This window comes from Acinetobacter sp. 1124_18A (assembly GCF_052824995.1).
The window spans coordinates 115,343-173,013 of record NZ_VTDF01000002.1 but is presented as its reverse complement, the minus strand read 5'-3'; the positions used below and the strand labels follow the sequence as shown (position 1 = coordinate 173,013).

General features: G+C 37.1%; 51 protein-coding genes and 2 pseudogenes (2 of these 53 running past the window's edge). 13 read left to right on the top strand and 40 right to left on the bottom strand.

The window, feature by feature from the left end:
- Nucleotides 1-160, top strand: the 3' end of a protein-coding gene (locus FY048_RS05285) for a non-contractile tail sheath protein (protein ID WP_446090413.1). It extends 1,712 nt beyond the left edge of the window; the window shows 160 of its 1,872 coding nt (coding positions 1,713-1,872); its start codon lies off the left edge, out of view; the stop codon is at nucleotides 158-160.
- A gap of 229 nt (nucleotides 161-389) precedes the next feature.
- Entirely contained in the window at nucleotides 390-1,499 is a 1,110-nt protein-coding gene (locus FY048_RS05280) for an S-(hydroxymethyl)glutathione dehydrogenase/class III alcohol dehydrogenase (protein ID WP_446090412.1), read from the top strand.
- Nucleotides 1,500-1,555: 56 nt separating this feature from the next.
- Here the strand turns inward: FY048_RS05280 and FY048_RS05275 are convergent, their stop codons facing one another.
- The 6 genes from FY048_RS05275 to FY048_RS05250 form a co-directional block, all read right to left on the bottom strand.
- The gene (locus FY048_RS05275) at nucleotides 1,556-2,497 is read right to left on the bottom strand and encodes a DUF4882 family protein (RefSeq protein ID WP_446090411.1); all 942 of its coding nucleotides are present in this window, start codon (nucleotides 2,495-2,497) and stop codon (nucleotides 1,556-1,558) included.
- Nucleotides 2,498-2,617: 120 nt separating this feature from the next.
- Nucleotides 2,618-3,646: a fimbrial protein gene (locus tag FY048_RS05270; protein WP_446090410.1), complete on the bottom strand. Its 1,029-nt coding sequence runs from the start codon at nucleotides 3,644-3,646 to the stop codon at nucleotides 2,618-2,620.
- The gene (locus FY048_RS05265; RefSeq protein WP_446090409.1) at nucleotides 3,643-6,201 is read right to left on the bottom strand and encodes a fimbria/pilus outer membrane usher protein; all 2,559 of its coding nucleotides are present in this window, start codon (nucleotides 6,199-6,201) and stop codon (nucleotides 3,643-3,645) included. Before FY048_RS05265 ends, FY048_RS05270 begins: the two co-directional genes overlap by 4 nt.
- Before the next feature lie 58 nt (nucleotides 6,202-6,259).
- The gene (locus FY048_RS05260; RefSeq protein WP_446090723.1) at nucleotides 6,260-6,994 is read right to left on the bottom strand and encodes a fimbrial biogenesis chaperone; all 735 of its coding nucleotides are present in this window, start codon (nucleotides 6,992-6,994) and stop codon (nucleotides 6,260-6,262) included.
- An 86-nt stretch (nucleotides 6,995-7,080) separates the two neighbouring features.
- Complete coding sequence (locus tag FY048_RS05255; protein ID WP_000731817.1) at nucleotides 7,081-7,614, bottom strand: fimbrial protein; 534 nt, start codon at nucleotides 7,612-7,614, stop codon at nucleotides 7,081-7,083.
- Nucleotides 7,615-8,110: 496 nt separating this feature from the next.
- Nucleotides 8,111-8,401: a hypothetical protein gene (locus FY048_RS05250; RefSeq protein WP_446090408.1), complete on the bottom strand. Its 291-nt coding sequence runs from the start codon at nucleotides 8,399-8,401 to the stop codon at nucleotides 8,111-8,113.
- A 651-nt stretch (nucleotides 8,402-9,052) separates the two neighbouring features.
- Between FY048_RS05250 and FY048_RS05245 the strand changes: the two genes are divergently transcribed.
- Both FY048_RS05245 and FY048_RS05240 read left to right on the top strand, forming a co-directional pair.
- A complete protein-coding gene (locus tag FY048_RS05245; RefSeq protein ID WP_446090407.1) occupies nucleotides 9,053-9,232 on the top strand; it encodes a hypothetical protein in 180 nt (59 codons plus the stop codon).
- Nucleotides 9,233-9,819: 587 nt separating this feature from the next.
- Complete coding sequence (locus tag FY048_RS05240; protein WP_016138115.1) at nucleotides 9,820-10,056, top strand: VF530 family protein; 237 nt, start codon at nucleotides 9,820-9,822, stop codon at nucleotides 10,054-10,056.
- Nucleotides 10,057-10,422: 366 nt separating this feature from the next.
- Here the strand turns inward: FY048_RS05240 and FY048_RS05235 are convergent, their stop codons facing one another.
- The 5 genes from FY048_RS05235 to FY048_RS05215 all read right to left on the bottom strand — a co-directional run bounded on the left by FY048_RS05235 (nucleotide 10,423) and on the right by FY048_RS05215 (nucleotide 18,942).
- A complete protein-coding gene (locus tag FY048_RS05235; RefSeq protein WP_446090722.1) occupies nucleotides 10,423-11,727 on the bottom strand; it encodes an MFS transporter in 1,305 nt (434 codons plus the stop codon).
- A 188-nt stretch (nucleotides 11,728-11,915) separates the two neighbouring features.
- Entirely contained in the window at nucleotides 11,916-12,470 is a 555-nt protein-coding gene (locus tag FY048_RS05230; RefSeq protein ID WP_446090406.1) for a TetR/AcrR family transcriptional regulator, read from the bottom strand.
- A gap of 698 nt (nucleotides 12,471-13,168) precedes the next feature.
- Nucleotides 13,169-14,569 carry a multidrug efflux RND transporter AdeABC outer membrane channel subunit AdeC gene (adeC, locus tag FY048_RS05225; protein WP_446090405.1) on the bottom strand — a complete coding sequence of 467 codons (1,401 nt, stop codon included), beginning with the start codon at nucleotides 14,567-14,569 and terminating at the stop codon, nucleotides 13,169-13,171.
- Between the two features lie 78 nt (nucleotides 14,570-14,647).
- Nucleotides 14,648-17,755 carry a multidrug efflux RND transporter permease subunit AdeB gene (gene adeB, locus FY048_RS05220; protein ID WP_446090404.1) on the bottom strand — a complete coding sequence of 1,036 codons (3,108 nt, stop codon included), beginning with the start codon at nucleotides 17,753-17,755 and terminating at the stop codon, nucleotides 14,648-14,650.
- The gene (locus FY048_RS05215; RefSeq protein ID WP_446090403.1) at nucleotides 17,755-18,942 is read right to left on the bottom strand and encodes an efflux RND transporter periplasmic adaptor subunit; all 1,188 of its coding nucleotides are present in this window, start codon (nucleotides 18,940-18,942) and stop codon (nucleotides 17,755-17,757) included. The genes adeB and FY048_RS05215 overlap by 1 nt, the downstream gene beginning before the upstream one ends.
- Nucleotides 18,943-19,086: 144 nt before the next feature.
- Here FY048_RS05215 and adeR point away from each other — a divergent pair, with 144 nt between their 5' ends.
- The gene (adeR, locus tag FY048_RS05210; RefSeq protein ID WP_446090402.1) at nucleotides 19,087-19,830 is read left to right on the top strand and encodes an efflux system response regulator transcription factor AdeR; all 744 of its coding nucleotides are present in this window, start codon (nucleotides 19,087-19,089) and stop codon (nucleotides 19,828-19,830) included.
- Between the two features lie 32 nt (nucleotides 19,831-19,862).
- The gene (adeS, locus tag FY048_RS05205; RefSeq protein WP_446090401.1) at nucleotides 19,863-20,933 is read left to right on the top strand and encodes a two-component sensor histidine kinase AdeS; all 1,071 of its coding nucleotides are present in this window, start codon (nucleotides 19,863-19,865) and stop codon (nucleotides 20,931-20,933) included.
- Nucleotide 20,934: 1 nt separating this feature from the next.
- Here adeS and FY048_RS05200 read toward each other — a convergent pair whose 3' ends face one another.
- The 3 genes from FY048_RS05200 to FY048_RS05190 form a co-directional block, all read right to left on the bottom strand.
- On the bottom strand, nucleotides 20,935-21,243 hold the full coding sequence (locus FY048_RS05200; protein WP_446090400.1) for a helix-turn-helix domain-containing protein: 309 nt from the start codon (nucleotides 21,241-21,243) through the stop codon (nucleotides 20,935-20,937).
- The gene (locus tag FY048_RS05195) at nucleotides 21,240-22,571 is read right to left on the bottom strand and encodes a type II toxin-antitoxin system HipA family toxin (protein WP_446090399.1); all 1,332 of its coding nucleotides are present in this window, start codon (nucleotides 22,569-22,571) and stop codon (nucleotides 21,240-21,242) included. The genes FY048_RS05200 and FY048_RS05195 overlap by 4 nt, the downstream gene beginning before the upstream one ends.
- Before the next feature lie 213 nt (nucleotides 22,572-22,784).
- Nucleotides 22,785-24,557 (bottom strand): amidohydrolase, encoded by a 1,773-nt coding sequence (locus FY048_RS05190; RefSeq protein WP_446090398.1) that lies wholly within the window; start codon nucleotides 24,555-24,557, stop codon nucleotides 22,785-22,787.
- 521 nt (nucleotides 24,558-25,078) lie between these two features.
- Between FY048_RS05190 and adeT1 the strand changes: the two genes are divergently transcribed.
- Nucleotides 25,079-26,074, top strand: a complete 996-nt coding sequence (gene adeT1, locus FY048_RS05185) for a putative multidrug efflux protein AdeT1 (RefSeq protein WP_446090397.1) — start codon at nucleotides 25,079-25,081, stop codon at nucleotides 26,072-26,074.
- A 195-nt stretch (nucleotides 26,075-26,269) separates the two neighbouring features.
- Here adeT1 and FY048_RS05180 read toward each other — a convergent pair whose 3' ends face one another.
- From FY048_RS05180 to FY048_RS05170, 3 genes are all read right to left on the bottom strand, one after another.
- Complete coding sequence (locus tag FY048_RS05180; protein ID WP_446090396.1) at nucleotides 26,270-27,163, bottom strand: lysine exporter LysO family protein; 894 nt, start codon at nucleotides 27,161-27,163, stop codon at nucleotides 26,270-26,272.
- On the bottom strand, nucleotides 27,160-27,999 hold the full coding sequence (locus FY048_RS05175; protein WP_446090395.1) for a 2OG-Fe dioxygenase family protein: 840 nt from the start codon (nucleotides 27,997-27,999) through the stop codon (nucleotides 27,160-27,162). Before FY048_RS05175 ends, FY048_RS05180 begins: the two co-directional genes overlap by 4 nt.
- Nucleotides 28,000-28,146: 147 nt before the next feature.
- Nucleotides 28,147-28,695, bottom strand: coding sequence for a TetR/AcrR family transcriptional regulator (locus FY048_RS05170; protein WP_446090394.1), 549 nt, complete (start codon nucleotides 28,693-28,695; stop codon nucleotides 28,147-28,149).
- 807 nt (nucleotides 28,696-29,502) lie between these two features.
- Here FY048_RS05170 and FY048_RS05165 point away from each other — a divergent pair.
- Entirely contained in the window at nucleotides 29,503-29,937 is a 435-nt protein-coding gene (locus FY048_RS05165; protein WP_446090393.1) for an HD domain-containing protein, read from the top strand.
- Between the two features lie 133 nt (nucleotides 29,938-30,070).
- Here FY048_RS05165 and FY048_RS05160 read toward each other — a convergent pair whose 3' ends face one another.
- From FY048_RS05160 to FY048_RS05105, 12 genes and pseudogenes are all read right to left on the bottom strand, one after another.
- Nucleotides 30,071-31,234 carry a hypothetical protein gene (locus FY048_RS05160; RefSeq protein ID WP_446090392.1) on the bottom strand — a complete coding sequence of 388 codons (1,164 nt, stop codon included), beginning with the start codon at nucleotides 31,232-31,234 and terminating at the stop codon, nucleotides 30,071-30,073.
- Nucleotides 31,231-32,559, bottom strand: coding sequence for a TolC family protein (locus FY048_RS05155; protein WP_446090391.1), 1,329 nt, complete (start codon nucleotides 32,557-32,559; stop codon nucleotides 31,231-31,233). The genes FY048_RS05160 and FY048_RS05155 overlap by 4 nt, the downstream gene beginning before the upstream one ends.
- Nucleotides 32,556-34,142, bottom strand: coding sequence for a GH3 family domain-containing protein (locus FY048_RS05150; protein WP_446090390.1), 1,587 nt, complete (start codon nucleotides 34,140-34,142; stop codon nucleotides 32,556-32,558). Before FY048_RS05150 ends, FY048_RS05155 begins: the two co-directional genes overlap by 4 nt.
- A complete protein-coding gene (locus FY048_RS05145) occupies nucleotides 34,139-34,927 on the bottom strand; it encodes a hypothetical protein (protein ID WP_446090721.1) in 789 nt (262 codons plus the stop codon). The genes FY048_RS05150 and FY048_RS05145 overlap by 4 nt, the downstream gene beginning before the upstream one ends.
- Nucleotides 34,928-35,115: 188 nt before the next feature.
- Entirely contained in the window at nucleotides 35,116-36,663 is a 1,548-nt protein-coding gene (locus tag FY048_RS05140; RefSeq protein ID WP_446090389.1) for a DHA2 family efflux MFS transporter permease subunit, read from the bottom strand.
- A 25-nt stretch (nucleotides 36,664-36,688) separates the two neighbouring features.
- Nucleotides 36,689-37,750 carry an HlyD family secretion protein gene (locus FY048_RS05135; protein ID WP_003651829.1) on the bottom strand — a complete coding sequence of 354 codons (1,062 nt, stop codon included), beginning with the start codon at nucleotides 37,748-37,750 and terminating at the stop codon, nucleotides 36,689-36,691.
- A 695-nt stretch (nucleotides 37,751-38,445) separates the two neighbouring features.
- Nucleotides 38,446-39,906: an indoleacetamide hydrolase gene (gene iaaH / locus FY048_RS05130; protein ID WP_446090388.1), complete on the bottom strand. Its 1,461-nt coding sequence runs from the start codon at nucleotides 39,904-39,906 to the stop codon at nucleotides 38,446-38,448.
- Nucleotides 39,907-39,997: 91 nt separating this feature from the next.
- Complete coding sequence (locus FY048_RS05125; protein WP_446090387.1) at nucleotides 39,998-40,717, bottom strand: response regulator transcription factor; 720 nt, start codon at nucleotides 40,715-40,717, stop codon at nucleotides 39,998-40,000.
- Nucleotides 40,718-40,971: 254 nt separating this feature from the next.
- Nucleotides 40,972-41,310, bottom strand: a complete 339-nt coding sequence (locus tag FY048_RS05120; RefSeq protein ID WP_446090386.1) for a hypothetical protein — start codon at nucleotides 41,308-41,310, stop codon at nucleotides 40,972-40,974.
- A 410-nt stretch (nucleotides 41,311-41,720) separates the two neighbouring features.
- Complete coding sequence (locus tag FY048_RS05115) at nucleotides 41,721-42,179, bottom strand: hypothetical protein (protein WP_446090385.1); 459 nt, start codon at nucleotides 42,177-42,179, stop codon at nucleotides 41,721-41,723.
- A 143-nt stretch (nucleotides 42,180-42,322) separates the two neighbouring features.
- A pseudogene (locus FY048_RS05110) lies at nucleotides 42,323-42,448 on the bottom strand (putative peptidoglycan-binding domain-containing protein); the annotation flags it as partial.
- Between the two features lie 76 nt (nucleotides 42,449-42,524).
- Entirely contained in the window at nucleotides 42,525-43,226 is a 702-nt protein-coding gene (locus FY048_RS05105) for a hypothetical protein (RefSeq protein WP_446090384.1), read from the bottom strand.
- 72 nt (nucleotides 43,227-43,298) lie between these two features.
- Here FY048_RS05105 and FY048_RS05100 point away from each other — a divergent pair, with 72 nt between their 5' ends.
- From FY048_RS05100 to FY048_RS05090, 3 genes are read left to right on the top strand one after another with little or no spacing between them, the layout of a single operon-like run.
- On the top strand, nucleotides 43,299-43,652 hold the full coding sequence (locus tag FY048_RS05100) for a hypothetical protein (protein ID WP_446090383.1): 354 nt from the start codon (nucleotides 43,299-43,301) through the stop codon (nucleotides 43,650-43,652).
- 2 nt (nucleotides 43,653-43,654) lie between these two features.
- Nucleotides 43,655-44,662: a hypothetical protein gene (locus tag FY048_RS05095; protein WP_446090382.1), complete on the top strand. Its 1,008-nt coding sequence runs from the start codon at nucleotides 43,655-43,657 to the stop codon at nucleotides 44,660-44,662.
- Nucleotides 44,663-44,665: 3 nt separating this feature from the next.
- Nucleotides 44,666-45,085 (top strand): hypothetical protein, encoded by a 420-nt coding sequence (locus tag FY048_RS05090; RefSeq protein ID WP_347020095.1) that lies wholly within the window; start codon nucleotides 44,666-44,668, stop codon nucleotides 45,083-45,085.
- Nucleotides 45,086-45,278: 193 nt separating this feature from the next.
- Here FY048_RS05090 and FY048_RS05085 read toward each other — a convergent pair.
- The 7 genes and pseudogenes from FY048_RS05085 to FY048_RS05055 all read right to left on the bottom strand — a co-directional run.
- Nucleotides 45,279-45,700: pseudogene (locus tag FY048_RS05085) on the bottom strand (putative peptidoglycan-binding domain-containing protein); the annotation flags it as partial.
- Nucleotides 45,701-46,309: 609 nt separating this feature from the next.
- The gene (locus tag FY048_RS05080) at nucleotides 46,310-46,432 is read right to left on the bottom strand and encodes a hypothetical protein (protein ID WP_446090381.1); all 123 of its coding nucleotides are present in this window, start codon (nucleotides 46,430-46,432) and stop codon (nucleotides 46,310-46,312) included.
- Nucleotides 46,433-46,599: 167 nt separating this feature from the next.
- Nucleotides 46,600-47,994: a methylenetetrahydrofolate reductase C-terminal domain-containing protein gene (locus tag FY048_RS05075; protein WP_446090380.1), complete on the bottom strand. Its 1,395-nt coding sequence runs from the start codon at nucleotides 47,992-47,994 to the stop codon at nucleotides 46,600-46,602.
- 72 nt (nucleotides 47,995-48,066) lie between these two features.
- Nucleotides 48,067-48,834, bottom strand: coding sequence for an ADPR responsive transcriptional repressor NtrR (ntrR, locus tag FY048_RS05070; protein ID WP_446090379.1), 768 nt, complete (start codon nucleotides 48,832-48,834; stop codon nucleotides 48,067-48,069).
- A 60-nt stretch (nucleotides 48,835-48,894) separates the two neighbouring features.
- Nucleotides 48,895-50,388 (bottom strand): nicotinate phosphoribosyltransferase, encoded by a 1,494-nt coding sequence (locus FY048_RS05065; protein WP_446090378.1) that lies wholly within the window; start codon nucleotides 50,386-50,388, stop codon nucleotides 48,895-48,897.
- A gap of 11 nt (nucleotides 50,389-50,399) precedes the next feature.
- The gene (locus FY048_RS05060) at nucleotides 50,400-51,284 is read right to left on the bottom strand and encodes a phosphoribosyltransferase family protein (RefSeq protein WP_446090377.1); all 885 of its coding nucleotides are present in this window, start codon (nucleotides 51,282-51,284) and stop codon (nucleotides 50,400-50,402) included.
- A 181-nt stretch (nucleotides 51,285-51,465) separates the two neighbouring features.
- Nucleotides 51,466-52,275, bottom strand: coding sequence for a sulfite exporter TauE/SafE family protein (locus tag FY048_RS05055; RefSeq protein ID WP_446090376.1), 810 nt, complete (start codon nucleotides 52,273-52,275; stop codon nucleotides 51,466-51,468).
- Nucleotides 52,276-52,372: 97 nt separating this feature from the next.
- Here FY048_RS05055 and FY048_RS05050 point away from each other — a divergent pair, with 97 nt between their 5' ends.
- The gene (locus FY048_RS05050; protein WP_446090375.1) at nucleotides 52,373-53,161 is read left to right on the top strand and encodes an AraC family transcriptional regulator; all 789 of its coding nucleotides are present in this window, start codon (nucleotides 52,373-52,375) and stop codon (nucleotides 53,159-53,161) included.
- Here the strand turns inward: FY048_RS05050 and FY048_RS05045 are convergent.
- From FY048_RS05045 to FY048_RS05030, 4 genes are read right to left on the bottom strand one after another with little or no spacing between them, the layout of a single operon-like run.
- Nucleotides 53,156-53,647 (bottom strand): GNAT family N-acetyltransferase, encoded by a 492-nt coding sequence (locus FY048_RS05045; protein WP_446090374.1) that lies wholly within the window; start codon nucleotides 53,645-53,647, stop codon nucleotides 53,156-53,158. The two genes, FY048_RS05050 and FY048_RS05045, sit on opposite strands and share 6 nt — an antisense overlap.
- On the bottom strand, nucleotides 53,644-54,408 hold the full coding sequence (locus FY048_RS05040) for an ABC transporter ATP-binding protein (RefSeq protein WP_446090373.1): 765 nt from the start codon (nucleotides 54,406-54,408) through the stop codon (nucleotides 53,644-53,646). Before FY048_RS05040 ends, FY048_RS05045 begins: the two co-directional genes overlap by 4 nt.
- Nucleotides 54,405-55,415, bottom strand: a complete 1,011-nt coding sequence (locus FY048_RS05035) for a FecCD family ABC transporter permease (RefSeq protein WP_446090372.1) — start codon at nucleotides 55,413-55,415, stop codon at nucleotides 54,405-54,407. The genes FY048_RS05040 and FY048_RS05035 overlap by 4 nt, the downstream gene beginning before the upstream one ends.
- Before the next feature lie 2 nt (nucleotides 55,416-55,417).
- Nucleotides 55,418-56,437 (bottom strand): ABC transporter substrate-binding protein, encoded by a 1,020-nt coding sequence (locus FY048_RS05030; RefSeq protein WP_446090371.1) that lies wholly within the window; start codon nucleotides 56,435-56,437, stop codon nucleotides 55,418-55,420.
- 651 nt (nucleotides 56,438-57,088) lie between these two features.
- Here FY048_RS05030 and FY048_RS05025 point away from each other — a divergent pair.
- Nucleotides 57,089-57,671: the beginning of a tyrosinase family protein gene (locus tag FY048_RS05025; RefSeq protein ID WP_446090370.1), read on the top strand. It continues 965 nt past the right edge of the window; 583 of the gene's 1,548 nt are visible here — the first part of the coding sequence; it begins with the start codon at nucleotides 57,089-57,091; its stop codon lies off the right edge, out of view.

Sequence of the window (57,671 nt, the reverse complement as noted above, 5' to 3'; positions counted from 1 at the left end):
TTTAGGATTAATGAAGCAATTTATCTGGGCATATCCACAGATTATGTTTGATTCAATTACGATCGATACAACTCAAGCTCCAAATGGCTTTTTTGTTGAAAATACGCTTTATTCACCAATTAGTGATAACACACCATATCCACCAGATATTTACCTATAAGTAAATATAACCCCTTTATAAGATAAGTGATTTGATAAGAAACCTCTTCAAGTAAGAGGTTTTCTTCTTTTTTAAATGTAGGCTTGCTTAGAGGTACATGACTGGCTATGCTGTGATGGATTGTCATGAAAGCCAATTTTAATTTAAGCAAAATTAATCTCTTGTATTACTGTTACATAATCTATTTTGCTCGACTATAAATACCGAATGATTTAAAGGAAACCCAAAGATGAAATCTCGTGCAGCTGTCGCCTTTGCCCCAGGAAAACCTTTAGAGATTGTTGAAGTTGATGTTGCACCACCTCAAGCGGGTGAAGTTTTAATAAAAATTACCCATACAGGGGTATGTCATACCGATGCTTTTACATTATCTGGTGATGATCCAGAAGGTGTTTTTCCTGCCATTTTAGGTCATGAAGGCGCAGGTGTTGTGATTGAAGTAGGTGAGGGCGTAACAAGCGTTCAACCAGGGGATCATGTGATTCCACTTTATACAGCTGAATGTAAAGAGTGCTTATTCTGTAAATCTGGAAAAACCAACTTGTGTGTTGCAGTACGTGCGACTCAAGGTAAAGGTGTAATGCCAGATGGAACCACACGTTTTTCTTACAATGGTGAACCGATTTACCACTACATGGGTTGTTCAACCTTTAGTGAATATACGGTAGTTGCAGAAGTATCTTTAGCAAAAATCAATCCTGAAGCGAATCACGAACAAGTTTGTTTACTTGGATGTGGTGTGACTACAGGTATTGGCGCCGTGCATAACACAGCTAAAGTACAAGAAGGTGATTCTGTTGCTGTATTTGGCTTAGGCGGTATTGGTTTGGCTGTTGTACAAGGTGCACGTCAAGCAAAAGCTGGGCAAATTATTGTGGTAGATACAAACCCAGATAAATTTGAACTTGCTAAGCAATTTGGTGCTACAGATTTCTTAAATCCTAAAGATTACGATAAACCTATTCAACAAGTCATTGTAGAAATGACAGGCTGGGGTGTAGATCATTCATTTGAATGTATTGGCAACGTCAATGTTATGCGCTCGGCTCTAGAGTGTGCACATCGTGGTTGGGGACAATCCGTTATTATTGGTGTTGCTGGTACAGGTCAAGAAATTTCCACTCGTCCATTCCAGTTGGTTACCGGCCGTAAATGGTTAGGTACTGCTTTTGGTGGGGTAAAAGGCCGCTCACAACTTCCAAAAATGGTCGAAGATGCCATGAAAGGTGAGATTCAACTTGAGCCTTTTGTGACTCATACTATGCCTTTACAAGACATTAATACTGCTTTTGATTTAATGCACGAAGGCAAATCAATCCGTACAGTCATTCATTTCTAAATGAAATAAAAAAGGGCTGTGATTCAGCCCTTTTTTACAACTTATAATTTTATATCTTAAATGGCATTACCGCACATGTCTGTTGTACCCTGAGGGTAGTTAAACTGTAGCGCATTACGGTCAGTAATGAGTTCAGTAGACAGCTCTTGTCCAAATAAATGTTCCGAAAATACACCTGCGCTACTAGAAAGCATTAAACTTAAATTTGCCAATGGAGCTGGCAAATTGGACTTATATCCCAGATCAACACCATTTAAGATAAAGCCTACCTGTTTAGCATCTTGATTGATATATATTCCCAAACGTTGATAACCATTGGTATTGAATATCACTTTCTTAGAGTCATAATAACTAAAAACTGGACCATTAAGATTACTAAGGCGATAAGTCAGTGAGTAGTTTACATTGGGTGAAATTTTTCCAAAGTCAGTGCTATATGCCCCTGAATTAAAACCATAATGTAAACGCACTGTATATCTATTATTAGTGGTTCCCGTTAAAAAAACAGTAGATATATAATTAGACTGACCTAACTCTATTGTTGGAATTTTAAATTCAATTTCTAATGCAATAATACCCTTATACGGTAATACAAAATCTCCAATATCATTGATTGAATTGAGCTTGATTTTAGTTTGTTCTGTGTATTCTATGTAAGAGTATTCATTTGCAGTCATAGGATCTATTCTAAAACTGAATTTTTGGCCACTTATTTCTGGAAATTTTTTGATCGGAGTATCTTCTTCAATATTTTGAATATTCCATAAATCATAATCTTCTTGTGTTGCATCAAAATTATATTGGCAAATCTCAGGTTGATTAGAGGGTTGCCTTGCCAAGAATATTTTAGATTCTTCTTCATCATCAGCTAAAATTATTCTACTAGATGTTACTACTTTATTTGAGGAGAGAGTAGAAGTAGTATTTGGGGAAGAGAGGTGGTACATCGTCCAACCTAAAATAACAATGCCGAGTGCAAGTACACTAATTTTTTTCATGATCGTTCCTAATCAATATTAAAAAATTTTAGAGAAATTTTTTTAGTAAAAATCTATTTTCAAGTTATTTGTATTTTTTATTTATTTGAAATTATTAGCTTTATAAACTATTGAATATGATTAATCATATTCAATAGTTACAGTAGCCATTGCGCGTACTTTACCAGCAGTCACATTTGCTGCTGTTTGATAGTAGCGGGCAGTCATCGGTACGTTATATTGAAGTATCTGGTTAGAAGACACTGTACCTAAGGCTAATTTGTCACCTTTTTTGATGACTTGATTTTTATTTTGGTAATTCCAAAGTAATTGTACACCCACACCATTGGCTTTTTCAGATGTGGCAGCCGTATTTGCCAGTACCTGACTATTTGTACCATCTTGTGTAAAGTCGTAAGTTAAACTAATAACATTTTTCTCTTCATAACCCGTTGGACTTGTACCGCCATTACATAAAATGTTCATATCAAAGGTTTGTTCGCCTTGAGTTGAGCCAACACCTTTGAACCCAGCCTTTGTAACAGTCGGAAGCTGTACAACTTTATTAATATTACCTTGAATTTCACATGAAGAGGAGGCAATGGTAATTGCATTACCGTTAACTGTACTGGTTAAAAAAGGGCGGTTTACATAACCACTTACATAGTATCGACTATATAAACCAGGCACTAATGTACCCGAACCAGTCTGTGCCGCAGTTTTCACAATTTCGACAACAAAATATCCTGTAGCAAGATTATAAGTTGTTCCTGGTGTTAAACTACGGGTATACGGATAATACCCTGAAAAGTTAGTTGCATTTTCTGCTTCACGGTACAAACGAATACCAATTCCAGGAATATTCGTTGAATAGATATTATTCCCTAGTGAGCTTAATGGATAGCCTTGAGTAAGTGCAGCAGTAATAGTATCGCTATAAGACGTACATTTTGCTGTTGAACCATTGTCGGTAATTGGAAATGTTGCTTTTCTTAAAATCATTCCAACAGGATCACTTGGTCGGACCACAACGCGACCTACGGCCATGGAAATGTCAACCGTGCTAAATGAGCCTCCTTTGTTATTGGCTAAAGTACAGGAAGCATTAGCCTCGCTATATATACCAAGACCAACAGTAAGTAGAGCACCTGTTAATAATATTCTTTTCATTTGCAGACAGCCTCAGTCATTACCATGCTTTGTTGCTTATTTTGCAACTGATTACTAATGTTGTACTCAACTGAACAACGCTCATTACTTTCATCACCCCATTTCACATAGAGACGATCTTGAGCAAGTGGAGTACGTAAGTAAATCATACTACCTTGTGCAACAATACCAACAGCTTCATCTTTCTGATTAAAGACTTGAGCTGCAAACGGTAAGCTGTTGCCATCTACAGTTTTACTATTAATATAAACCGCATAACCAGTTTTAGTCGCAAAATCTACTTTAGCAATTGCGCCAGCAAAAGGTGCAATACGTTGACTTGTTTCTTCAAGTTCTACTTCGCTCGACATTTCTTGTGGGTCAAGAGTAATGTCATTAAGACGGTACGGGGTAACATAAGGAACTACGGCATAACCCGCTTTATTCACGCTTAAACCAACGGCATTATTAACTTTTGCACCGGCAGCTTCTGGCGCATGCACAAGTACCATCGTTTGGCCTTGTTCAGGTCCAAATAAAATACCTTCTGAGTGTGCAACCACACTACCAGTTAAGCTAACCATTGCTTGTTGGTAAGAATCAGCCACACTATAAGAACCACCAACAGTTGTATAGTTAGTACGATAACGACCATTTACGTTAAATGATGGATTCGCATAATCCTGATGCGACATTGAAGCGCCGTAACTAAAGCGATCTCCAACCATTCCACTTGCACCAACAGTACGGCTGTCTTCAGAAGCAGTAACGTTGACGTTAACTGAATTCTTTTTGAAATCAATTGGGAACGATAATGTCATTAAATATTCAGTATCGTGTGTTTGATTCGTTGAGCCATACTCAACTTTACGGTTAATTGCAGATAAACCATAAGTTAAGCCATGGAAATTATTACTATAACCAAGCTGATATTGTTTAGTACTTTCGCTACGGTTCCAGTAATCAACCCACGAACCCACTACATAGAAGTTACCCCAACCTTCAGGTAAGCCTTGGTTCAAGGTAATTTGGAATTCACTACGTTGACGACCAGCAGAGTAAGTATTAATACCTTTTTCTTCAAAATCACGAATCTGTAGAGCATCACGTAATTTATAGAAGTTTTCTGTTGAGTAACGATAAGCTGCTAGTGTTAAGTTGGTGTTAGTTGGAGTAATCAACTTACTATAACTTAAACGGAAACTTTGACCTGATTGTGATGACTGTTTTTCAAACTCAGCTTCAGAGTGGGTAATATCCAACGCAACTGCACCAATTGGTGTAGCAAAAGCAGCACCCAACAATATAGCGGCATAATTTTCCGTTGCTTGTATGCCTGTATAGCCTGTTAGGTAGTTATTAATACCTTGTTGGTATTTACCTTGAACAACCCAAGGGTCAATATCAATGTCTGAATCACGGAACTGGCCTACAGTTAAAGAATAACGATTCATACCAGGGCGTAGCATCTGTACAACAGATGCATAAGGCACAGAAAATTTCTGTATTTCACCATTAGCTTCGATAACAGAAACTTCAATTTCACCACCAAAACCAGTAGGGTAAAGGTCATTAATTTCGAAGTTACCTGGTGCTACAGTTGTTTGATAGATCAGTTGGCCTTGTTGACGAACTTCGATTTTTGCATTGGTTTTAGCATTACCACGAATACGCGGAGCATAACCAAGCATACTATTCGGCAGCATTCGATCATCGCTTGAGAAATCGATACCACGATAGCCATAAGAGTCAAATACTTCGCCGTTTGTAAAGCTATCCCCAAGTGTTAAAACACCACGATATTTCGGAAATGCACGTTGTAAGTAAGTACTTGTTTCTTCGTAACTTGATTTAGATTGATTTTCAGCAGGGGTATCTTGCCATTGCCATTGACCATTATGACGTAATTGCCAACCACCTAAATTTAGTCCAGCAGTCACGCCCATAAATGCGTTTGTTGTTTCGCTTTGATCATTTGACTGAGTAAATGTTTTGTATGCACTACCGTTATACGATAGAAAAGCAGCATTAATCCCGCGATCCCATAGACTTGGGTCAACATAGCCTTGCGCATTTTTTTGCAAAGCAACTTGTGGAATCGAGATATCTACACGTAAACGAGAGTTATCGAACTCATAAAATGCATTTTCAACCCACTCTTCAATTTTATAACAACTACTATTTTCTTTTTGAAGAGGAGCATGCTGCGCTAAAATCTCTTGTTTTACACCATATTCAGCAAGTGTATTTCCCGTAAAGCAGGTTACAGCATTTTTATTTGATTCTAATGCTTTAAAAAACATACGACGTTTGCCAAACCATTGGCCGTTTACATAAACGTCAACATTATATTCACCTGGTAAAACAGGGTTACCGTATTTAAAACGAGAAATATCAACTTTTTGAGCATCACCAATTAAAAAAGCAGAATCAAATTCAGCTTCTACAGGAGCACTCGCGGCGGCTTCTTCAGCGTGCACGAATACAGGCATTGTCATTGTGACAACACCAGAAGCCAAGTAGTAACAAATATGGCGTTTTAATAATTTATAAGATTCTTGCCTTTTTTTTGGCATAGCTAAGTCCGCCTACTCACATAATAGGTGCTTAAATTTATTAAAAAGATAAATCTGATTACTGAAGTTTTATTTGGTGTTCGACTCGACCACCATAGTCATTGACATTCATAAAACTCATATCTTGAAGATTGCCGTTCTTAAGCTGAACAGACTCTTCAGAAAAAGGTTTAATCATTAACCCTTGAGGTAATAAATCAACTTTTTTATCACCTGCCTTTTGGTAAACAGAGGTCATCGTGATATGAAAAGGAGTTGGATTTTTTACCGTTAAATTTTGACCAGATTTAACCCATTGAAGCTTATCAGCTGCTAAATTCACGTCCTCTTTAATCGAAGCTGGACGATAGAAGAATTTAATACGTGAGCGAATTGCTAATTGCAGAAAGTTATCAGGCGTCGTATTTTCAGTTTTTGAAGTTGGTCGTGGAGGAATATCCAAAACATTTAACCACAAAACTGTTTCTTGCTTTTGATTTAGCTGAGAAGCAGTTGGTAAAGCAGTAATACGAAGGGTCTGACTTTTTGTAGCTTCAACACGAGAAATAGGAGGAGCAATCATAAAAGGTACTTTAGACTGATCCGGAGTACTTTTTGTGTCGCCTTCATCAAGCCATGCTTGGACGAGTGCTGGTTTTGAACCGTTATTACTAACCTGTAGTGTAACTTCGCGAGCATCCGAAGGATAAATCACACGAGTGCCATGAATTACAATTTCTGCTTGAGTAGCAGGTGCAACAACTGCTGAAGCAAATGCCACACCTAACAAAAAATTATAACTGTTCAATTTCATTTCAGAATTCTCAACCAAGAAAGATTCGGGAAAGCGCCACAAAAAGAGGGCTCCTATGTTTACATAGAAACCCTCTCATCCATCAATTATTGATAGATAATTGTGTATTGAACAGAAGTGTTTACTTTACCAGCAGTAGAAGCGCCAGTTGCATAGTATTCAGCATAGTAGTTAAGGTCTGCGCTACCAGCTGCAGCTACGTCAACCCATTGAGAGTTAGCTTGAGCACCGTTTGCACCAGCAGCAAGAACTGGGATGAAGTTGTTGTTGCTACCTAAAAGTTGAACGTTAACGTTTTTAGCACCAGTAGCGTCTTTGTTAAGTAAACGACCAGTATTAAAGTCAACGTTAGCACCTGGTTCGAAGTAAGTAGCTACTTTACCTTCAGAACAGTTAGCTAATTTAATTTGGAAAGGAGTACGACCAGCAACATCCCCAGCAACAGCTAAAGTTTGCTTAGAAACAGTTGGAAGAGTAACTGTGAAGTCTTTACCAGCTGGAGTAACGATGTCACAAGTTTTGTCAGTAACTAAACCATTAATTGTAATTGTACCATCAGCAGCTTGAGCATTCGCAATTCCTACAACCGAAAGAGCAGCAATCAAAGCAAGTTTTTTCATAGTGTTTTCTCAAAAGTCTGGATAAAAGTTTATTTTCTTACTTTTCCAGTGTTTGACGTCTTGAAAAGTAATGTAACAATACTAACACTTTCTAAACAAAATGCAAACTACATCACATTATTTTTTTATAACAATAACTGAATCACATTAAAAATAAAGGCTTAAAGACTAACGATCATAGGCGATATAGCTGTTTATAAAAGATTTTTTTATTTTTTCAAAATGCGGAACCGCAGAGATAAGCAAGTTACATAAGAACACTATGTAAATAGAAAAGAATTAAACAATTTATGTGAAAAATAAGCTTAAATTCTTAGAATACAATTATATAGAATAAATTATGTACATGTATATAGAGAAAACATACAAATAGTCATTTTTTATAAAAAAAAGAGTGACTCATCCTTTAACTCATAAAAAATGCGATGAGTTCGACAAATCACTCTTTAATCATGCTTATTGTAGGAACAGCCTCATATGCTGTGCCTAAATTAAGTTAATGATAGTTAATAACCACAACTTTACGGTTAGAACCTATACTCTCAATACTAGTATCCATTTTCTCAGTATGTTGAGCTAAGTTAGAAAGACTATTTTTGTTTAAATATTCACTATCAAGTTTAATATTTAAATTATTTACCTCAACACATTCAATCTCGCTATGTTCTGTTGAACATGTATCTTCAACAATATTTCCTCTTAGCATTATTGTGTTATTTGCATAACAAAATAGTGGGTAAGTGGAAATTACCATCAGAATAAGAAGTTTAAAAATATTATTTTTCATTTTATATACCTATTTATAAAATAGTTTATATATATTTGATACATTACTTTTAATTTAAAAACAATCATTAATTTTAAACCAATAAAAATTATTAATTTTCATGTGATATGAATCACATAAATCACTTTAAACAATCTAATAGTTACAACTATTAAAATATTATAAATTAATATCATAATTACAATACCTATATAGCCACCACAATTAAATTAAGTTATTGATATTTATTTAAATTTTAAGGTTGGATTGAAGTGGAAAATATAATAAAATTTAAAATATTAAATAATATACAGTTAAATATTTAATAAATATGTAATTTATTTTTTATAATTTTAGTGCCTATACTTCAAAATGATTACAGAGAACAAAGATAATAATTTTATTTAAAACGTGATTCATTTTACATTTTATTTGTATAATAAAAATGAATCACGTTTATTTATCAAATATAATTAATGCACAATAAATAAATCAAAACCAGTCACTGTATTTTAAAATATTGAGACATATTTGGCGATTTTAATTTTTGAGACTTTTATATTAAGTTGAAATATAAGCTAGAGAAAAGCTAGTAAGTAATATTCAAAGACGACTTCTTTAATTAAAGGAAAATTACTCACGGTAGATTCATGTGCGGGAGACAAAAGCACAATGGATATTCGTCTAATTCTAGAGTCACAGAAATTTGACCTTGGACTTGAGGAAATTGTTTCCTGTTCACAGGGAATAAAACTTGATGAGCAACATCATCATTTGGTTGAGTTTTATAAGTATTCTTTGAATAAAGAAATCTTTATTCCAGTGACGTTGTCATCATTTTTATCGTACTAGTGGCAATGGTAAGGCATTACAGTTAGAAAAAATTGCCAGAGCTAATAACGTACGGTAACAGAATCAAAGGCTTATACTAAAACAATACAATTGTTCGCATAATGTATATTATGTTAAATCCGATATCTGGAAACCTACCATATATAAGGCTCTGGCTACTCTGCATTGTTACTACGCCGTTTATGCTTCACTACATTGAATTATTAAAAGCTTGCCAACTGTAAGCAACTTACTAAGCCCTGGCACTCTTAACGACTTGAATTAGCTAAACCCTATTTCTAACCTTTATGTTTGCCCTAGCTAGAATGCTTAAGCTACTTATCAATTTTACTGGCTGTATTTGTGGTTACTGGCTGCCATAAAGATTTCTTTTGCTAAATCACCTTTTGGCTACTAAAGCTATTAATTTGCTTAGGCTAAATTGCAATACGCAGAATATTTTATATCTTATTGAAATTCATAAGTAAATTTTCAAAATACCCTTTACAGGCTTGGAAAAACTGATATAGTACGTGTGTACAGCTATTCTTTGGATTCCAACTAGCTCAGGTTATAATAATGGACTCTCAAAATATTGTTGATCTATTATGAACGCCTCCAATGACCCTTTACACGGCAAAAAGCTTGCTGACATTTTGGATGAATTATTGGATTACTACGGTGGATTTGAAGGCTTAAATCGTAAAATTGAAATTAGATGCTTTTCCATAGATCCAAGTGTTAAATCATCATTACGATTCTTACGTACCACACCATGGGCACGTGAAAAAGTAGAAAGCTTATATTTGTATGTCTTACGTCAAAAAGCCAAACAGAAATCGTAGCTATCAAAAACCTAGCCTCAGCATTTTAATTAGTGGTGGACTGCCACCACCTCCTAGACAAATTTAGCCTATTCTTAAGACTTTTTTAGTAAGAAAATACGTATTCATAGTTAGGTTCATAAACCAAATATTTTATAAGTTATTATTTTAGTACTCTAAGTAAATCGTTATTGAACATAATCTAGACATCATTAGCCAAGCAGAATGGATTATTGGCCACTATTTGAAAAAATATCTAGAGATGTAACAATCTGATCGACTAGCTTAGCACAATCAAGTTTAACTGTGAGAGCCCTCTCGACTCTCACATCTCTAATTGCAGTAAAAAATACTCAAGTAACCTCTCCCGCTCATTCTCTTGTAGCGCTATGATCGATACTTAGCCTGAATCATCAGCATGATAATAACGAACAACGAAGGTATTGCAGCAATCACAAATAAATGGGTAATAACCAAAAATTGAGAAAGATAGCCACCAAATAACGGACCAATGACCGAACCCAAACGGGCAATTCCAATACTCCAGCCCACCCCAGTGGTACGAAGTGAAACTGGGTAATAACTCGCAGACAGCGCATTAATGGCAGGTTGCCCACCAACAATTGCAAAGCCAGCAATAAAAATGATGATAAATAATAAAACAATATGGCTAACTACATAGCCAATTAAAGCAACACTAATCACTGCAACTAAAAAAACAGGAATTAATACTTTATAAAATCCAGTCTTATCGATTTTAAGGCCCATCACGATACTACCAATCGTACCGCCTAATTGTAGAGTAGAGCCGATCATCAATGCTTGATTTAATGACAGCCCAGACTCTTTAGACAAAGTCGGTAGCCAGTTCGCCAGAAAATAGAGACTGATCATGTTTAAAATACTGATGATCCAGATAGAATAGGTAAAAAACGCACGCTTATTTTTAAATAACTCCAGTGGTGACTTCTTAACCTGAACTTCAGTCGTATTAATGATTTTCAGCTCTGAATTGAATGTTAATGCAGGATAGAATTTCTTTAACCAAAATAAAATTTTGGGCGTATTTTTGCTATTTTCACTTAAGAAATATAAAGACTCTGGCAGCTTAAAGAACGTGATAAAGAAAATAATTAAAGGAACAATACCTCCAAAATAGAAAATCGCCTGCCATCCTCCCCAAGGAACTAATAAGGCGGATATGCCTCCTCCCAACATTGCCCCGACCGTATAGCCACAAGAAATAACCATCATGGTGAAAATACGAGATTTATATGGAACAATTTCGGAGCTATAAGCCATGACATTTGGCATGATACCTCCTAAAAAAATTCCTGTAACAAAGCGGATTGCAGTCAATTGCTCAATATTGCCGACATGTGGTGTGACCAGCATCAATATGGAGAACATAAAGGTTGAGATCAGTAGGACTGGACGGCGGCCAAAACGATCGGAAAGTGAACTTAATAAAAATGATCCAACAAACAAACCAAATAAGCTGGCACTAAACACAACGCCTAGCATGGTTTTATGAACGCCCCATTCTTCAATAATCATGGGGGCTGCGTAAGCCATGGACTGAATGTCATAACCATCCATAATCATTAGCAATAAACAGGTGAACAAAATAAATTTCTGATAACGTCCAACTTTCTGCTGATTAATCAAATCACTTAATGCAACTTCTTTCATGGTCATCCTTTCTCCATGTTGCGCTTTCAATTATTCTCATTTTAATTACGTTATTCATAATTAATTTACGAATAACGTAAAACAAAATAACAATATTATCCCCACAAAGTCAAAAGATTATTTTTTGATTTATCGTACGGTGCTTACTGTCACTCATCACACCATATTTTTAAATTATTCTTTTATATTCAAATATTTGTTTTAAAAAACAGCTCTAGCATGACATCTCTTTCTTCCAAATTATTGGAACTTAGGAATTTCATCATCAAGCCATCGATTAGGTTTAACACCATGTTGGCATCGGGTTTTATTGCACAGGTTTCTAGACTAAAAACCAGATCAAAAATCTCATGAAGTAGCCATTTTCGATATTCAACCGCCATGCGGTAACCCTGCGAATAAACGAGTTTAATTTCAAATATGGCTTTGAGTAATAAGTGATACAGGCTATTAGAACAGACATGTAAACGCACAATTTCTTTGAGTTTATCGCTTGAAGTGTAGTATCGGTTTGAGTAAATAATTGACAGTACTTCTTCTTTAAGGAGCCTCTTTTGAAAGGCGATACACATTTCAATTAGGCACTCTTTTGAGGCAAAGTAGTTATAAAAAGTGGTTTTGGTTATTTCAGATTCTTTCACAATCAGGTCTATTCCCGCTGTGTGAAAACCATGGGTGGTAAATAAGCGTATCGCCGTACGAATAACCTGTAATTTTTTGGAAGAGATTTCTAAATCTGACATAGTTTTACCGTTATAAATTCTTGTTGTTTCTAAAAGAGATACTTTTCTGGGAGAAAAAAGGCATAGCAAAGCCGTAAGACTGTGCTTGGCACATCTCAAGTTTTATTGTTGATGCAAGTTTTTTGAGCCGTAATGACTTAAAGCCTGAAAACCTTTGGGTGATCAAGCTGCTTTAAATTTTTAAGTTGTGTCGTTATAGCTTTTGGCAAGGACTGCCAAGAAATAATGAATGTGCAAAGCCAACTCCTTCTATAGGGAGTTCTGCCAGACATTTTAAATTATGGTGGCAGAACGGAAGAGGGTTAGCAGACTAGTAATAACTCAAACTAGCACACCCGAAGGTGTCCCTCTCCCGTCCTACCGCTACGGGAGGGAACGAGTAGTTCACCACACAAGGCTGTTCCTCAGAAGGAATGGCTCTGATGCGGGAGTTATTATGCGGTCTGCTAAAACCGACTGGCAATGTGGCCAGCAGGCAAATGGTAATCTTCAAAAATTAAGGTGTCAATGTGAAATTGGCTAGAAATTATTTAATTAATTATTGTTTTTCATTTAATTACACAATTAAGGAAAGTCTTAAGTAAATGTGAATAATCATTTTGTTTTTTTAAGTTTTCTAGTTGAAGACACTCTTTTTTTCATTTGCGCTGATTTAAGAGATTGGAACAAGCTTCAACTAGAAATATGAATTACAATGATTATGATTCTTTAGATAATCCCCCTCCTAAAACTTTATAAATTTCAATCTGGTTATTTAATTTGAACTGTTCAAGTGCCAGTAGTCCTTGCTGTGCTGCATACGCAGAACGTTGCGCATCTAAAACCGTAAAATAACTATCAACTCCAGCTTTATAGCGTGCCATTGAAAGTTTATATGTTGCGGATGTGGCAGAAACTAAACGGCGCTGCGCATCTAAGCGCTCTTCAATATGTGCATGTGTAGCAAGCGCATCATTCACTTCTTTAAAGGCTGTTTGAATAGACTTTTCATATTCTGATAAAGCAACTTTTTGGTCTATTTCAGCAATTTTGATACCCGCCTTTCTTGTTCCCCAATCAAAAATTGGTAGATCAACACTTGGTCCAATTGACCATGCAAAATTACCCGACTTAAATAAATCTTTAAGTTCAGTCGATGCATAACCCGTAGAACCAGTAAGGCTTATGGTTGGGAACATTCGCGCTTTAGCAGCACCAATATTTGCTCCTGCCGCTCGTAAGCCATATTCAGCAGCTTTAAGATCTGGACGATGATTGAACAAATCACTTGGTAAACCCGCTGCAAAATTTTTCTCAAGGGTAATGTTTTTAATTGAATCACTTGGAAGTAAGTTTTCAGGAACAGGAGAACCTGCTAACAAATCTAGTAGATTTTTTGCCTGTAGAATTTGGGTCTTATAAGTTGCGACATCGTTTCTAGCAGTCTCTACCGAAATTTGTGCTTGTTTTAATGGCACTTCACTATCAATTCCGACATCAAAGCGCTTCTTATTAAGATTATAAGCATCGACTTGTGCTTTTAAGGTTTGCTCAGCAAGGTTTAAATTGGCTTGTGCAAAAGCATAATTTAGCCAGACCTGCGTGATGTTACTAATTAAACCAATTTGCACAGCTTCTTTCGCACTTTGAGTTGCAAGATAGTTATTTAATGCAGCATCTTTTAAATTTTGAACACGGCCCCAAAAGTCTAGCTCATAGGCAGTCATTCCTAAGCCAACTTGAAGTGTAGAAACTGGGTTGTTCGGGTTAATAGATGGGCTAACCTGTCGTACAGCATTTCCCGTTACGCCAATGGTCGGAAGCTGGCTATTTTTTGTGATTTGGTATTGTTGCTGTACGCGCTCAATATTAAGCGTAGCAGTCCGTAAATCCCGATTATTGTTTAGACCTATTTCAATGACCTGTAATAATTTAGGGTCAGAAATAAACTCTTTATAACTTTTCTCCGCAATGGTTGTTCCTAAAGAATTCTGAGCAAAATTTTGAGGAATATGAGAAATCGCTGTCGGCTGTGGTGCTTGCATATTTACACATGCAACGAGTGCAACAGAAAGTGCAGAAACAACGAGTCCACGAGATACGATTGCCACTTTCGACATAGTATTCTCCAAATAATAAAATGAGTTGAGCATAGGACGCATCAGAGGAAATTGAGTATTTCCCCTGATGCATTTAACTTAAGATGAGATTTTTTTCTTAGAAGTTAGCTTTTCCACGGCGCCCAAAATGAAGATAAAGAACACGGGAACAAAGAAAATAGCCAGAATCGTTGCCGAGATCATGCCCCCAAATACACCAGTACCTAAAGCATGTTGAGTCTCAGAACTTGCACCTGTTGCAATTACGAGAGGAATTACACCGCATGTGAAAGCAAGAGACGTCATCAAGATTGGTCGTAAACGAAGTTTGGCTGCTGCAACTGTGGCTTCAATCAAACTCATGCCTTCCTCTTTAAGCATTTTTGCAAACTCAACAATCAAGATGGCGTTCTTTGCGGATAGACCAATAATCGTAATGAGTCCAATTTTGAAGAACACGTCATTCATTAGACCTCTCGACATAATGGCAATGATTGCACCGAAAATACCAAGTGGAACAACTAACATCACAGAAAGTGGAATCGCCCAGCTTTCATAGAGTGCAGCCAATACAAGAAACACCACTAACATTGATAAACCAAGTAAAAAGGCCATTTGAGATTCAGACTGCTTTTCTTGTAGAGAAATACCAGTCCATTCGTAGCCAATACCTTTAGGCAACTTAGCAATCAACTGTTCCATTTCACGCATTGCCACGCCTGAAGATGTATCGAAGTTAGGAATGCCGGCAATACTTAAAGATGGTCGTCCGTTGTAACGATTATATTGTTGCGGTGCTTTGTTCCATTGAGGTGTTACTACTTCAGACAAAGAAACCAATTGGCCGCTCGAACCCATCACTTTCAAGTTCAAGATATCTTTGAGTTGCATACGTGATTTAGCTTCAACTTGTACAATCACTTGTTGCATACGACCCTGATTTGGGAAGTCATTGATATACATTGAACCCATTGAGGTTGAAATGATGTCTGAAACGTCTGAGAATTTAACACCAAGGGTATTAAGCTTTTCACGGTCAATTTTTAAAGAAATATTGTCACCTTGTGGTAAACCTTCATTCCACACCATATAGAACTTTTTGTTCTTGGCAGCCATCTGCATAAGTTGGTCTTGGGCAGCCAATAAAGCAGGCATACCTAAGTTTGCACGATCTTGTAAACGTAAACTAAAGCCTGAGAATGTACCCAGTTCATCAATAGCAGGTGGAAGTACCGCCATTGTTTCACCTTCCGCACTGTTCGCCATTGATGCATTGACTGCATTTGTCATTTCAGTTGCCGAAGAAGTTCGCTCTTTGAAATCTTTTAAGGTCGTGAAAGCAACACCTACGTTTTGTCCTGCACCACTAAATCCCCATCCCATAATCGTCGTATTACTTTTGACATCGGGTTTGTCTTTAAGCGAATTTTCAAATTCATTCACTACGTTTCGAGTACGTTCTGCCGTTGCATCCGATGGTAATTGGAAAGATGTCATAAACCAGCCTTGATCTTCCTCTGGCATAAATGCTGTTGGCCAATACTTCATTCCAGCAAAGGTAATGCCTGTAATCACCACAAAGATCATCATGACTGGAACTGTATGTTTGATGATTTTAAGGAGCATCAATTCATACTTTTTCGTCACTTTATCAAAGCTACGATCAAACCATGCAAAGAAGCCTTTCTTCTGATTATGACCATCAATAGGTTTTAAAATGGTTGCACAAAGTGCAGGTGTTAAAATGAGTGCCAATAAAGCCGAGAATAAAATAGACACGGACATGGTCAGCGTAAATTGTTTATAAATGATCCCGACCGAACCACTCGCAAAAGCCATTGGTAAAAATACAGCAGACAATACTAAGGTAATACCAATAATAGGACTGGTAATCTCTTTCATTGCCTTAGATGTCGCTTCTTTAGGATTTAAACCTTCGGTCGCCATAATCCTTTCGACGTTTTCAACAACGACAATCGCATCGTCGACAATAATCCCGATGGCAAGCACCATACCGAACATGGTAAGTACGTTAATTGAGAAGCCAGCAAGCAGCATCACGGTAAAAGTACCAAGTAACGCAATAGGTGCAACAATCGCTGGAATAAGCGTATAGCGTACATTGTGCAAAAATAAATACATCACAATGAAAACCAGAACCATCGCTTCAAGTAATGTGTGAATTACCTTTTCAATTGAAATTGTAACAAACGGCGCGGTGTCGTAAGGAACACTAAACTGCATGCCCTCTGGTAAGTTCAACTTTAATTCTTCAATTTTTGCTCTAACACCTTCTGCTGTTTTTACGGCGTTCGCACCCGGGCTTAACTGGATTGCGGCAGCAGTAGCGGGTTTACCATTTTCTAAAATAGCAAAGTTGTAGGCTTGTGATCCGATTTCAACATTCGCGACATCGGACAGACGAATTACACTTCCGTTGGTTTTGCTTTTTAAGCTGATATTCCTAAATTGTTCAACACTTGATAGCTGACCTTGCGCTGACAATGGAATCGTAATCAGTTGACCTTTATTTGCAGGTAAATCACCTAGGCGCCCCGGTGCAATTTCAACATTATTTTCACGAATTGCATTGTTTACATCACTAATTGATAAACCATAGGAAACCAATTTATTTGGATCGACCCAAATGCGTAAGGCTTTCTCTGCACCAAAAGATTGGACTTTACCAACGCCTTCAACACGTTTTAGCTCTTCTACGACATTTCGAACCAGATAATCACTTAAATCTACTTCTGAATATTGGCCATTCGGAGAGTTAATACCGACCAGCATCAAGAAGCCTGAAGATGAGGCTTCAACTTGTAAACCTTGTTGACGTACAACCTGTGGTAATCGTGATTCAATACTTTTGATTTTATTCTGGACATCAACCTGAGCCATTTCGACATCTGTACCCGGTTTGAAGGTTGCAGAAATTTCTGCTGTGCCCGAAGTATCCGTTGTCGCACTATAATAAAGTAGATTTTTTACACCCGATAACTCTCGCTCAATTAAAGTGACAACACTATCATTAATCGTTTTAGCAGTTGCCCCCGGATAAGTCGCACTAATGTTCACTTGAGGCGGAGCTACACTAGGGAAACGAGCAATCGGCAGTTTAGGAATACTAAGTAATCCAAACAATATAATAAAAATTGCGATGACCCATGCAAAAACAGGACGTCGAATAAAAAATTGTGACATCATTATTGAGCTCCTTGATTTGTAGAGGGTTTTGTTTCTACATTTGAAGCATTATTTTCTGATGCAGGCTTTTTCCACGTTGTCATTGCCAGTTTTTGATTTGGCTTGATACGTTCAATGCCTTCAACAACGATTTTGTCACCGACTTTTAAGCCTTTATTGGCGATATAGTACTGTTCATATTGCTGTCCAATTTCAATAGGACGAACTTCAGCCAATCCTTTTGGATTAATCACATATACCTGAGGTTCACCATTGATATTGCGTTGAATCGCTTGAGCTGGAACTAATAAGGCTTGTGGAATTGAAGCTCGGTCAATATTGACTCGCACATACATACCAGGAAGTAGTTTTCTTTCGGTATTATTTACTTCAATACGGAAAGTCACATCACCTGTTTCAGGATCCACATTAATATCTTCAAACAACATTTTTGCTGTGACGTTATATTGTTGTCCTTGGCTATTAGAAATACGCACAGTTTTTTCACTGTTTGCAGACAACTCACCAGTTTTTAAAGCCGCTTGTAGACGCTCATATTCACTAATTGATTGCTTTACATCGACGTAGACTTTATCAATCTGTTGGATTGTGGCCATGGTGTTCGTATCGCCTTGACCAACCAATGCGCCTTCAGTGACAAAAGATTGCCCAATACGACCCGAGATCGGTGCTCGAACAGTTGCATATTGCAGATTCAAATTTTGTCTGGTGAGCAAAGCTTTCATTTGTGCGACATCAGCAAGCGCCTGACGATATTGAGCTTGAGCATTACTCACTTCTTGCTTACTAATTGCATTACTTGGTAAGAGCTGCTCATAGCGATCTAACTGAACTTTCAGTCTCGTAACCTCTGCCTCAGCTTTATTGAGTGAAGCTCTATTACTATTTACATCTGCTTCAAAAGTTTCTGAATTAATTTTATATAAAGCTTGCCCTGCTCTAACTTCACTCCCTTGTTTAAATAAAACTCTTTCAATAATTCCTCCGACTTGCGGTCGTATTTCAGCAGTACGGAATGCATGCACACGTGCGGGAAGATTTTCACTAAAATTAACTGATTGCGATTGAATGCTTAATACACTGACTTTGGCTGGTGCTGGCTCAGCTTGAGCCGTTTCTTGTGAGCCACACCCCTGTAATACCAGCCCAATAGATAAAAATACAGGAAGTAAAAGATGCTTTTGCATACTGTCCAAACCAAGTGAGTTTTCGATGCTGACATTATTTTTGATGAGTGTGTAGCGATCGTCACTAAAGTGTGGAGTAACTGTGGAGAAATACTGATAATTTAGCGTATGATGATTTGAAATATTTTATCTAGCCAAATTTCTATGTTTGATCGTTCTTTTTCTTTTGATTGTCACGACAAAGTTATCCTCGTTGTCGAGGACGATTACGATATTGGTGACATTATTGAAAATTACTTGAAACGTGAAGGAATGACGGTTATTCGTGCTATGAATGGGAAGCAAGCGATTGAATTGCACTCTAGCCAACCCATTGATTTAATCTTACTGGATATTAAATTACCTGAGCTCAACGGCTGGGAAGTGTTAAATAAAATACGTCAAAAAGCTCAAACTCCCGTGATTATGCTAACGGCGCTAGATCAAGATATTGATAAAGTGATGGCATTAAGAGTTGGTGCAGATGACTTTGTTGTTAAACCATTTAACCCAAATGAAGTAATTGCTAGAGTTCAAGCAGTCTTAAGACGCACTCAATTAACAAATAAGACATCTCATAAAAATAAGGTCTACAAAGATATTGAAATTGATACAGATACTCATAGTGTTTATCTTCACTCTCATAACAAGAAAATATTGCTTAATTTAACGCTGACTGAATATAAAATTATTTCGGTGATGATTGATCAGCCCCACAAAGTCTTTACCCGTGGTGAACTTATGAATCATTGCATGAACGATAGCGATGCTCTAGAACGAACCGTAGATAGCCATGTGAGTAAGCTTAGAAAAAAACTAGAAGAACAAGGGATACTCCAGATGTTAATTAATGTGCGTGGCGTAGGATATAGACTGGATAATCCACTAGCTGTAAAAGATGATGTCTAAATAATATTAAGAATATGGCTAGGGAATATTTTATGAAAAGTAAGTTAGGCATCAGTAAGCAACTTTTTATCGCTTTCAGTATTGTTAATTTAAGCGTTACCCTGTTTTCAGTTTTATTAGGTTATTTCATTTATAACTTTGCCATTGAAAAAGGTTGGCTGACTTTAGATACCCTACAAGAGGATTGGACAGAATTTCATTTTATAGATTGGATTTGGATGTCTGCCGTCATTTTCTGTGGCTGTCTTATTTCACTCGTGATTGGCATGCATTTGGCTAAGCGTTTTATTATCCCGATCAATTTCTTAGCCGAAGCAGCCAACAAAATTAGTCAGGGTGATCTCTCTGCTAGGGCTTACGACAACAGAATTCACTCGGCTGAAATGTCCGAGCTTTTACATAATTTTAATGATATGGCGCAAAAACTGGAAGTTTCTGTGGAAAATGCACAGGTTTGGAATGCTGCCATCGCTCATGAATTAAGAACCCCAATCACAATTTTGCAAGGCCGCTTACAAGGCATCATCGACGGCGTTTTTAAGCCTGATGAAATTCTATTTAAAAGTCTCTTAAATCAAGTTGAAGGTTTATCTCATTTGGTCGAAGACTTACGAACGATAAGTTTAGTAGAGAATCAACAATTAAGATTAAATTATGAGTTATTAGATTTTAAGTCTGTGATTGAAAAAGTGCTCAAGGCCTTTGAAGACCGCTTAGAGCAAGCAAACTTAAAGCCAGAACTTGATTTAACGACAACTCCTGTATTTTGTGACCGCCGCCGTATTGAGCAAGTTTTAATTGCGTTAATTGATAACTCAATTCGTTATTCAAATGCAGGAAAACTTAAAATCTCTTCAGAAGTGGTTGCAGACAACTGGATATTGAAAATTGAAGATGAAGGTCCTGGCATTGCTACTGAGTTCCAAGATGACCTGTTTAAACCCTTTTTTAGATTAGAAGAGTCTAGAAATAAAGAGTTTGGGGGTACAGGCTTAGGATTAGCTGTTGTCCATGCGATTGTGATTGCTCTTAAAGGTTCTATTCACTATAGCAACCATGGCTCAAAAAGCACTTTCACCATAAAAATTTTGATGGATCATTAAATTACTCGGATGGTTTTATAATTTTACCAACAATATGCTCATGTGTAGGTACAAGCCCTGCTTTTAAACCCAGTGGCTTAAATACCTTATCTAACACAGATTGAGTAAGCTTACTTTTATCCTGCTCAATATCAGTTAAAGTCCGACGACTTATTCCAACCAAAGCAGCATATTGTTCTTGGGATAAATTCAATACGTTCTTTCGCAAATACGTCAACAATTGCCCAAGCGTAATTTCATTAAATAAATATTGTTTATATAAATCGATGAGAACTTGCTGACGATCTTGAGTCTGATTTTTCATGTTCATAACAACTCCCATCTTTTCAATTTAGCTTCTATGTAGTCAAATGATAACGCTGGCATTTCAATAATCTGTTTAGGCACACCTTTATCGATTAAGCGTTGTTTTAGTCCAACCAGATTAGCTGCCAATGATTTTAATGCACCTATAGACAAATCAGGATCACACCAAGGTGCAAGTTTTTGGGTAATTTGAGCCCAACGATACTCACCGCCTTCTTCATAAGGACTTCCCCATGTAGTCGATCTAATCACCACTTCTGGATCTGCTTTCATAGGTGCAAAGTCATAAATAGGAGAAAGAGAAATTTTTCCTGATTTTTTTAGAAAAGATGTGTTACGACCATGATTGTCTGAATTACCGAAAATAATATTAAGCAAATCTCTTTGTAACCACTCACAGATGAATTGTGAAGCATCAAAATCTGAATTGATGTGAGTCAGTAAATTACATAGATTCTCTATAACTTCAAAATGATTAAGATGGCTACCTGAAGACTTATTTAGCACCGAATAAACAGATTCCAAACCGTGACGGTGCCACTGTTGATTACGCCATTCTGTATCAAATCTTGGAAGCCACAAAGAAGGATACTTTGTACCTTCAATGAGCTTCATTTGAGTTGTCTCAATCGTATCAAAACCTAATTCATTGAGTATTTGATAGTAATAATATTCAGCTCTGACAATGTCGCAATCAATTTCACTGCGTTTATTTCTTGGAAATTTAACTAAATAATGTTGATCTGGTTGATCGAAACTTTCTTGGTATGTATCAATCCAGACTTTTTGATCTGGTGAAACACGAATAAGTAATTTGGGCGCTTCTCCACCGGCACCAGTTGCACCACCACTAATCGCACCCATTTGCTGAGCGTACTCAAGGAAATCAACATTACGATCAGCCACATCTTCTTTACTGAAATAACGTAAGTGTAAGGTTGAGTCAGGATTTATAGGTGGAAGTGCTTCTTTAATCCGTAAATTACCAACAGGGGCAATGCCCCCTTTTTCTAATAAAATACTATCTTGCTCTGCATGAGTTAAACGTTGTAAGTCTAGATAATTCACCCAATAACGTCGTGCAGCACCAGAAGGAACGATATCATCTAAAAAACCAAACCATGTGCTCGATTCATGTTTTATAAGTATTTGTACAGGAAGTGACAAACTACAGGCGTGCTCATCGCGCTTGTCTAAATGTTGAATTGCATATTCCAATTCATATTCTAATTCACTTGCACTAGCCGAACCCTGTTTAGACTCTAACAGTTTTAGTTCTGCTATATCTAACCAGCTCGCATCAAGTAAAGCTTGTATCGTTAATTTTTTCATTGAGATAAATGAGCAATTATTTTCTCAAAAATACTATAAAACAGACTTTTTGTGAATATATTTGCTCAATATTATTTAATTTATATCAATAGTGAGCAAAATTTTGCTCATTACGATATTTATAAAATGAATCGAATTTTAGCAATCCTGCTGTATAAAACGCGCCAGCGAGTGAGCTGATTCTTCTTCAGCCCACCCGAAGCCTAAACTAGATTACCGCTGATAAACTTTCTTCCCATTAAAAATGGTCCATACCACTTTTGTTTCGGCCAACTGTTCAGGTGAAACGTTAAAAATGTCTCTATCCACTAAAATCATATCGGCTTTTTTGCCCGTTTCGAGCGTGCCGATACTTTTATCTAAATAAAGTGCTTTAGCCGAATTAATCGTATAGGCCTTAAAGACCGTATCTCGATCAATGGCTTCTGCTGGGTTTAAAACCTCTCCTTCAATTCCTTTTCGTGTAATTGCGGTCGCCATGGCAATAAAAGGATTGGCTGTTGAAACTGGTGCATCACTTGCGCCCGCAATGGTTGCGCCATTAACTAACAGCGAATGTGCAGGATACATGCCTTTATAAGAAGTTGCATCGATATAAGGTTTTACCAGTTCTTTGTTAAAGCTGTCTTCATACGCCCATGCCAATTGCATAGAAGCAATCACATTATTTTGTTTAAAGCGCTTATAGTCTTTAGGGTCAACGAGTTGTAGATGGGTAATGCTATGAGGGACATTGCTCTGACGCTTTGAGCGAGCATACTCAAAGGCGTTTAAAGATTCCTGTACAGCTCTATCCCCAACGGCGTGGATGTGAACCAGCATATTTCGCTTGTCAGCTTCATCAACAACTAACTTAAAAGTATTTGGATCAAATAATAAAGTCCCTTGCTTGTTACTATTAGAATATCGGCCAAGTAGTGCAGCTGATTGGGCTGGAAACTCTAACACGCCATCCGCAAATACCTTTACACCGACTAAATTAAAGTTATCTATGTTTTTATATTTACTATTGATTGACTCAATGATGTTAAAAACTTGAGGCGTACTTTTTGAGTTAATGACATGTAACCCAGAAACTCGCGCCGTTAACTCTCCTTTCTGAGATAATTCTTTATACATTGGAATCATCCCTAATGTTTCCTCTGTATTTTTAATATTGGTAATTCCCTTATTCGGACTGGCATTTGCAGCAATATCCATCCATGCCGTGATGCCTAAACTGTTATAGTATTTGATCGCTTCTTTAGAGCCTTTATAAAGCAAATCATGTGATACCGATGGAATTTTATCACTCACCATATCCCAACCTGAATCGATGACAAATCCAGTTGGCTCAAATTTTTCATTATGTGCAATGTTTTGCTGATCCTCTGGGGTTAATTGCTGAACGAAGTTTGCATCTATACCCGCCTTTTTTAAGAGTGCTTGGTTTGCCCATGCTGTATGATGGTCGCTACCCACTAATGCAATTGGACGATCTTTCCATTCATTATTGTTAAATACATTGGAGAGTTGGTCAGCTAATCCCCAATATTCTGACGACAACCCATTTAAAAATAGAACATCTCCAGCAACACCCGTACCATCCAGACTCGATTGTCTAAGTTTTGCTTCCACCTTGGAAATATCTATTGTTATATCGTCACTATCCATAGTTGCTAATACAGCCTCTACACCAGAAGCTAAAGCATGAATATGACTATCAATTAAACCTGGCATTAAAACCTTGTTATCAAGGTCAAAAACTTGTGTATTGCTATCTGCAATTTTTTTAATTTCTTCGTTACTCCCCACTTTTATAATTGTTCCATCATGGGCAATTGCGATGGCTTGCTGAAAAGAGTCTTTATCTTTAGCGGTATAAATTTTTCCATTAATATAAATACTTTCGGCACCGTTATTGTCAGCACTATCATTGTCTGTGCATCCCAAGTTTATAAAGAGTAAACCTAGGCTGAGTGCTAAAAATCCTTTTTTAAATCTCATATTTAACTCCAAAAAATAATTTAAATTCTAATAATCGTTTTCCAATCTTCTTGTTGATCTGTTTGCATCAAGTGTTGAGTACTGAGTTCTATCCATTGCCTATAGTTTTGTTACTCTTGCAACACTTAGACAGGTCTATACGATGCTTTACGCTACTCACAAAGATCTCTATTTCACTATTGGATAAGTTCGTTAGTCTTGAGTCCATAATTGCAATTTTTGTTTTTAAGATTTCCATAAATTAATCTCCATTCGGTAATGGATAAACTAATTTTTAAGTTTATTTAAGGATATAAAAAGAATAGAGAAAATACCGCTTTATGAGATTTTTGTCCGTTAATCGGACAAAAAATATTCTAAAAATAATCGTTATTCTGGTTTTATAGTGATGAACTAGAATGGCATCCTGAGTCAAAGCTGTCTTTTGACTTTTTCCTTTAAAATTTTTGTTTAAATGTCATATCTAATCTGACCACGACTTATAAAATAATTTTTATAATTTAAATAATGGATAACTAAATATGGATCGTTTTAAAATTATTTTATTTATTACAAGCACATGTTTAACAACAACTCTTTATGCAAAACAACAAGTCGTCTGTGTTTTTGACCCAATTGGTAAGTCGGGAGATGCTTTCGCTTTAGCCAAAGATTATGCACTTGAAGCTAAAAATTGGGGAGCTGATTTATCTTTAAAAGCATATGTTGATGAACGAATTGCGGCTGAAGATTTAAAAGTCGGAAAATGTGATGGCACTATTATTAGTGGCTTACGTGGGCGTCAGTTTAATAAATATACAGGATCTTTAGATGCTGTTGGTGCATTAACAAATATGAAAACGGCAATTAATGCCTATAAGCTATTGTCCTCACCGATGGCCGCAAAAAACATGGTTGTAGGTCCTTACGAAATTGCAGGCTTAGGCACAATTGGCCCTGCATATTTATTTGTAAATGATAGAAGTATAAACACACTCGCTAAAGCTGCCGGTAAAAAAATTGGTGTATTTAAATACGACGAAGCGCAACCAAAGCTTGTTCAACATGTCGGAGGTCAGGCTGTATCTGTAGACGTCACCAATGCTGGTGGGAAGTTTAATAACCATGAAATTGATATTGTCCCTGCTCCTATTGTTGCATTTAAACCTTTTGAACTACACAAAGGTTTAGGTGAGAAAGGAGCTATCATTCGTTTCCCTTTAACTCAAATTTCAGCAAACTTCATTATTCGTAAAGATCAGTTTCCAGCAGGTTTTGGGCAAAAGTCTCGAACTTGGGTAGCCAGCCAATTAAATAGAACCTTTGGCATTATTGCTAAATATGAAAGTGATATTCCTTCAAAATATTGGATGGATATTCCAAAAAATGAACAATTAAACTATATAAAAATGATGCGCGAAGCACGCATACAGCTAACCAAAGCTGGTATTTATGACCCTAAAATGATGAACTTTTTGAAAAAAGTAAGATGTAAAGAAAACCCAAGTAATTTTGAATGTGCGTTAAATGATGAATAAGTAATAACGCAGCCCTTACTTTTCATCTGTTTTAAGGTGATAAATTTTTGGAAAATATTTTGAATATAAAAATTAAGTGAAATTGATTCATAAATTTAGCCAGTAGTGACAATATTTATTGTCTGACTACTGGCTAAAAATTTATTTATAAACTAATTAAATTTAGTCAATATCCATCAAATTTTTATTATATTTTTAAACAAATACTGAAAAGAATACAATAAAAAATGGCGCTAGTACTGTTAAGATAAAACCACTAAAAATAGCAATTTGAACATCTAATTGTGAGCAATTATTTTTTACAAATGGAAGGGTTGAATCCATAGCGGTAGCACCACACACCCCAATCACAGGATTCGGATAATTTCTTCCAAGAAGATATAACAATCCTATAGCGTAGAACTCTCTGATTAAATCAGTAAGTAAAGCAAAAGTACCCTGCTCTGGCCCTAAGATTTTTCCTATTAATGGTCCCGATAGAGAGAACCATCCAAAGCCACTTCCTAAAACGACAAGTTCAAAAAAAGATTTTCCTAAAATAAATGTTGTTAAATAAGCCGCGATAAATAATGAAAATATTGTAACGAGTGGAACCTTAAAGTGGTTTATCGTTAAAGACTGTATTTTAATAGTTGATAAATCTATACCCACTAAAAAAATTAAAATATATAAAAGAATACTACTTATAGTTTCACTGCTCCAACCTTTTGGCAATAAAAGATATAAGAACATACCAATAACAACCATAGTGATTGCTATCAAACATTCCTTAATTGGTTTAAAAATCTCAGATAAAGATTTTTTATGTTCATTTATATTCTTAACTCTTTTAAATAAGAAGATAAAAGTAATCAGCGTAATAATTGTAGAGTAAACAAAAGATTCTAAAATTACTTTAGTTCCTAGCTGCTTATCAAAAAGAATACTACCAAATTGAAATCCTATAGATATTAAAAGCAACCACACTAAGACAGCTATATAACTGACTAACTTATCTCTAGTATTACTATTCGCGGCTTGTCCCACTCCCCATCCTGAAACTAGAGCTAAGAAGATAGGGAGTAATGAAAATATAAGACTATTTATCATATGTTTTGTTTCGTTAGTGAATAATCAATTAAAATCATCCATCTTTCACCAATTAAATTATCTTGATGTGATTCAATTTTTTTAATTGGAGATACATAGTGGCATACAGAGGAATCATGAACAGCGAAACTATCAGAAATATTTTTTAATGTAAAATGACTATAAATATTCTTTTCATTAACTTCTTTTAAGCTCTTGTTTCTCTCACTTGGATGAGCGATATAATTCTCTCCCCCAATAATATTATTACTACGATAAATTAAGTGAGCAAAAGTAAAAGGTTCCCCATCCTGATGAAAACAATCTGGTGAACTAATTCCTAAAATATCACTTGAATTAGAAGTTAATTTAACAAAATGTACCCCAATATAAATAGGAAGATAATGATCATTTAACCCAAATGTTAACTTATAATCATCAATAACGAGCTGATTTAAATACTTAGTCTTTTTTACTTCTTCACTTAAAGCATTAAAGTATCTTATAGAGCTATGTTCAGGGTTGTTATTTCCTTGGTCATATCCTGATAAATATTCACCATTATCGTTTGCTACAGGAGGTAACCAAATTGGTTTTATCTCTTTTTCCCATGGCAAAATTAAAGCATTTCCATAGCGACGAAAGCGTTGGGTATCTGAGGGAGCAAATTGATCTTTTTCTAACATTTGAAACTCTTCAAATATTACTCTTTTTGAATCAGTATCAACCTCAGCAGCCTTATATTGTAAAAAGCCATTTTTTTCAAACGAACTTTTTAAAGCTAAAAAAGAATCTTGATAGTTAACATCTAAAAGCTCTTCTGAATTTATTGTGTTTGAGTATGCTAAGTTTTCCATATTTTACCTATTTAAGTATTATTAATATATATTATGTGAAGCAATATTATACAGATCTGTCTGTATTGTTCAATATAAAAAATAAGAATTCAAAGATGTATTCATGGCTATTCCTAACTTAATCATCTACTCAAAATTATTTCCTTCTCATCCCATCCCCCTCAAAAACACCTCAACCACTCTCTCATCAACCGCACTCAAACTTAAATGCTGAATAACGGTACCTTCGATCATATATAAAAATAGTTTGGCATCAGTAAAAGAAACATCGGCGTTAAGTGCTCTAAGCTGGCTATATATTTCGTTGGTGAGCCATGTTCTATATCGCACGGCGGTTTGGTAAGCTTTTGGATGGGTCAGTTTTATTTCAAAAATGGCTTTAAATAATAAGTAGTACAGCCCGTCTAAATCGGCATGTAAAAGATAGAGCTTTTTGAGTTTATCCATTGCACTTGTGTTGTGGTCATATTCAACCACTGAAACCACTTTTTCTTTTAAGCGTTCTTTTTGCACAATCAGACAGATTTCAATCAACCGTTCTTTAGAGTGAAAGTAGTTATAAAAAGTTGCTTTGGGTACTTCACACTCTTTCACAAGTCGGTCAATGCCGACTAAATGAAATCCGTTGTAATGAAATAACTCAATTGATTTATTTACGACTTTTAATGCACGTGTTGGGAGAACGAAATTTGGCATATTTTTACCGTTATAAAATTATTGTTGTATATAAATGAGATATAAAAAACGCTGCCTTTGGGAGAAAAAAAGGCATAGCAAAGCCGTAAAGACTGTGCCCAGCACATCTCAAGGTTTAATTGTCTAAGTTTTAAGTAATAACGAGCTAAAGCCTGAAAAAGCCTTACGGCGATCAAGCTGCGTTAAATGTTTTAAGCTGTGTTGTTATAGCTTTTGGCAAAGGTTGCCAAGAAATAATGGATGTGCAAAGCCAACTCCTTATATATGGAGTTCTGCCAAGACATTAGAATTATGGTGGCAGAACGAAAGAGGGTTGACAGACTGGTACGACGCCAGCACACCCGAAGGTGTCCCTCTCCCGTCCTACCGCTACGGGAGGGAACGAGGAGCTTACACATAAGACTATTCCTCAGAAGAAATAATCCTGATGCGGTCGTATGCAGTCTGTCAAAACTGCCTGGCAATGTAGGCCAGCCCGCAAATGGTAATCTTCAATATTTGAGGTGTCAATGTGAAATTGGCTAGAAATTATTTAAATAGTTATTGTTTTTCATTTAATTAGATAATTAAGGAAATTCTTAAGTATTAATTACAATCTACTTTTATATCATTAAGTTAAAGTTTAAAATTTCAAAAACTCAAGGTCTAGATTGGTTTAGATCAACTAAGAGTAAATAAATAAAAAAACGTCACTACTGTTATTAAGAAGTGTTTTTATGGGTGGCTATTCAGTATAAACTTCTTATTTAAAGCAACCAAACTCACCAATTAGGTCGTGTCATATACTTAAAGTGATAAGAGCAAAAAATGACTCAAAATCAAGTTGAACTAGCAGAGAAATTGTCAAAAGAATCTCATCAAGGTCAAAAATATGGTCCTCATGATTACTTTGATTACCATATTAAAGGTGTGGTCAATTCATTAATTGAGCATCAATTTTCACAAGTCTATATTATTACAGCCCTTCTACACGATAGCGTTGAAGACACACCTCTTACGCTAGACAAAATCGAAAGTTTATTTGGAAAAGAAGTCCGTGATGCCGTTGATGCATTAACTAAACGAGAAACTGAAACACGCGAAGAATATTTAATTCGTTGTAGTTCAAATCCGATCGCTCGAGTCGTAAAACTTCATGATGCAGCCTTTAATGCGCATAACTCACATAAGGACAATAATCACTCACGTGTAGATTATTACCTTCAAACCATGTTAATTGTTTCAACGGCGCAAGAGAAATAAAGATCTATGCAAGATCAAATTGATGGGGAACATCAGTAAAATTTCTGCATATATTTGCTCAATCCTATTTAACTGACCTAAGAATTGAGCAAATTTTTGCGGATTAATCACCTACGGTGAACCTATCTTAAATTTAAATACGTCCAACCTCTAAGTATGGAATCAAGTTTTTATCAAAATGTAGTCTTGGGTCGCCTTCATAACTAATAAAACCATGCATTCCTGTTAAACGTTCACCTTTATAAAACTGGTTTAGCTGATAGCGCGGGTCTTTATGTGAAAGCGTAAAGCTCACCACACCAACGCCCTGCTGTTTTGACTTGTTATAGGCATCTTCAAGCATTTTATGATGCAAAGCTAAATCTTGTGGATGGCACATAAGCGTATGTAACACATGGTATTTAATAGAGTCACCGAGTTTAGGCAAACGCATGCCCTTAGTTAGCGGAGTCAACAAGTTATAAACGGGTCTAAAAATTCCAATGACTGAACTGTAATGCAAGATTTTAGTTTGTTTAATGCTGTGCTGATCCCATAAACCAAACATGCCCACCAGTTTTTCACCCTTAAAGTAAAGTGAAAAGTCTGAGAGCTTTATTCCTGAAAAGTACCGATGACCTTGAGCAAGTTCTTCAAAGTTATAGGCAGGTATAAAATTATAGTGTTCTGCCATGTCGCTAATAAACTGATTCATGGCTTCCACATGCTGAGCTTCAGCAACACATGTACGGATCTCTTGAATATCACTTTTCTGAGAAGTCTGCTTTAAAAAAGCCGTGATTTTTCTTTTTGCGCCAGTGTCGGTCAGGCTTAATGTCTCGATGAGCCCTTCGTCATAATAATCAGGCATTCCCGTTTTGCCTGTTTGGATAGCAGCGCGTGCGGCATGGTTATCATCAAAAATAATCATTTGGCTATAGTTCGGTTCATGCATGGTTTGTTTTACATGCTTTGCCAAAACCTTAACCAGTGATTTGCCACGATAGTTATGATCTACCCGTAAATCACCAGCGTATCGTAAGTTTTGAACGTTCCGATCGACATAACATGGGCGATGCCCATTGCTATAACAAGCAACATTTTTTTGACTCTCTGGGTCTTCAATTAACACATGCAGTTTATGTCGATAGACAATGTCGGACGCTTGAAAATAACTGGGTTCGCGCTGAAAGCTAATTTGAATCCCTTTGGTGGTCATAGGTACTGCAACCAAGTCTCTTAAAGCCTGATCGTCTGCCAAAGTCGCTTCACGGGTAATGAGGGTATTGTCAGTGTGCAGCGGTGGATTTGTTTTCATTCATTATTCACCTGTTGTGCGGTCTGTACGGGAACCAAGTTATTTAAACGCCCCATTTGGTCGAGTAGCTGATAAACAAACACGACTTCGTCTTGGTCATTCACGGTTTTCTGGGTTTCTGCATCGAGTAACTTTTGCTCGGTATTAAGCAAATCAAACGTGGTTTTGGTGCCAACATCAAACTCTTTACGCGTGTAGACAAAGGCAATAGACGCAGCCTCTATGGCATTTGCCAGTGCTTCTTTATTTTGTCGAATGGTTTGAAGCTGCGCGTAAGTCGTACGTGTACGCTTATTTAAATCTAGTTCAAGACTTCGCGTTTTTTGGTTAGCCAAATCGATATCAGCCTGTGCTTTTTTAACATTGGCGCGATTTAAACCATCGTCATAGAGCGGTACATTGAGCTGCACCCCAACCATGTAGTTATTACTTTCAGAACCAATATAGCTTGCCTCATCTTGCTTTCCGGCACGGCTGGTGAGCATGACCGTTGGCCACAGTTCACGTTTAGTTAAAGCGTATTGTTTCTCGGCAGCTTGCTTTTCGTATTTGCTACGCATTAAAGCTGGATGGTTTTTGGTTTGCGCCAAAACTTCCTCTAGGTTAGCGGGAATAGCGGGTAGTTGTTTAATGGCGACAAGATTTTCAGGTGTTACACCTGTCACTTGATAAAACTGAGCTTCACTTACGGTTAAGTTAGATTGGGCCTGTGTAATATCGGCCTGGCCTTGTGCGACTTGCGCCAAAACCTGAGCCAAGTCCGCACGAGTGATCATGCCAACATCAAAACGGCGCTTTGACTCATATAAAGACCGTTGCAAGTTCGCCATGGTCTTTTGTCTGAGTTCTAGAATGGCTTTCTTCTTTAATACGTCGGTATAGACCATTACGGTGTTTAAAATAGTTTCCGATCTTTGATCTGACAAACCTTGGTTTTGGGCAGAAAGCTGGTTTTCGGCAACATCAACTCCTAAACGGTGTCGCCCAGAGGTATAGATTGGATAATCCGCCTGCAATTGCAAACTCCGGCCTTTTCGGTTTCCTTCGGTTGGAAACATGACGTGTGAAGGTGTATCTATTCTTTCATAGTCCAGTTGCCCGACTAAATTGACTTTGAGTCCGTCACGCTGTTTAGCTTGCTCAAGCATTGCGGTGGACTGGTTCACGCTTAAACGGCTGACCTCAAGCTGACTTTCATGTCTTAAACTTGCAGACAAAGCCTCATCTAAAGTCATGGCATACGTATTCGACGCCAACAACACGCCCAAATACAAGGCGTGTCGAAGTGTTAAAAACCGAGTATTAAATGGCTTCATCCCTTTCATAGTTGTTCCAAACTATTGAGGGTGACTTTCTTGAGTGGCTCAGGTTTGATATTGCCTTCAATAATGCCATCAAACATGACCAGTTTTTTGTAAGCATTCCAACCATTATTGGCTTGGCGAATTTGAGGTTGATCGAGCTGTCCTAAGTTTCGAGCAAGTTCGTAATGGAAGTTTTGACGCAAAATACTATCGATATATTCATTATTAATGCTGTGATGAATTTCACCTTCAAACAGCACGCAATAAAATGGTTTAACGTGTTGCTGCGTATCAATCGCCAGTAAAGAAATCGCTTTCGATTCTGTTTCGTTTAACTGCGACAATAATTGCTGAGCGGTTTCAGGCGCGAGTTTCTCACCGACCAGATCGACCCCAAAACGGCGACCTTGAAACTCAAAACACGGAATTTGTTCTATAAAGCCAGTCACCCGTAAGCAATCATCCATACAGTAACGAAGTAAGCCATTACCCGAAGTAATCAGCGGACTCACCACATCACCTTCTTTCAGTTCCCACGACGGAATGATTTGACCTTGTTTATCACCTTCTAAATATTCAAATTCGTAGAAGTGACTTTGATATGCCAGCGGGTATTGGTCGTTATAGGGAATGGTGACTACACCTTCAGTCGCCCATAGACCTTTTCCTTCAAACTGCACACTGGGTAACTTCTCTTGTAATTTTTCGGCCCAAGCTTTTGAACCTGCGGTATCCCAACTCGACACTAAACTTAACTTTGGCCAGAGCTTTTTAAAGTCAATCTGTGTACCGTTTGAACTCACAATTAAGGCTTGAGCACTTTCAGGACTATGCGGCGCTGTCACTTCTTTTAATGAAGCCTGACGGTTGCCCCATAAACCGCTTTGTAAAACTTCAATCACATCTTGTTGTAGCAACTCCAAACGTTCGAGCAATTGCAGTGCAAAGGTTGGGCTCCACACCGAAATCATGGCTAAATTACGGTTCGCGACCAAATAGCAGATGGTGGCAAAGAGTGCATCGTCAGCATTAGCAGCAAAGGCAACGTTACTTGGAACAGCTTGGGTAAACTTAGATAAAATTCGCTTACCTACACCGAGTAGCGCACTATCATCATTTAGATTTTTGTCTTTTAAAACTTCACGCTGACTTTCAGGTAACCATGACACCGACCAGTAATGTGTACCCGAACTGAGCTGTGGACATTTGCGGTATAGACTTGCCATCCACGGCGCAATTGCATGGTCCAGCTCATCTAAAAACAGCTTGGTATATGGAATAAACTTGATTTGCTCACTCGAACCACTGGTCGGCTGAAAACGAACCAGCTTACTGCTAGACAATGACAGCTTTTGTTCACGGTAGCGTTGAATGTCTTCTCGCCATGCGCCATAACGCGTCGCAGGAAATGATTTTACAAACTGATCATAGTTTTGAACTTTTTTATCTTTAGCAAACGTCGAGGTCTGTAAAATCGAATGCAAGATTTGACGTTGTGTCGCTTCTAAAGCGTTAAACTGTTTTTGAAAATTACGGTCAGATGCATCACACCATTTTTTTAAAATAAGATGCGACCCAAGAGTTAACCATTCATTAGATTTCATTGGATGGCCTCTCTACGTTTTGTTTTAGGCGTTACACGTGCTTCACAACGTCCTTTACTGGTAGGTTTAGTCATCAGTTTCACTGGGAAACGGGCAATATCTTTCCAACCTAATCGGCCAATACACGGTAGTTCTGTACCTGCTTTCCATGTCGGATTCATCTGCTCAAAGAAATGAATATTCGGGTTCTTTTCTCTCATTTCGGCAGTAATCGGTGCAACTTCACCTTTGAGTGGTTGATAGTCATCCCCAAAATTTAACAGGCCCGCATCTTTGTCATAATATTCGCCAAAGAATTTCTCACAGTAGTGTTCGACGACTTCCGAGAGATGCTGGTTTTCATCTTTAATATGTGGGTAATAAACATAGTAGTTATTGGCAAGTAAAAGATAGGTCTTATAGCCTTTAGAAATTAAGAGCCAATAGAGTTCGTTAAATGGATATTTCACTCTTAACTTGATCATGAGTTTAAGCATGGTACTTTGCAGACTACGCGTACCCCAAAACTTCTTCAAAATGACCGTATCACCGCTAAATAATACGGTGTAGTCCTTCCCGTTTAAGTAGAAATGCTGCACAACCACGGTAGAGAAGCCCACAATCTCATTTGTTTGTGAATCAAAAATTAAGATTGCACCGCTTTTATTTTGAAAATCATCTACGAAAATAGAAAATCTCGTATTTTCATAATACTGTTCGTAAATGGAATACATCACTTTTAATCGCTCAGTATCGATTTGCTCTTTTTCAAAATATTGACCATAAGTCGTGTTTTTCAGGTTCAATTTTGAAATCAATTTATACGTTGTATTAATCATAATCCTTTAACCTTCCACCTCTAATTTGCGAGTTCCCCGATCTCATCAACCGATTTTAGAAAACTCATCTCAATGTTCTTTTTCTATGAAGGGATACGTTGTGATATGCCCTATTGTTTTTCATTCTTTGAAAGCTGCTCTTTATTTCTAAATCACTACATGTTCATTTTCTTCCCCCGATCCATAAAGATAGTTAAAAATGCGGTCACAAACATGATGATTGCGAGCATGCGTAATAAATCATTAAAGCTAGATGTCAGTGCCTGAAAATGAATGTCGCGATAGATCACACTGAGCGCGATTTGCTGTGCATTTGCACCGACCTCCTGATATTGCGCCGTGAGTTGATCGAGTCTTTCTGTGAAAATCCAGTTTTGCGGTGTCATCGACTGATTTATCTGGGTGACATGTAGCGCAGTCAGCCAATCTAATGATGAGTTAATCAGTGCCAATCCAACCGCGCCGCCAATATTGCGCATCAGGTTATAAATACCGCTGGCATCGGCAACTTTACTGAGTGGCAAAGTGCTCATGGCTAAATGCGAAACCACAATCAGGCAGATCATGAGACCAATACCACGGTAAATTTGCGGCCAAAACATAAAGTCGTAATCACTATGAATGCTGAGGTGCGAATTGAGCCAAACGCCAAAGCCCGCCAAAATCATTCCGACAAATACGGTTTTTCGGGTATCAAAATTGGGAATAAGCCACGCAAGAAATGGCGCAAAGCAGAACATTACAATGCCTGTCACCATCATGACGTGACCAATCTGGCTACTATTCATTTCACGGACTTGCCCAAGAAACACGGGAATCATGTAACCCAAGCCATAAAGCGCCATGCCAATCACAAACGTTGTGAGGGCACTTAAGGTAAAGTTTTTATTTTTAAATACGGATAAATCGAGCAAAGGTTTAGGCTGAGTAAAACTTCTAGAGAAGAAAATCATGCCACCCACAACGCAGATCATAAAAGCAACTCGAACGCCTGTGTCTGCAAGCCAGTCATGCCTTGCGCCTTCGTCAAGGAAATATTCAAGGCCACCCAAAAACATCGCCATACCAACGAGGCTGAACCAGTCCATACTTTTGATGAGTGAATAGTTCGCACGGTCGATATTTGGACCCGAGTAGATGACGGTCGCAATGATAATCCCCGGAATAATATTGATCAGGAACATCCAGTGCCATGAGAAGTTATTGGTTAACCAACCGCCAATGGTTGGGCCAATGGCGGGCCCCAAAGTACTGATCATTCCAAACATTACTAAAGGCAATGAGCGTTTTGCTTCAGGGAAAAGTAAATACAATGCGGTCATGGAGGTTGGAATCATTCCACCGCCCATAAAACCTTGAATGCCACGGAAAACCAGTAAACTCTCTAAGTTCCATGCCAATGCACAAAGTAAAGAGCTGATGGTGAAGCCGATTGCACAGATCGTGTAATACACCCGTGTTGAAAGCACCCGTGAGACAATACTCGACATTGGAATCGCAATAATTTCGGCAATTAAGTAAACCGTTTGCACCCAAGTCACTTCATAACGACTTGCACTCATGCCGGCTTGAACTTCGTTTAAAGAACTCGCCACAATCTGAATATCAAGAATCGCCATAAAGTTGCCAAAAATCATGGCAGCAAAAATTGCCCAAGCCGTCTTTGCGGGAAACTTCCACTCAGCGTCAATATGCTTATTCATTTATTATTACCTAAAAATTTTATTATTAAGTTCTTAGGTCAACCGTAGCGCTAACCGACATTCCGGGTTTTATAAGATCAATATGCGGACTTGAATCTATGGCAATACGTACAGGAATACGTTGTACAACCTTGTTAAAGTTGCCTGTGGCATTGTCTGGTGGCATGAGTGAGAAAGTTGCCCCAGAGGCTGGAGAAAAACTTTCAATTGTTCCGCTGTAAGTCAGGCTTGGATAGGCATCAAGTTTTAATTTAACTTTCTGCCCAATATGCATTTTTTCAATTTGGGTTTCTTTGAAGTTCGCTTGTACATACAAACTATTTTCAGGAATAATCGCCATTAAGCGAGTTTGCGGAGAAACACGCGAACCTTTCTGGATTGCAAGGCTTCCTATTTTCCCTGCGACTGGGCTCACCACTTTTGATGAAGCCAAATCAATTTGGTAAAGGTTTAAGTTTGCATTGGCACTTTGAATATCTGCCAAAAGTTGCGCTCGACTCGCTTGTAAACTACCCAACTGAGCTTCTGCTGCATTTACGGCGGCTTGTGCCTTGCTTAGCTGTGCTTGAGCCGTTAAATATTGAGATTGAACCCCTTCAAAGTTTTGACGGGTAATTACTCCATCTTTTAATAAATCTTGATAACGTTCAAAATCTTTTCTTAAGCGAGATAAGTCTGCTTGTGCCGCAACAACGCCACTATTTGCTTCAGTAATGGAAGACTTGGCAGACTTTTCATTTTGTTGTTGTACGCCTAGTGCTGCTTCTTTTAGGCTCACGACGGAACTAGCCTGATCATAACGGGCTTGGTAATCACGATGATCTAAGACAGCTAAAGTTTCCCCTTTCTTTACAAACTGATTATCGTTAATTAATAACTCCATCACTTCGCCTGAAATCTTTGGCATCACCCAAGTGACATCAGCTTGCACATAAGCATTATCAGTAGATTGATAAAATCGGTATACAAAAAAATAATATATAATGCCCGCGACTAAAAATAACAGCAGGACACTAAAAACACCCCAAGTTATCTTTTTTCGACTTTGGAAATTAGTATCAGTTTCTAGCTGAGCTACGTTATCCATATTCATTCCGTTTATTTGTAATATTCGATTTTTTATTTACACCAATAAACTATTAGCGTCTTTTTTACGTAACTTTTCACTTGGTTTATTCAATGAATCGTGACAGCGTAAAATTTGGTGCAAATTATGATTCTTAAATCGATTAAATATCATTGACCGTTTTGACATATATTTTTTCTATTTACGCCAATCCACTGCATGCTATAAAAAATATGTTTAAAAATTATGTAATTTTATATTTTTTGAAATTTCCATTTATAACCCATTATCTAAAAATTTAATTTATTAATTTTAATCAATATCTTAAGATAATTATTTTTCTTATTAAAGTGATTAATTGACAGGAAAATTCATTGTACCAATATTAAAAATCAGCCTTCAATTTGTAGTACTTATGTAGAATTAATTAAGGTAATGTGTAATTTTAAAAAGAGTTATAGATAAGTTTTATAATATTTATAGAAACATAAAATATAAATGTTCTTATTTATCAAAATAGTTAAACAAAACTTATTAAAGATGTATTTTAATAAGTTTATGATTAACTATATTAAGTGGAATAGCAGAGAAATTCTAAGCCCAAGCCAACATCCTTTCAAGAAACTAAGCATTATGAACAAATAAAATTAATCATAAAAAAGAGTTAAAAGTAACTCTTTTTTATTTAAAAAATAGAGAATTATCAGTTTATTTTTTTACTTATTTAAAACCCTAAAAATTTCTTCTAAAGTCTCTCCAATCGCAAGTATTTCACTATCCTGATGAGGTAAACCATCAATCTCCAACCCAATTGGTAGTTGCGATTTCGCCCCCTTTCCAATGGGTAAACTCAGTCCAGGTAATCCGATATTACTGCCGGGGTCTGTATTTCGAATCAGTGTCTGAAAATTTTCAATTGAACTGACTTGCTCGTTTACTAGTGGTGCAACGATGGCTGATGTTGGGAACAATAAAGCATGTAAATTATGCGCTTTAAATGTGTTTTGATAGAGTTCCAGCAATTGTGGACGAGCTTCACTGATGGCTTTTTCATAGAAAGGTAAAACAGGAACAAGTTGCCGAGTCTGATCTTGAATTAATTGGGGAAGAATATTCTGTTTAAAAATTGCCTGAACATCTGGGCTTGAAATCTGATCAATTACATCTTCTAAAGACAGATTTACATGATGATCTTTCAAATATTGAATAAGGTCATATTTGCCTTCATAGACGACCACTGGAAATGAAATAGCATGATTGAATTGTTCTAAATTTGGCATATCGACAGGAATAATTTCGACTCCCGCATCTTTTAAAAGACCAAGTGCAATATGAGCTTGTTGATGAACGTCTTCATCTAAATGATTCCAAAAATATGGGGTGATACCGAGCCTAATTTGATGAGGTAGTAATGGTTTTTTTCTTGGCTCTTGGGTGATGAGCTGATCAACTAAAATAATGTCAGATACTGTGTGTGCAATAGGGCCAGCGGTATCCCGCGTATGTGAAATTGGGGTAATACTCTCTTGTGAATATCTTCCTACCGTTGGACGAAAGCCGACACAACCATTTAAAGCACTCGGTAATCTAATCGAAGCCCCAGTATCTGTACCAATCGCAATCGGAACCATTCCTGCGGCAACAGCCACAGCACTACCTGAAGAAGACCCACCAGCAATATGTAACGGGTTTACCGCATTTCGTGTACCTACAACGCCTTCAATGTGCATGGCAGTATTATAACCCGTTACCCCAAAGGCCAATTCGTGCATATTGGTTTTACCCACAATGATTGCACCTTGATCAATGAGTTTTTGAATAATCGGTGCAGAGCTTTGAGGCTTAAAATTAGCTAAAGCTGGTGTGCCTGCACTATTAGGAAAACCTGCAACATGAATATTATCTTTAACCGCAATTAAAATGCCCATCAAAGCCGGACATAGCTTTCCACTCAGTAGGTATTTATCCCAATACTGAGCTTGTTGAATTGCTGAAGCTTTATCTGTGCTAATAAAAGCATTTAAAGACTGCTGTTTTTCAATAGTGGCGAAGTAATGATGCACGAGTTCTTCACAAGATACTTTTCTCTCTTGAATCAGTTTAGTAATGATATCTACTGAAGTATTTGCTAAATCGAGTGTTTCAATCCAATTATTTTTTTCCACTGCATTTGACATGTTGACTTAAAATCCATTTAAGTTGTGATCTTAAGAACTTAGTACAAATTGCTCATTCATTCGTATCCTCAAAATTGAGGATTGCTTTGTTTTAATGTTGAATGAGTAAAGCCATTTCAGTGCGATTATTACAGCCTATTTTTCTCATAGAGTTATTGAGATGAGTTCTTAATGTGGTAAAGCTAATGCCAAGTAAATTTGCAACATGTTTATCACTTAAACCTTTAGATACCAAACGAACTACTTCTTGTTCACGCGGAGTCAGGCTGTATTGTGTTGATAAATCTGCTGGTAAGGCTTGAGTAAAATAAGGTTCAAGTAGGCTTAATATTCTTTTCTCGCGTTCACCAAACATATCAGCGTCTTGGGCACGCCAAATGCGTAAATCACCAATATCCATACCATTTCGGACAAAATAAATATTTATACCGTGATACAAACCATAGGCTTTTAAAAACTCATTGTAATAGCTGGTTTTTTTAAGGTCTGCGAGAGGCATGACTTCGTTTACAAATGTCGGTTTCTGGAGTTTATGAAGCTGTGCCGTAATGGGATCATTAAATTGCCAAATGCTCTCATAGTCTTCCATCGCTTTGGGATCGATTTTCCATATCACGCCTTCTTTCGATAAATTATGCGTTGAGTCCCAAATATAAGATGCAGCAAAATCAGCTCGTAATAGGATGGCAATATCGGCAATGATATTTTCACGTAAATTATATTGCCCTTTTCCTGAACCAAGTTTCCATAATATTTCAGAAAACAATGTAAACTCAGACGGGCTGAAATCCTTTTCTAAAAGTGCGGTCATCGTCTACCTATTTAACGCAAGCCATCGAATTTCAAGAAAAATCGAGCTTATGCTCTTCTATAACACACCTATAGAAAATTTAAAGAGTTTGTACAACAACAAATTTGAAAATATAGAAATAAAATCGCTTGATGAAGAAACAAAAGAACTTTTAATAAGATATGTAGATATAAAAAAGCACCCTAGAGTGCTTTTAAAAATTCTTTTTCTTATCAATAAAATTGAGGATTTAAATGTTTAGTTATTGCTAAATTTTATTTCTTACAGACAAAATGAGCTAGGTCACTTTTACTTGATCCTTCTACTAAATCAAACCACTTAGTAGGATTAATTTTTATAGCTTTTATTGATCCCTCACCAGTTCCAATTTCACGCATTTTCATAGTCTTACAGTTTGTCTCCAATCGAGTGTAATCTATAGTTTCTACACCAATGCGTTTGTGGAGTGTAATAATAATATCGCCTTGTTTTTTCTTCTCTATTAAATAATATTTTCCTTTATCACCTTGAACACTTCTTGGAATAAGAGTATCTGCATTTGCAAAATTAGAAACTATCAAACCCAACACTGTAGTAAAAATAATCTTTTTCATAAATTAACTCATTATTAATAATTAGCTGTTTCAAGCTGCCATAACAATCAATAAAACAAATACCATCCAAATAAAGCTTATCCACCGAGCTGAACTGGAATAGCCAGATCTTAAAGTAAACCATGCAAAGATGTACGGCATCCAAAAGATTCCAAAACCGAGCAGAAATGAAACACTTCTGTTTGGTGGCATTTGAGAAGTCGAAGTATCAATAAATGTCAGCATTTTATAGAGCAAATTAATAAAAATACCTCTTTAAAGGCTATCATACAAATACAAACACTCACATTATTATTTATCGTATGAGCCGTGCAACATGAGAATAAGTTGAGCAGCTACTATGAAGAAAAAAAGTGATAGGAATTGATATTAAAAAAGCACCTACGAGTGCTTTTTTATGAACTACTTAATTATTGATTGCAAACTTCCTTATCTAATCTAGTCTCTGTAATAAGTCTGCCATTGAGATCTGAATAGATAAATTTGATAACATAGCTATTTGCTCTTTGAAATTCATGAATATAGTTTTGCCGACATAATTCAGAAATTCTCTTGGGATTATTATACAGTTGCGCAACCACTTTCAAACTATTGTTATCAAGCTTCCTGTGTATTCTATAAGAGTAGATAACTTGAAATGGTGTCGCCATCATTGATACTACTTCTTCATCACTATTAAGCATTACTGGCAAACTAAGTGACTCTCTATTTGCTAATTGCTTGAAGAAAGTTGCTGCGTCTGCAATATTTTTATACCTATAGTTTTTATCTATTAATCCCGAATTTAAAAATTCCTTATCAACTTTTGTTTCCGCACCATAGCTCAAAAAAGCTGTTGTAGTTAGTATAAAAAATAAAAAAAATCTCATAATTCACTCCCCATTGGTGCGAAGAGAATATCACAATCTTAAATTCATAACCCTTGATTATTAATCAATTTTTGAGCCTTAGTAGGTGTAATGCCAAGACTCTGTGCATCCCAATAGCAGAACGTTCAGTAAAATCCGAACCCTCATAACGAAACGCAGTTAGCAATCCAGCCATAGAAAAATTGTTCCTGACTAGGATTGCGCTCACAGATTTCAATATAGCGCTGGCCTTGCATAATATTCAACACTCGAACTAATACCTTCTCTCCCACATTTGGCCAAATAATTCATAGAGCTAAAAATAACTTTGTTAATCCTGGTCCAGTTGGACCAATGGGCAAAATATTACACATTTGAAGTAGTTAAAAAGTTGTTCTCAATATGAATGGCAAAGCTACATCCAGTCTCACATGATTGTAAATACAGGTCAAAAGACGGCGTAACACTAGTATCTATAGAGGCTTGTTTCTCGAAAATAGTCTTTAAATGCTCTATATAGTAACTAATGAAATGCCCCTCACTTTCAAAGCTATTTAGGCTCCTTAAATTGCGCTGGAAGTCTTGTAATAATGCTAAATCGGAAGGAATATTTAAACAGCATACCTCTATGGTCCATTCTTTAATTTCATTAACTTTGGCTCTTAAATATTCACCTCCACCAAGTTTAAATGTCTCAAAAAATGGCTGTATAGGTATTGTATATAATGAGGTTTCACAGCCATTAAACATTGAGAATATAAGCGTATTATTAGAAAGAAGCTCTTTTGGAACCCCTTCAGACAATCTTCTTTCTATTTCCATTTGAATAGCATTCACTTGTTCAAGTTTTTGTTCTTGTTCTGTTAAATTTTCAAAATAATTCATTATACGATTTATAAATAAACTGTCTCCTGTGCCTGTAATAGCACCACGGCACCATAACTTTATTTTCGCCTCATCATCATGAGATATTCTTAATAATCCAGAGTTTATATCATATACCATCGCTCTTTTATCAGCGGCAATCAGTATACAATCTCCGAGATGCGCCGAAACAATCATGGTCATAAGTGTATTTTTTGAGTTTAAACAAGTTATGTTATTCTAATCACATAAATTTAAATTTGAGAATAAAAAAGTATGGCGGGTGGTTCGCGTATTGTAATTAATGATAAAGGTATTATGGTAATAACGGGAGGTAAATTTGAGGTTAAAGCTGGTCAACATATATTCAAGTCGGGTGAACAAGTTGTTAGCTATATCCCTACTTTACCTGAAGTAAATAGTGGCTTATTCAATGTTAGCGTTCAACTTATAGATGGAGAAAATATACCTCATCGAAATAAAGCATATTTTGCGGTAACAGAATCTGGCAAATTGATTGAAGGAACAACTAATTCAGAAGGTTATACTTCACCTATTTATACTGAACAACAAGAAAACATTAGTTTTCATTTGGTTGATAAATATACAAACCTTGAAGATGATAATTAATAATGTCAAAAGTCTATGCAAGATTAAGAATCAAAGAAAGTAAAAATATCTTAAATTTTAGTAAGTTTAGTTCTGTAGCTACCTTTGTAACTAGTAAGGGGCGAGTTGGAGCAACCAAAAAACTTCCAATGCAACCAAATGGTTTGGGTAGTGAAGCATTTTTTGAGTTAAATGAACAAGAAGATGCCGCAAAAACAACGGTTTCTTTTAAGATATTTTTGCCATCGGGTACTGAATATAATCCTCAAGTTAAAATTTATGGTCATACATATACAAAAGAAGCCAATTCAAAACCATTAATAACCGAATATCAACTTAAACTATTTCAAGATAAAACCGAAAAAGAAGATAAGCATAAAGTTCAAAACCGTACTGTACCAACTACTTATCCTGTACCTGAAGGTTTAAGGATGGTTGCTTATTTAAGGAATGAAATTAAAACAGCTGGGGCTAAAAATGGCATAGATCCTCAGATTGTTGCATCAATTGTATTTGAAGAAAAAATGCATGGTGTATGGGCTTATAGAAAAAACCTCTTATCCTTTTATCTTAATCTAGGTGAAGTATATCCTCATAACAGCTATGGCTTTGGAGAGATGCAAGTAGGATTAGCAGCAGAGTTGATGAATATTGATAAAAGGAATCCAGATTGGCTCTATGAAACTTTTGTTGTGATCTGTACAGATGCAACTGTAGCTATGGATTTAGTAGCAAAAAATGTGGTCCGTGGTGGAAACATATTAGGACGGAAATTAACATTGCAAGAGTCAACAGTTTTTTATAATGCTGGTGAAAAGGCTTTAAGAAGTTGGATAAAGGGAGAAATTCCAAAAGAAAGGCTTGAAAAAGCTGTCTATGCTCGATCATGGAAATGGCAAGAAGCTATAAAATTAGCTCTAAATGGTGATGTAATAGCAATTCCAGATGGATGCCAAGGAACTTGCCGAGCAGATCCAGAACTACAAGTTGAAACATGGAAATTTGATCCATCATTAAAATTGAGTTTGTAAATTATGATTAGATATGTAGCCATATTATTTTTATTCTTATCAGGTATAGGCGGATATACGATAGATAAGTTTGGGCAAGATTTATGTATTAATGAATATATTGCTATAGGCACTATTACCTATTTTAAAGAGTTAAATGGGGTTTCAGCTAATGATCCATCAATGTTAGGGATGTGTGGCTTATTATCGATCATCGTTTCAATAATTTTAATTTTTATAAGAAATAAGTATTTTTACACTGTTATTTCTCTAGTTCTATTATTAGCTGAATTAATACTACTAAACATGATGGAAACCGTATCTTATAAGGAGATTATTTATGATTCCATCACCAAGTGTTCTAATTATTCAACACTTGGATGGTTTTTATTCCAAGCTATGTTCTTAATTTTTAGTGGTATTTATATTTTCAAAAGTAAATAAAAAAGAAGTTTAAATAATTAAGGGGCGAAAAGCCCCTTTTTTATTAGTTATCTTAGCCTCTTGTTTTGATTAAATTATCAAAAAATTCACTATGTGATGTGATACGCCATGGAAATTCATGAAATTCTGCAAGAGGTTCGATTACCCTTTTTATCATTTCCTCTCTATTGCTATCATCAATCCAGCCTGTTTTAGCGATCCAACCGTAGAAAAATTGTTCATGGCTCGGATTACGTTCACAGATTTCAATGTAACGTTGGCCTTGCATGATATTCAGCACTCGAACTAATACCTTCTCTCCTTCTTTCCCACGTTTAGCCAAATAATTCTTTAGAGCTCCCAATGTAGCTGGCCCATAAATTCCATCTACCGTGAGATCTGGCCAACCTGCTTTACCTTGATCAGCAAATTTAAAGCACGTTGTAAAAGTAGCTTAGCAAATCTGGTACCACAATTAACCCCTGTATCTAAAAGCTCTTCAGCAACAGCTGAGCTAATCGCGTTCACATGTTCAAATCGCGGGGCTGTCCAATAGTTTTTACGATAAATAGCTTTGGCCGCGTCAAGAGGTAAATCTCGCATGTTACCTTTAAAACCGCTTGTACGTGCTATGGATGCATAGCTGAAGGCCGAGCAGAAATAGGAAAATCAGATCTTGATATGACAGTAATCTTTAATTATGCCCCTAATTCAGAGATTACTAAACAACTAGAGACTATTAAAACTAGGCTTGAACAACATAATCCTGTTGTTAGTAAAATTGATTTAGATTGTGGTTTGTTACAGGAAGTGCTAAGTCCAGATAATAAATTTAGTTGGGGATACTGGCTTAAACATCATAGAATCCACTACTGATAAAAAAAAGAATTACATTTACAGCGTGCCGCTGCTCGTAAAGCAATCAGGGCCACTACTATTCTTCGTAACGAACATCATAATGACTGGCCAGCAACATTACAGGAGCATTGTATAAAGTTTGGGACTCGATATCCTGCTTTAACAAAAGATATAGAGTATTTACTCGCAAACAGTCTCGCTCCTGAAGGCGACTAAGAAGAGATGATTGGAGTTATTAAGCCATGACAAATGATAGATGAATTCTTTCAAAAAGAGCATATAGACACTAGCAATTAAAATTACCTAAGTGTAACTAGCTAGGCTGATATATTGGAGAGTCGAACTTTTTAAACACTAAAACCCACTCATTGAGTGGGTTTTACAGTGCTAACCATTTTGCCTGAGGTGGTCTTGGAACTCTTGGTCGTGTATTTTGTCGTAATTAACAGGGTCGTAAACGCATCCAGTTAAAATAACAATTACAGTAAGTACAGCAACCAACTTTTTCATTGAGACAGCCTTTCTTTTAACGCAAAAGATTTGCTTTAAGTATACTCCTACGCGGTCATTTTTATTGGACATAATTAAGTCAAACAATTGTTATTTTTAAATTATTGCCGTGCTTTAGCATATGAATTGGTTTTTTAACAAAATCAAATCAAGGATTAATACAAAACTTAAGCTTCTGTCGCTAAATACCAATTTTTCCAAGAACTGGTTCCTCTAGTTTCAAGAGGCACTGTTGGAATTAATTTCTCTTTTAATACTTCAGTTTGTTCAAGGGCTTTAGCAAGCCTTGCTTTGACTGAATGAATGCATTCACGGTCACCAAATTCGCAGCGGTCTAAAGTTGTTCCGCCACAAGGGCCGTTAGCTAAACCTTTTGGACAGGTTTCAGGGCAAATATATAAAGTATCGCTTAGGCGACACTGACCACAGCTTTCACAACCAACTAAGCTATGTTTACTCAGCACTTCTGTTTTAATTAATACTTTGGCGACCAAAGCATTTTCCCAAAATGAAGCTTTAAAAATAAACCGTCCGACACCTTTTGCAATTTTTGATCCAAACATTGCTTCATGCATAACATGCAGTTGGCGATATTTAATCATTTGTTTAGAAGTAGGCTGACGTGAAAAACGAGCAATTTCAGGTGAAAACTCTTTGCCTGTAGTGACTTGCCAAAGTGAATTCCAAAGCTCTTCTAAAACTTTAAGCTCCAGATGTCTGTATTGCTCAATGTAGCTTTCAAGCACCATTTGCTCTTCTGGCTTATGGCAGGCCGACAAGTGAATTCCTGCAAACCCTAAATGTTTACATATCAAAATCTGTAAAGCGCAGCGCAAATAAACGCGGTCTGTATGTCCTGCCTGTTTTTCTTCTGCCAAAACCTTTAGCATGTGCGGGGTGATCACAATACCGGCAACTTTATGCTTCACCATAAAATTAGCACGGCCCAAAGTTAGAGGCATGACACAAGCTAGTATTTGCTGTGAATAATGATGTTTTGTTAAAAATGATTTGGCTTGTTTTAAGGCTTCAATGTCATAGCCCAATTGGGTAATGATAAAGTCAGCGCCTGCTTTAATTTTCTTATGCAGTTTTAAGTACTGTGCATCGCGCTCAGCTTCAACATATTTAAATGGGTTAAAAGCAACGCCAATACGAAAACCACCATGTTGCTTAGCTGCCATTACGGCATTTACCGACTCTAGGTAACGACTACGAGGCTGCCCATCTCGACCATTATGGTGTTCTTTAAGTTTATCGCCTGTAAGCAATAACAAGTTTTGAATATTGGCTGCTTGAGCTTGTTCTAAAAAGTGTTCAAAGTCTTGGATGTCTCGGGCCTTACCTGAAAAGTGTAAGACTTTATCGATTGATTCAGGGTAACTTTTGCTTGCATCAAGTGGCGCGATATCATGATCTGAATGTACACGATCTGCCAATGTCATTGCTGCTGGATATCCTGCAAACTCATGTTTCACAGGGTAAATTTCATGCAGTGAAGTGAGATATTCCACCAACACAAAAAACTGATTTTGTTGGAAACAGGGAGAAACGTGTGACATAGGCAAAGTGCTGATCAAAACATGACATCAATCATAAGCGCGTCATTATAAATCAAAGCGCATCAATATGCGCTAGTCAGAAAGCTCATTGTTTTGCTTATCTTCACCCTCTTTATTTCTGGGTAATTCGAGAGAGCGAGGAAAGATAAAATCAAAAGAATCTAGTGCATAGCGGTAGAGCTGAGCTGGTCGTTTCCCTACAATTTTACTGTGGTTGGTTTCTTCAACTGCGCCAGCTTCTATCATACGGCGTCTAAACGCTTTTTTTTCTAAGGATTGCCCAAGAATAATTTCATAAATGGTTTGTAGCTCGGTCAGCGTAAATAATTCAGGCATAAGACTAGCTGGCAATGCGGTATAGCGGGTTTTATTGGTTAAACGCTCTAATGCCAAAGTCAGTAATTCGCTGTGATCAAACGCCAATGCGAACTCTTGTGCTTTTGCTACAGGTACCCATTCGCTGTATTCAGCCAACGCTTGTTGTTGATAGGCATTGAAATCAATTAAAGCAAAATACAAAATGGTCACGGCCCAACCACGCGGGTCACGTTTTGCATTGCCCACAGAAGCAACTTGTTCCAAATAAGGCGAAGCGATTCCTGTTTTTTCGGCCAACTTACGATAGGCTGTGGCCATCAAATCTTGATCATGCTTTAAATCGGCAAAACCACCTGGTAAAGCCCATTGGTCTTTGGCTGGAAAGTTGGGTCGCTTAATGAGTAATACCTGCAACTGACCATTAAATACCGAGAAAATAGCCATATCGACTGTGAGTAAAGGTGCGTCATAATCTCGGCGATCATAACTGGCAAGGAATTCTTGTTCAGTTTGAATAGTCACGTTCAGCCTCTCAATAAAAATGATGAGCCGATACTCATGTAACGACTCATCTAAACTCAGTTATGCGATGGATAAACGCTCACGAATTTGATCCAAAGTACACTCATATTGAAGTTTACCATTTTCAAAGACGATTTTTAGTGCTCCGCCTTGTTCTTGTTCGGCTGTTTGCTCATCAAACAAGGTAAAACCATTTTCACTTTCTTCGATGCGTAAAAGACCTTTCGCAGATTTTTTCACACCTGAGTCAGTAATCGGGTCTTTAAACAGCTCTCGTCCTACCCCATTTACTTGCCCCCAAGTTGCTTTCACAGCAAACCCAAAAGTATCGCGAGTTAAATAGTTATAGGTAAAACTGCCGATCCCAAACACCAAGTTGTTTGATGCAAAACCTTTGGCTTCTAATCCTTCTAAAATGCGCTGTGCGCGGTCTAAAGTAATTGAGTCGCCATAAATTAAACCAACACGTTCATTAAGCACTTTATAGCCTTGGTCTGTGGTTGTACCGCCAAACACTTCCCATAAACATTCAACCGCACCTTTGTAGGCTGGGCTGCCGACTTCAGCATTTGGGTCACCACAAATAATTTTAACTGGGTCACCAGAATCAGGACGGAAAACTAATTTAGCCAAGCCTAAAGCATTCGGTTGTCTTGCCAGAATTTCAGGTTTTAAAGCCACCGTAAACTCGGTAATCACTCGCCAAAAATCCCAAGTATCAGACACAATACTGACAACACCAGACGGATAAAGCTCACAGATTAAACGCTTAAAGGTTTCTAGCTCACTGTTTTCTGTACCCATACACATCACACTGTGTTCGGTTGCTGGTACAGATACACCAATCACACCTGTTGCATTGTAATATTCTTCCGCGTAGTCAATTGAAGCAACCGAATCTGTTCCAATAAAACTGGTTAAGTGGCCTACACCAGATTGCGCCGCATCATAAATTCCGCTCATACCACGGCTACTAAAATCGTGTCCTTGCACAGGTACAAAATCAAGCGGTGCGCCAGTTTTTACAGCATATTGAGTTAATAAGCGTTTGTACTCATAGGCAATTGTAGCGGTTGTACAGCTTTTCCAAAGCTCAGCACTTAACACAGTTTCAATATAGTTTGTTAGCCAAAAGAAACGCGGGTCGGTATTAATTACGGTAAGCACGGGTACACGCATATTGACGCGGCTACCTTCCGGTAAAGCTTTAATGCGTAATGGTAAATAGCCCAAGTCGTGTAATGCTTCAATGTGATCGACCGGTACAGCACCTTCACCTAATGAACTATCCATACGGCGTTTATAGGTAGCCACCACTTTGTCTTTAGGTTGTTTGAAAAAGCCTTCATTCCATGTATCGATTAAAAAGTGTTTGATAAAACCCTGAAGCCCAAAGAACACAACTTTATCGTCAAAGTCAGGCAACATTTTAGCGAGTCGAGATGAACGTGGCGTAAAGTTGGCGTACACGTACTCTGTACCTGCTGGATATTGACGTCTGTGATCAGCTTTATAAAAATCGATAGCGTTTAATGGATTCAATTTAATAGTCATCTTTGTTCTCTTTATTTTGCTGCAAAAGCAATTACTGAAATTTTGTCTGTTGCTTGTTGTGGAAAGCTGTCCGAGGTAAATAGCTGGTCAAGCAGCCCATCAAAAACCTCTATTCCTTTACTGAAAATACCGTGGGTCACATATAAAACGACCTTATGGCAATTGAGGCGACGAAGCTCTTTGGCAATACCAATAAAGGTTGCACCGCCATCACAAATATCATCGGTAATGACCGCTGTTAGACCCGATAAATCAGTCGCATGTACATGCGTACCTAAAATTTTGCCAGTCACTGGATCACGTTTTTTATCACATTGAACGATAGTGATTGGTTGTTTGCGCTCGCCATTAAAAGCGTCTGCAACCATTTGTGTGCGTGCTTTTGCGCCTTTGTCTGGGCAAATCAGTACTGTTTTTTCATCTTTTAACAATGTGCTCAGCGCTTCACTCTTTGCGATGATGTCAACTGAACTGACATTTACAACTTCGTTAAAAGAAGTATTGGCGGCGAGCAAGGCTGTTGTTACTTCACTATGGCAGTCCCAAACAGTTACCTTTCCTTGTTTGCCCGCTTTCTTGTCTGCATTGATGTTAAGTAACTTGGTCATCACATCGAGTGAGAATGCTTGGCCTACTGCACAAATACGATCCTGACGTGCATATGGAAAATACGGAATTTCTAGGTCAACGGTTAGACCCTGATTCAGCAATATATTTTCAAGTAACAAATAGTCCATCACATCGTGACTTGAGGTCATTTTGGCGCGAACCAATACCTTGCCAGATAGTGAACCCAACGTTGTCTCATCAATTTGAACATGACGCTCTCCACCAGAAAACTGCGTGAATTTCACTGAAATTTCATTTCTTGCCGCATCTAAAAGCTGGATAGCCATATCATCCTCTTTTTGTCTGATGACCTTCGATGTATATATAGTGTCATAAAGCCACTATATATTTCAAGTCTATTTTTCAAACTTTTTTCAAAGCCACTTAATACATAAAATTTGCAGTTTTAGAGCATTTAGAGATTTGTTATTTAAGAAAAATTATTCTTCAAACAATTGAAATTAAAAATTAATTTACTAAAAGCATGACGAGTAGAACTATTATTAAAAGTAGCGGATACAACTTTGCACGCCATAAATCAGGTAGTTTTGAAATAAATTTTTCTGAAAAATATAGCCCAATCCATGTTCCAGCAACCAAGAATAAAGCAGCTTCAAACCAGATTAGACCGATAAATCCGTTAAGTGCCCATGTAGATTGCCAAAGTGACAATACACAATAGGTCAGCGTTGCAGTTAAAGACAAAGGTAAGGTGAGAATGTTTGCAATAGCCGCGGCCTCTGCCATAGAACTACCCCGACGCCGTAATAACGGAACCGTCATTACACTGCCACCCACACCTAAAAGCGCGGCAACCCAACCAATTATTCCGCCTTTAATGAGTTCGCTGTTTTCACCATAGTTTTGCTTTTGCTTTGATATCACCATAAACCCAGGTCGGTAATAACAATCAGTAATGGTTATGAACACATAACCCATAAATATCCAGCGAAGCCAGCTGCCATTAAACAATGAGGCCATTACCGCACCGACTATTCCGCCAAATGCGATACCACCCCATAAAAAGCGGATTTTTTGCCAATCTATATGTCCAGACCGATGGTGTCGAAAGGTTGCAAAACTTGCCGAGCAGAGCATGACAAAAGCTGATGTGGCAACTGCAATTTGCATCGCATGTATGCCGACACTGCTTTCATTGCCCCACTTTTGAATAATGACTGTATAAAGCAAAGGCACAGCAACAAAACCTCCGCCAAAACCAAATAACCAAGTGGTTATGCCTGACAGTAGTCCAAATAAAAATAGCTCATATAGCATCGTTATCTTCCTCACGTTTATAGAGGCATGATATAAAATAGCTCTATGGCAAACTGACGTAGAAAAGCCATCTTTTTATTTATTTCAGCCAAAAAATATGCGTAATATTCCAATTAACGATGTAGACCATCTACCGCAAGCGGTTCTAGCGTTAGGATCAGATTATCCTGCTGATACTTTGTTAGATACGCATAGCCATCGCCGTGCTCAGTTCTTATATGCACCCGAAGGTCTCATGAAAGTTGAAACTGAAGATGGTCAATGGCTCGTGTTGCCCTACAGCGGTGTATGGATACCCGCAGACAAACCACATCAGGTATGGCTATCTAAAGTCAGTACTTATAGTTTGTACATAGAAGCAGACCATGCACCAAGACAGGCAACATATTGCGAGGTTATACAAGTCTCGCCTTTGCTACATCAACTGCTCATTCAGGCAAATCAGCTACCTATTGACTACCAACATTCAGGCCGTGACGGCGCTCTTATCGATTTATTGTTATATGAGTTAGAAGTTGCACCAGCCCTACCTCTGTTTATTCCTCTGCCTCACAACACATTACTATCTAAACAATGCGCTGAGTTTATGCAGCATCCCGATATTCATAGTAGCCCTAAAGATTGGGCACATGACCATAATAAAAGTGAGCGGACTTTTCACCGCTGGTTTAAGTCAGAAACTGGCATGTCCTTTCAGGCTTGGCGTAATCGAGTCTGCATCATCTATGCTTTAAATGCCTTAAAAGAAAATATCTCAATTACAGAAATTGCCTTTTGTTTGGGCTATGAACACTCGGCAGCTTTTACCGCAATGTTCAGTAAAATTATGGGTTATTCGCCTACCCATTTTCAAAAAAGATTTCATGCACATGATAAAGCACTATAAAGATTTACTCATGTGAATGGTGTCATACGTATCAATCCATTCTCTTTTAATAACATCAAAACCTTGTAGACGCCAAAAGTCTTCAGCCGCAGGTAAAAATGGATGGGTATGCAAATACAAAGTGGTAATTTCATTCTTTTGTGCATGGCTAAACAACATTTTACATAGCATGGTTGCGATGCCATTACGGCGGTATTCAGGTAGTACAAATAATTTAACGACCTCAACCGTATTAAGCGGTAAATTTAAATCAAAACGATGGTCATACGCCCGATATGCAATGGTGCCAATAATGCGGTTTTGGTCTTTTACGGTAATGAAACAGCCCAATAGGTCTTTAACATAGGACTGCTCAAAATTTTGTAAATCTTTGGGGACTTGCCCATGATAAATTTCTGGGAATAACAACTGTCTTGTATAAAGTGCAAACTCTACTGCTGACTCATAATCAGTTTTGCCCACTAGCTGATAATTCAACATATTCATAGCCAAGAATGATCAGGTATCACAATCGTTTTGTCTTGAATCATGGCTTCATGGAACTCAACATCGTAGACACTTTTTAAAAACTTAGGATCGGTGATTCGAGTTTTTGACTCAGGCTTAACCACTTCGTGTTGTCTCATGAAAAACAGATGATCTGCAAATAAAAAAGCTAAATTAGGATCATGCATAATCGCAATCACCGTAAAATTTTGCCGCGACAATTGACGCAATTTTTTCATTAAGTAAGATTGATAATAAACATCGAGATGATTGGTTGGCTCATCAAGCAAAATGACTTTTGGTGCTTGTACTAAAATGCGGGCAATCATAACCAATTGCCTTTCACCTCCCGATAGCTCGGTATAAGGACGTTCACGCAAATGCTCGATGTCTAAATCAAGTAAAGCTTGATCTACACGTTCCCAGTCTGATTTTGAAGGTCTATATCTGCTAAAAGCAGAACGCCCCGTAATCACTACATCTTTAACCAAAAATGGAAATACGGTTTTATGAAACTGCGGTAAAAAGCCGAGTAGTGCTGCCCGATCTTTTCCTTTAAAGTCTGATAGTGGCTTTCCTGAGTAACGAATCAACCCATCTTTTACGGGTTCGAGGCCCGCCATCAATTTAAAAAGTGTCGATTTTCCACAACCATTACGCCCTAAAATCACTGAAAACTGATTTTCAGGAAATTCCAGATGAATATTTTTAAGTACCTGTTTGTGCCCATAGGCATAATTTAACTGATCAATTTGAATCATGCCCAATGAGTCCTCTGTGTTTTCATTAATAATAAGAAAAATGGCGCGCCAAGTAACATGGTAAAAATACCAATCGGTATTTCAAACGTCAGTAAAACCCGAGAAAAGTTATCAATCAACAGTAGAAAACTACCGCCCAAAATCATATTGGCAGGAATACTGTAGCGGTGGTCTGGTCCCACCAACATTCTCACAATATGCGGCATAAACAGCCCATATAGACTAATAATGCCCGCCGCTGCCACAGAAGTTGACGTACATACAGTCACCAAAACAATTAAAAGAAGCTGTTCCCAGCGTGGGTTAACACCAACCGCCTGCGCTTCTTCAGCACCGAGTGCCATTAAGTTTAGGCGCCAACGCATCGCGAATAATCCAGCAAGACCAATACAAATCGGTAGCACAGCGTATTGAACCTTTTGCCAAGAAGCCTGATGTAAGTTGCCCATCGTCCATTGCACAATGGCTTGCAGTTTAAACGGATCACTTAAGTATTGAATGACTGTAAGTCCTGCTAAAAATAACCCTGAAACAATCATGCCTGATAAAATTACCATGACTAAAGATGTCTGGCTTTCATGTTTTTGATGTGCAAATAAATACGTTAAGCCAACGGCGCACACACCAAAAATAAAGGCTGATAGATTTGGCGAAAGCCAACTTAAAGAAAGTGCTAAAGCTGCACCAAACGCCGCACCAGAAGAAATACCAAGTACATACGAGTCAACTAAAGGATTACGAAACAATGCCTGTAAACCATTTCCCGCAGTTGCTAACGCGGCCCCCACCATAAAAGTCAGTAAAATTCTGGGTAATCTGACATTGACCAAAATGTTTTGCATCAGCCTAAATTGCTCAGCATCAAAATATGGTGTACCAAAGACTGCTTGCACACCCCACCGCAAATAATCCCATGCACTCAACGTTTGAGTTGGGCCAACGAGCAATGAGATAAAAATCATGACCACAGGTAACGGGTAAAACCAATAATATTTCAGCTTTTCCATATTCATTGCACCAACGCTTTGGCAAGTTCCTCACCATACAACTTAGTTAAAATACGCTGTTGTAAAGCACTTACAGATAAATCGGACTGTTCAGGATAAATACTATGATTCAAATAAATCGCCGTAATAATGATTTTGATGGTATGTGGGTTATATATAAATGCAGGGCTCAAATTAAAAACCTTTCGATTTTGTACGGCACTTAAGCCTTGTAATTCTTTTCGTTCATAAATCAGTTTTGGGTTTGTATTCCAAAGCACAATATTGTCAGGGTTCCATTCAATGAGGGTCTCAGGGTTTACATTGGGCTGGTTAGCATCGGTCTGAACAATGTTGTAAGCACCCGCCAGTTCAATAAAGTCATTGGTAATCGACTGACGTCCAGAGGTAGAAAAAATACGTCCCCCTGACCACGCATAATAAATCGATTGTTTATTTGGCTGACGTGCAGTTTTTGCTGCAACCTCCGCCACAATTTCATCAGAGAAATTTAAAATTTCCTGAGCACGTTTTTGGGCACCGCTCAGAACAGCAATTTCAGATAACTCTTCTTTTACTTGCTGGTAAGTACCGGACTCCATGACATATACAGCAATGCCAAACTGCCGCAACAGGTCAATCGTTTGAGTTTGTCCGCTCCCCAAAATCACCAGATCTGGTTTTAACAGCACGAGACTTTCAATATTGGTGGCATTTGCCCCTTGCGAAGGTGTCGCAAGCTGTTTATTGGCAATACGTTGATCTATTTTTGAGTAGGCATTAAATAATAAAGGTTGGATGTATACTTCGGCTGGTATACCAATCACTTTGTGACCTTGCCCTAGCATATATAAGCCATCTAAACCCGACTCAAATAGAGAAACTATTCTTTGCACTGGTTTGGCTACACACACTTTTGTATTTGTACTATCAAAAACACATATCGAATGGGCTACCAAGTTTTCTTTAGTTTTTCTACTTTGTTCAGATGAAGAGCATCCACATAGAATGAGTAAAGTGAGTATTGAAACCAATGACTTCATTACAGCATCCAACGCACAAATACAGTGCAAAATAAAAAGACGTGTCTATTTGGTGCATTTTTCATATGAAAAAGACACCATAAGAGAGCAAGACGGTTTGAATCATCATTTATAAGTTAGTAAATCAAATGTTGTACTAAAGATAAGAGTAATTAAGCAATAAAAATGCCAAAATTACAAAATAAACTTAATAATCATGCAATTGTAATTTGTATTTTAAAACTCAAAATATAGATAGCCCTATACAAAACCTTTAGAGCATGCATGCTAACCATTCAAATAAAATAATTTTTTCAATATTTAATTCGAATAAAAAATTTTCATATCCAACATTTTATTTAATAATGAGACTTTAAACCCATAAATTTAAAAAAACAAAACACATTAAGCAAAAATATAATTATTTTTATTTTAAAAATCTTTTAATTAATAATAAAAATACATTAAAAACAATATACTAAATAATTAAGTTTTTCTAAAAAATTACAAGACTTAAAATTAAATTTTCTCATTATTAATATTAAATATAAACCTTTAATAAAAACTTCTTTATATGCTAGATTAGATTAAGATTTACCCAAACCAAGGGTAAATTCATACATTACAAATAATCAAATATAAGAATATTAAACATGACAAGGATTTAAAATCATGAAGAGAAATTATTATATTTTAGGAACTCTATTGTGTGGTATGAGCTTAACAACTCATGCTGACTCACTACGAATAAGTGCCACGGAGTTTGCAAAAGATCCAGCCAAAGTAAGCGCCTTACAAAAGGGTCTGGAAAAAATGCGGGCAAATAATAATGCTCCCCCCTTATCACCCGAATTTCGTACAAGCTTTAATTACTGGGCCAATACACATGGCTATTTTGGTACAGGTACACATGCAACAGACAAAGATTATTATGTTAATCAATACCGTATGCCCCAGTGCTTACAGATATATAGTAAAGCAGTATGTGACAGTTACTATAAACATATTCAAAATTCACCAGTCCCAAATGATGGCTTTACCGATGAAGTTTGGGGTACATGCCAACATGGCAATCTAAACTTCTTACCGTGGCACCGTATAATGCTTTATTTTTACGAGCGAACAGTACGTAAATATGTGGGGCAAAATTACTCCCTTCCTTATTGGGACTATTACCAAGAAAAAGCTGCTAATGGTCAAGGCTTAGCACTGCCTAAATTGGTCCGCGGTAAACAGGCTGGTACTTTATATGATC

What these genes read in the sequence shown, in the direction of transcription:
- FY048_RS05280 (WP_446090412.1), top strand. Translation starts at nt 390, where the DNA reads ATGAAATCTCGTGCAGCTGTCGCCTTTGCCCCAGGAAAACCTTTAGAG.
- FY048_RS05275 (WP_446090411.1), bottom strand. Translation starts at nt 2,497, where the DNA reads ATGAAAAAAATTAGTGTACTTGCACTCGGCATTGTTATTTTAGGTTGG.
- FY048_RS05270 (WP_446090410.1), bottom strand. Translation starts at nt 3,646, where the DNA reads ATGAAAAGAATATTATTAACAGGTGCTCTACTTACTGTTGGTCTTGGT.
- FY048_RS05265 (WP_446090409.1), bottom strand. Translation starts at nt 6,201, where the DNA reads ATGCCAAAAAAAAGGCAAGAATCTTATAAATTATTAAAACGCCATATT.
- FY048_RS05260 (WP_446090723.1), bottom strand. Translation starts at nt 6,994, where the DNA reads ATGAAATTGAACAGTTATAATTTTTTGTTAGGTGTGGCATTTGCTTCA.
- FY048_RS05255 (WP_000731817.1), bottom strand. Translation starts at nt 7,614, where the DNA reads ATGAAAAAACTTGCTTTGATTGCTGCTCTTTCGGTTGTAGGAATTGCG.
- FY048_RS05250 (WP_446090408.1), bottom strand. Translation starts at nt 8,401, where the DNA reads ATGAAAAATAATATTTTTAAACTTCTTATTCTGATGGTAATTTCCACT.
- FY048_RS05245 (WP_446090407.1), top strand. Translation starts at nt 9,053, where the DNA reads ATGGATATTCGTCTAATTCTAGAGTCACAGAAATTTGACCTTGGACTT.
- FY048_RS05240 (WP_016138115.1), top strand. Translation starts at nt 9,820, where the DNA reads ATGAACGCCTCCAATGACCCTTTACACGGCAAAAAGCTTGCTGACATT.
- FY048_RS05235 (WP_446090722.1), bottom strand. Translation starts at nt 11,727, where the DNA reads ATGAAAGAAGTTGCATTAAGTGATTTGATTAATCAGCAGAAAGTTGGA.
- FY048_RS05230 (WP_446090406.1), bottom strand. Translation starts at nt 12,470, where the DNA reads ATGTCAGATTTAGAAATCTCTTCCAAAAAATTACAGGTTATTCGTACG.
- adeC (WP_446090405.1), bottom strand. Translation starts at nt 14,569, where the DNA reads ATGTCGAAAGTGGCAATCGTATCTCGTGGACTCGTTGTTTCTGCACTT.
- adeB (WP_446090404.1), bottom strand. Translation starts at nt 17,755, where the DNA reads ATGATGTCACAATTTTTTATTCGACGTCCTGTTTTTGCATGGGTCATC.
- FY048_RS05215 (WP_446090403.1), bottom strand. Translation starts at nt 18,942, where the DNA reads ATGCAAAAGCATCTTTTACTTCCTGTATTTTTATCTATTGGGCTGGTA.
- adeR (WP_446090402.1), top strand. Translation starts at nt 19,087, where the DNA reads ATGTTTGATCGTTCTTTTTCTTTTGATTGTCACGACAAAGTTATCCTC.
- adeS (WP_446090401.1), top strand. Translation starts at nt 19,863, where the DNA reads ATGAAAAGTAAGTTAGGCATCAGTAAGCAACTTTTTATCGCTTTCAGT.
- FY048_RS05200 (WP_446090400.1), bottom strand. Translation starts at nt 21,243, where the DNA reads ATGAACATGAAAAATCAGACTCAAGATCGTCAGCAAGTTCTCATCGAT.
- FY048_RS05195 (WP_446090399.1), bottom strand. Translation starts at nt 22,571, where the DNA reads ATGAAAAAATTAACGATACAAGCTTTACTTGATGCGAGCTGGTTAGAT.
- FY048_RS05190 (WP_446090398.1), bottom strand. Translation starts at nt 24,557, where the DNA reads ATGAGATTTAAAAAAGGATTTTTAGCACTCAGCCTAGGTTTACTCTTT.
- adeT1 (WP_446090397.1), top strand. Translation starts at nt 25,079, where the DNA reads ATGGATCGTTTTAAAATTATTTTATTTATTACAAGCACATGTTTAACA.
- FY048_RS05180 (WP_446090396.1), bottom strand. Translation starts at nt 27,163, where the DNA reads ATGATAAATAGTCTTATATTTTCATTACTCCCTATCTTCTTAGCTCTA.
- FY048_RS05175 (WP_446090395.1), bottom strand. Translation starts at nt 27,999, where the DNA reads ATGGAAAACTTAGCATACTCAAACACAATAAATTCAGAAGAGCTTTTA.
- FY048_RS05170 (WP_446090394.1), bottom strand. Translation starts at nt 28,695, where the DNA reads ATGCCAAATTTCGTTCTCCCAACACGTGCATTAAAAGTCGTAAATAAA.
- FY048_RS05165 (WP_446090393.1), top strand. Translation starts at nt 29,503, where the DNA reads ATGACTCAAAATCAAGTTGAACTAGCAGAGAAATTGTCAAAAGAATCT.
- FY048_RS05160 (WP_446090392.1), bottom strand. Translation starts at nt 31,234, where the DNA reads ATGAAAACAAATCCACCGCTGCACACTGACAATACCCTCATTACCCGT.
- FY048_RS05155 (WP_446090391.1), bottom strand. Translation starts at nt 32,559, where the DNA reads ATGAAAGGGATGAAGCCATTTAATACTCGGTTTTTAACACTTCGACAC.
- FY048_RS05150 (WP_446090390.1), bottom strand. Translation starts at nt 34,142, where the DNA reads ATGAAATCTAATGAATGGTTAACTCTTGGGTCGCATCTTATTTTAAAA.
- FY048_RS05140 (WP_446090389.1), bottom strand. Translation starts at nt 36,663, where the DNA reads ATGAATAAGCATATTGACGCTGAGTGGAAGTTTCCCGCAAAGACGGCT.
- FY048_RS05135 (WP_003651829.1), bottom strand. Translation starts at nt 37,750, where the DNA reads ATGGATAACGTAGCTCAGCTAGAAACTGATACTAATTTCCAAAGTCGA.
- iaaH (WP_446090388.1), bottom strand. Translation starts at nt 39,906, where the DNA reads ATGTCAAATGCAGTGGAAAAAAATAATTGGATTGAAACACTCGATTTA.
- FY048_RS05125 (WP_446090387.1), bottom strand. Translation starts at nt 40,717, where the DNA reads ATGACCGCACTTTTAGAAAAGGATTTCAGCCCGTCTGAGTTTACATTG.
- FY048_RS05120 (WP_446090386.1), bottom strand. Translation starts at nt 41,310, where the DNA reads ATGAAAAAGATTATTTTTACTACAGTGTTGGGTTTGATAGTTTCTAAT.
- FY048_RS05115 (WP_446090385.1), bottom strand. Translation starts at nt 42,179, where the DNA reads ATGAGATTTTTTTTATTTTTTATACTAACTACAACAGCTTTTTTGAGC.
- FY048_RS05105 (WP_446090384.1), bottom strand. Translation starts at nt 43,226, where the DNA reads ATGACCATGATTGTTTCGGCGCATCTCGGAGATTGTATACTGATTGCC.
- FY048_RS05100 (WP_446090383.1), top strand. Translation starts at nt 43,299, where the DNA reads ATGGCGGGTGGTTCGCGTATTGTAATTAATGATAAAGGTATTATGGTA.
- FY048_RS05095 (WP_446090382.1), top strand. Translation starts at nt 43,655, where the DNA reads ATGTCAAAAGTCTATGCAAGATTAAGAATCAAAGAAAGTAAAAATATC.
- FY048_RS05090 (WP_347020095.1), top strand. Translation starts at nt 44,666, where the DNA reads ATGATTAGATATGTAGCCATATTATTTTTATTCTTATCAGGTATAGGC.
- FY048_RS05080 (WP_446090381.1), bottom strand. Translation starts at nt 46,432, where the DNA reads ATGAAAAAGTTGGTTGCTGTACTTACTGTAATTGTTATTTTAACTGGA.
- FY048_RS05075 (WP_446090380.1), bottom strand. Translation starts at nt 47,994, where the DNA reads ATGTCACACGTTTCTCCCTGTTTCCAACAAAATCAGTTTTTTGTGTTG.
- FY048_RS05065 (WP_446090378.1), bottom strand. Translation starts at nt 50,388, where the DNA reads ATGACTATTAAATTGAATCCATTAAACGCTATCGATTTTTATAAAGCT.
- FY048_RS05060 (WP_446090377.1), bottom strand. Translation starts at nt 51,284, where the DNA reads ATGGCTATCCAGCTTTTAGATGCGGCAAGAAATGAAATTTCAGTGAAA.
- FY048_RS05055 (WP_446090376.1), bottom strand. Translation starts at nt 52,275, where the DNA reads ATGCTATATGAGCTATTTTTATTTGGACTACTGTCAGGCATAACCACT.
- FY048_RS05050 (WP_446090375.1), top strand. Translation starts at nt 52,373, where the DNA reads ATGCGTAATATTCCAATTAACGATGTAGACCATCTACCGCAAGCGGTT.
- FY048_RS05045 (WP_446090374.1), bottom strand. Translation starts at nt 53,647, where the DNA reads ATGAATATGTTGAATTATCAGCTAGTGGGCAAAACTGATTATGAGTCA.
- FY048_RS05040 (WP_446090373.1), bottom strand. Translation starts at nt 54,408, where the DNA reads ATGATTCAAATTGATCAGTTAAATTATGCCTATGGGCACAAACAGGTA.
- FY048_RS05035 (WP_446090372.1), bottom strand. Translation starts at nt 55,415, where the DNA reads ATGGAAAAGCTGAAATATTATTGGTTTTACCCGTTACCTGTGGTCATG.
- FY048_RS05030 (WP_446090371.1), bottom strand. Translation starts at nt 56,437, where the DNA reads ATGAAGTCATTGGTTTCAATACTCACTTTACTCATTCTATGTGGATGC.